We start from the raw sequence: 57671 nt of genomic DNA, 5'->3' as shown, positions 1-57671 counted from the left end.
CGGTTTCGTCTAAGGTTGTGCTGCTTTCTTCGTTCATAGGCTCCCTCTGTGCCTATTGGTGCACAGAAGGCGCCTTCGGGCAACCGCTTGAACTGTCAAAGCCCGTTGCAACGATCCAATGTCTCGCCCGCACCGATTTGTTGCATCATGTCAGCAACAGTGAGCCCGGTGAGGAAGGGACGGAACTGCGTGCCGCCGTCGAAGCTGAGGCGGACGGAAATCTCCCCTTGTGGATCGGGCGTGCCGGTCAGGCTGCAACCTGCAATGCTGATTGAGAGGGTGCCTTCGGTGCCGTCCGAATCTTCGGCCTTCCATATCGCGATTTCGCGTTGCAGGGCTTCCAGCCTAATCACGTCTTCAGGGCTGAGCCGCCAGATGTCGCCATGTTGATCCAGCTGCACCGTGGCGCCTTTCTCTTGCCCGTTACGGGTGGCGCCAAAATACATCTCCATCCCGCCGGTCGGGATCGCAATATCAGGTGGCAATGTCACCTGGGCGGCCAGGTTGGCGGGATCACTGGTCAGCGGGTCCAATTGGCTGAGCCTGGCGACGGTCAGCGGGTTGATCGACCCGCAAGCCGTTAGAAAGAGGAGGGCAGGGAATATTGGCTTCATAGAATTCTCCATTGATTCGCGTAAAATTTAATGTAAAACGATAAGTGTTTACTAATTTGCATGGAGTCAACCGTGACAACGCGAAATCTATCCTTGCTGCTTCTCTGGGGCTGTAGACTGGCCATTGCGGGTTTGTTGGCCACAATGCTGATAGGTGTCTGGGCCAGTTATCAAAACCCTGAGGTGCTGGTTTTGGCGCGGGGGGATGTGCCTATTCTGGGGGATCTATCGCTCTGGGCTTGGCTGGGTAGCGTTGTGGTGGCGGCTGGGGTGATGGCGGTGGCGATCTATGTGCTGCTGCAGGCCCACCAGCTGTTTGACATTTACCGCGCAGGCGATCTGCTGAGCGCCGCCGCGGCCACGCGGATTTCGCGGATTGGCAAGGGGACGCTGTTGTTGGCGATTGCCTCTGTCCTTGCCCATCCGGTTCTGACGGTGCTTTTAACCTCGGCCAACCCGGTGGGCCAAAGAGCGGTCTCCCTGGCGCTATCCAGCAACGATGCGAGTCTTTTGTTGCTGGCGGGATTGCTGACCGTAATCGGCCGTGCCTTGCGGGAAGCAGCTGCGGTTGCGGCTGAAAACAAGGCCTTTGTCTGATGGAGATTGTGGTGCGCCTCGATGTGATGCTGGCCCTGCGTAAGATGAAATCGCGGGAGCTGGCAGAGCGGATTGGGATTTCCGAACAAAATCTTTCGCTTTTGAAATCAGGCAAAGTCAAAGGCGTGCGGTTTGAGACACTGGCGCGGATCTGTGATGTGCTGGGGTGTCAGCCGGGGGATCTCTTGGAGGCTGTGCCCCTATCCGAATGAGTATTGCAAGCGCCATTGCAACGCTGTTGATCTATCTATAACCATCTGGCCATGCTTGATATTCTTCTAATCCTCGCAGCTGGCTTTGGGGCCGGCATCATCAACGCGCTTGCAGGTGGCGGTACCTTTTTGACCTTCCCTGCCTTGGTGATGATTGGCATTCCGCCGGTGGCGGCCAATGCGACCAGCGCGGTTGCGGTCTTCCCCGGTTATCTGTCGGCGGCGCTGGGCTTCAAACGCGAGATTGGCGAACTGCCGCGCGCCAGCCTGATGCGGGCCTGCCTGGTGACCTTGATTGGCGGGCTGATCGGAGGGCTGTTGCTGTTGGTCTCCTCCAATGAGGTTTTTGCGGTTCTGGTGCCTTTCCTGTTGCTGGCGGCCACGCTGGCCTTTGCCTTTCAGGCGCAAATCCAGAACTGGATGCGCGGCACCGCGCTGAAGGCTACACCCTACGGCACCTTCGGCCTAATGGCGGTGTCGATCTATGGTGGCTACTTCAACGGGGGGCTGGGGATTGTCCTCCTGGCGCTGTTTGCGCTGTGGGGGATGGAGAGCCTCAATCAGATGAACGGGCTGAAAAACGCCCTGTCTTTTGTGATCTCGGCAATTTCGGTGGCGACCTTTGCGGTGGCGGGGATCGTGCATTGGAATGAGGCGCTGATCATGGCGGTGGCGGCCATTGCGGGGGGATTCGCTGGCGCCCATCTGGCTAAAATCCTGCCCAAAGCGGTGGTGCGCGGCTTTATTATCCTGATCGGATTGGGCATGTCAGCGGTGTTTTTCGCCCGAATTTGACCCGCTGCCCTGCGCACCGTGCCTTGCGGAAAATTGCCCTTCGGTGTAGGACGGGCGCAATGAAACGTATTTTCGATATCGACGACCGCAGCTTTCTGCCCTGGCGGTTCTTTGGCGCCAAGCGCGCCGTGCTCGCCTGCCTATAAGGCTGGGTGCCTGCCCTTGTGGCGGGCCTTTGTCGTTTCATCACCCCTACATCCAAAGACAATCCACGGGAGAGGACCATGACCGCCCCGAAGACACTCTATGATAAAATCTGGGACGCCCACGTTGCCCACGAAGCGGAAGACGGCACTTGCCTGCTGTACATTGACCGCCACCTGGTCCACGAAGTGACCAGCCCGCAGGCCTTTGAAGGGCTGCGCATGGCAGGCCGCAAGGTGCACGCGCCGGAAAAAACCATCGCCGTGCCGGACCACAACGTCCCCACCACTGCAGGCCGTGAAGACCCTGCACAGATGACCGAAGAAAGCCGCATTCAGGTTGAAGCGCTGGATAAGAACGCCAAAGAATTTGGTGTGCATTACTATCCGGTGTCTGACGTGCGTCAGGGCATCGTGCACATTGTTGGCCCTGAAAACGGCTGGACCCTGCCGGGCATGACCGTTGTGTGCGGCGACAGCCACACCGCGACCCATGGCGCGTTCGGCTCACTGGCCCACGGCATCGGCACCTCTGAGGTGGAGCACGTGCTGGCCACCCAGACGCTGATCCAGAAGAAGTCCAAGAACATGAAGGTGGAAATCACCGGCAAACTGAAGCCGGGTGTGACCGCCAAGGACATCACCCTGGCCGTGATCGGTGAAACCGGCACCGGCGGCGGCACTGGTTATGTGATCGAATATTGCGGTGAAGCCATCCGCGATCTGTCGATGGAAGGCCGCATGACCGTCTGCAACATGGCCATCGAAGGTGGCGCACGTGCAGGCCTGATCGCCCCTGATGAGACCACCTTTGAATACTGCAAGGGCCGCGCCCACGCGCCGAAAGGTGCCGCTTGGGAACAGGCGTTGGAGTATTGGAAGACCCTCTTCACCGACGAAGGCGCGCATTTCGACAAGGTTGTCACCCTGCGCGGCGAAGACATCGAACCGGTTGTGACCTGGGGCACCAGCCCTGAGGACGTTCTGCCGATCACCGGTGTTGTGCCCTCGCCGGAAGACTTTGAAGGCGGCAAAATCGAAGCGGCCCGCCGCTCGATCGAATACATGGGCCTGACCCCCGGTCAGAAACTCTCGGATATTGAGATCGACACCGTGTTCATCGGCTCCTGCACCAACGGCCGGATTGAAGACATGCGCGCCGTTGCCGAAGTGGTCAAAGGCAAGAAGATCAAAGAAGGCATCCGCGCGATGATCGTTCCGGGTTCGGGTCTGGTGCGTGCGCAGGCCGAAGAAGAAGGTCTGGCCGACATTTTCAAAGAGGCCGGTTTTGAGTGGCGTCTGGCGGGATGTTCGATGTGTCTGGCGATGAACCCCGATCAGCTGTCCGAGAATGAACGCTGTGCCTCGACCTCGAACCGCAACTTCGAAGGGCGTCAGGGCTACAAGGGCCGTACCCACCTGGTAAGCCCCGGTATGGCTGCTGCGGCAGCGCTGACTGGCAAGCTGACCGATGTACGTGAGCTGATGTAACCCATGTGTGCGGCGCTCACCCCTTCTGGAACGTCTGACCGTCTCCGCGTGCTTGTCATCGCGGAAGCGGCCAATCCTGAATGGGTGAGTGTACCTTTGGTCGGCTGGTCTCTTGCCAATGCCCTGCGCAGCGAATGTGACGTGCATATCGTCACACAGGTGCGCAACCGTGAGGCCTTCCTGCGGGCAGGTCTGGTGGAAGGGCAGGATTTCACCGCCATCGACACGGAATCGGTGGCGCGTGGCATCTACCGTCTGGGCGAAGCGCTGCGGATGGGCGAAGGCAAAGGTTGGACGATGGTCACAGCATTGTCGTCCCGTCTGGCTTACCCGGTGTTTGAGCGCAAAGTCTGGCGTCAGTTCGGATCGCAGATCCGGGCCGGGGCTTATGACATCGTGCATCGGGTGACCCCATTGACCCCAACCGCCAACAGCCTGTTGGCGGCCAAGTGCAAAGCGGCGTCTGTGCCGTTTGTCATGGGGCCGCTGAATGGCGGCGTGCCCTGGCCCAAAGGCTTTGAGCGTGAACGCCGGGCCGAACGCGAATGGCTGTCCTATGTGCGGGGGGCCTACAAGCTCTCCGGTGCGCGGCGGCGGATGCTGGATGCGGCCTCGGCGATCATTGCGGGCTCTCGCTTCACGGCGAGTGACATGCCTGCACAGCATCAAAGCAAGGTGACCTTGGTGCCGGAAAACGGCATTGATCCCAACCGGTTCGATCTGCAAGGCGATTTGCCACCACGGGGGGCAACACGCCCGCTGCGCGGCTGTTTCGTCGGGCGTCTGGTGCCCTACAAGGGGCCGGATATGCTGATCGAAGCGGCTGTGCCCTTTCTGCGTGATGGCTCGCTTGTCTTGGACATCATCGGCGATGGTCCGATGTTGGCGGGGCTCAATGCGCAAGCTGCAGATTTGGGCGTCGACGAGGCGATCACCTTCCATGGTTGGGTCGCACATGCAGATGTGCAGTCCACCCTTGGCTGCGCCGATATGCTGACCTTCCCCTCTGTGCGGGAGTTCGGCGGCGGCGTGGTGCTGGAAGCAATGGCGCTGGGTGTGGTTCCGGTGATCTGTGACTACGCAGGTCCTTCGGAATTGGTGGATGAGGCAACTGGCATCAAGGTGGCGATGGGATCGCGCGCTGATGTGGTGGCGGGGTTCCGCGCTGCATTGGCCGGGGTTCTGTCAGATCCTGAGATGCTGGCGCCGATGGCAGCCGCCGCCCGGGCAAAGGTCAAAACGCATTACACATGGGCCGCCAAGGCCAAACACATCAAAGACATCTATCATTGGGTGCTGAAACGGGACGGGCAAATCCCACGTCCCGCGCCGCTGGACACAGCGCTGTGGCACCCGCAAGAAACATGAATGAACCCAGGAGACTGAGTTAATGGAAAAATTCGAAAAACTCCAAGGCATTGCGGCCCCTATGCCGCTGGTCAACATCGACACTGACATGATCATCCCCAAGGTGTTCCTGAAGTCGATCCAGCGCACCGGTTTTGGTGTGAACCTGTTTGACGAAATGCGTTACAACCGCGACGGCACCGAGATCGAAGATTTCGTGCTGAACAAGCCGCAGTACCGCGACGCTGAAATCCTGATCGCCGGTGACAACTTCGGCTGTGGCTCCTCGCGTGAACACGCGCCTTGGGCGATCGCAGACTTTGGCATCAAATGCATCGTCTCGACCTCTTTCGCCGACATCTTCTTCAACAACTGCTTCAAGAACGGCATCCTGCCGATCGTTCTGCCGCAGGAACAGGTTGATGTGCTGATGGCCGACGCTGAGAAAGGTGCAAACGCACGCATGACCGTCGATCTGGAAGCGCAGGAAATCACCACCTCGGACGGCGTTGCCATTAGCTTCGAAGTGGATGCGTTCAAAAAGCACTGCCTGCTGAATGGTCTGGATGACATCGGTCTGACCATGGAAAAGGCCGACTCGATCAAATCCTATGAGCAGAAGCTGACCGCCGAACGCCCCTGGGTTTGATCCTGTCAAACATAACGTCTTTGAAACCCCTGCCGGCACCGGTGGGGGTTTTCTTTTGCCCGGGATTTACCGGGCTAAATTTTTGCTCAGCCGATGTTTGATTTACTCAGGCCTCATTTCGGTCTTAGCTGCTGTCAGTATTTCAAACATTTTTAGAGGAGTTGAGACATGAGTGACTGGGTGAAGCTGCTTTTGTTGGGGCTTCTGTCCCTGATGTTTGGTGTATTTATTCTTGGCGCGCCGGTGGTGGCGTCCATCGCGGTGACCGCAGTGACGGGCATCTTGTTACTGGTCAGCGGCGGTTTTCAGGTTGTTGGCGGCTTCATGGTGGATGGCCTTGGCAACAAAGCGCTTTCGATCATTCTGGGCATTGTGCTGCTGTTTTTGGGCTGGTCCTTCATCTCAAACCCGCTGCAGGGCACCATGTCTCTGTCGATGTTGGTGCTGATCCTCTTCGTGATCGGCGGCAGCGCGCGGGTGATCTACGCCCTGCAAATGCGCGGGTCGCAGTTTTTCTGGCCCATGCTGATTTCCGGGATCCTGTCGATTGTGCTGGCCGGGATGATCTGGCTGAACGCCGCCGAAGATCCTGCTTGGCTGCTGAATCTCATCGGGGTTCTGTTTGGAATTGAGATGCTGTTCAACGGGTTCGGCCTGATCTTTGTGGCCTTCTTCCTGCGTCGTGTCGACCAAAGCTGAGGCCACGTTACCGGCTAGACCTATGTCGCCTGCCCAACTGATTCAGGCTGTGCATCTGGGCAGGTGACCCACTAAATCTGGTATTTTGCCGGAAATTCCTCCCTTTGATTGATGCAATCGGGCACCACTCTGGCCGGCAAGTCGGTGAAATCTCAGGTGTTTCGCGCCGCCCGGGTTGAGCGCATGCCTCAAACAAGGCAGAATTGGGGCAAGAATGAGGCAGGCCGCCCAAACCGGGCGGCATCAAGTTGGACAACGGATGTGGCAGCGTATCGCATCTGGCCAACATGAAGGGATCGGGTTGTGATCGAACGTGTGGCAGGCGCGGTATTCCGGGCTTTCTGGGTGGCACTTCTGGTGGCCGTCCCATTTTTGCTGCTGCCCTTGGGGCTGGGCGATGCCACGGCTTTGGTTGTCCTGCTGGCCTTCCTTGCCGGGCTGATGACCTTCCTTGAATACAGCACGGAGTTTCCATCGGTTCTTGAGTTCCGCGATGCGGCGCCGTTCAACCGGATGCGGTTTGCGGCGGTGTTCCTTGTGGTTCTGGTGCTGGCCCTGATCCTGCGGGCGGAGGTCTATCCTTCGCAGCTGGGCCTGTTGTTGCAGGCGCTTGGTCGTCTGCTGGGCCAATGGGCCGATTTCCCTTATTCGCCGGTGCGTCTGGCGCTGCTGGCGCTGCCTGCCGATGCCCCACAGGCGCTGATCGATCATGTGCGGGTTGCGGCCGCGGTGGCCTATAGCCTGGCCGGTGGTGTCTTGCTGGTGTTCCTGGCGGTGGTGCGGTTTTCCGGCTGGCCGATGCGGGGCGGCGCCTTCAACGTTTGGGTCAACCTGCCGATGTTTGATCCGACCAAAGGCGATGTTCTGCTGCGTTTGCAGCGCGATGCCCGCATTAACGTAATGTTAGGCTTTATCCTGCCATTCTTGATCCCGGCAGTGCTGAAGGGGTTGTCGGGATGGATTGACCTCAACGTGCTGATGAACCCGCATGTTTTGATCTGGTCGATGATGATATGGGCCTGTTTGCCGGCAAATATGATTCTGCGTGGCGTCGCCATTGGTCGCGTCGCCGAGATGATCGACGAAAAGCGTCGCCGCACTTATGCCGAGGCCAAACTGGCCGATACGGCCTAGATGCTCTTCGGCGACTGATCGCCGTCGTGATCTTTGGGATCTTTGCAGGGGTCGCCTCAGCAGATGATCCGCCTGCGCAGGGGCTGCGCATTGCCACTTTCAACACGGAACTCTCGCGCAAAGGGCCTGGGCTGCTGCTGCGTGACATCCTGCGTGGGCAGGCGCAGGTGCAGGCGGTGGTCGCTGTCATTGCGGAAATGCAGCCAGATATCGTGTTGTTGCAGGACTTTGATTTTGACCATGGGCGGCAGGCGCTGACGGCCTTTGCCGATCTCTTGCGCGCCCAAGGTGTGGATTACCCTTTTGTGTTTGCGCTTCGCCCCAATTCTGGCCGGCCCACGGGGCTGGATCTGGACGGTGACGGGCGATTGGGGCACGCCCGTGATGCGCAGGGCTATGGTCAGTTTTCGGGGCAGGGCGGCATGGCCCTCCTGTCGCGCTACCCGGTGGAGGAGGAGGGCGTCAGGGATTTCTCCCCGCTGCTGTGGGCGGAATTGCCCGGGGCTGAGGGGGCCACCCGGCCTGAAGTGTTGCCGGATGCGTTCCGTGAGGTGCAGCGGTTAAGTGCGGTGGCCCATTGGCTGGTGCCCGTTGCCACCCCCAAGGGCCGGGTAAACCTGCTGGCATTTCATGCCAGCCCGCCGGTGTTTGACGGTCCAGAGGATCGCAATGGCTACCGCAATGCGGATGAGCTGCGGTTGTGGCTGGCACTGCTGGCCGGTCAACTTGGTCCGGTGCCCGATGGTCCTGTGGTCTTGCTGGGCGATGCCAACAATGACCCGACCTTGGGCGAGGGGCAGAAACCACCCCTGCTGGCCCTGCTCCGCCATCCTGAACTGCAGGATCCACTGGCAGCCAAGGGCCCAACAGTGAATTGGGTCCAAACCGGGCCCATGCGGGTGGACTATGTGCTGCCGTCGCGGGATGTGACGGTGATTGCGGCGGGGATCAGCGATGCTGATCCCGCTGCCAGTCGCCATCGATTGGTCTGGGTGGATATCAAGCCGCCGTGACCTGTGCCGCAGCTGATCCCGGCAGGTGGCGCGTTGCCTGTTGCAGGGCGTGCTCCACCGGGGTGGGGACGAACTCAGGCAACCAGTTCTGGAAGGCGGTGCCATCCAGCTGGTGCGGCAGATCCCAAAGATAGCGCATCTCAAAAAGATGTTTCATCATCGGCATGAACGGGCGCATCAGATGTAGCGGCGCCCATGACAAGCGGCGCAGGTGAACGGGCTGCGCAAGCGCTTGGGACAGCGCATCTGCCAGTTGCTGCCCTGTCAGCGTGTAGCCCGGAAACGGCAGGTCCAAGTAGCGCGGCAAGGCTGCGCGCTTGTCAGCCAGGGCAACAGCAGCGCGGGCCAGATCTGGCAGATAGGCCCAGGCATGCTGGGCATCTGGGCGGCCGGGATAGGTCAGAATGCCCTTGGGCAGCTTGGGCACCATCACCTTGTCGAACCAATTACCTGAGGCTTCGGTGTCCAGAAAATCGCCCGCCCGCAAGAGGATCGTCCGCACCCCTGCTTTACGATAGGCCGCTTCCATCTGGACGCGGATCCGGCCCAAAGGGTTCCGGGCCAGATGCGGGGTTTCAGCGGTCCAACCAAAGGGCGCATCGGGGCCGTACACATAGACATTGCCGGGCAGGATCACCGTTGCATCATTGGCCAAAGCCGCCTGCCGCACCTGTTCGTGCAAGGTGGGGACCTCCGCAGCCCAGTTCTGGTAGGGCGGATTCCAACCTGCAACAATGACATCCACACCACGGGCGGCCTGAGCCAGATCATCACGTGCCCGATCAAACCGGCGTAGCTGCCAGCCCGCAGCAGCAAAGGTGCTGCCGCAATGGCGGCCAAACCGGCCAGTGGCGCCAAGGATTAAAACAGTTTGGGTCATTCCATCGTCCTTTCAAAAACATCCCTCACAGTTTCGCGCAGATTTTGATCGTAAAAAATTGCCTAAGTTTGGATCTTATGTATTCATGAATGAATGGATAGCTTGACCCACCTCGACTGGACCCTTGTGCGCAATTTTCTGGCTGTGGCCGAGGCAGGATCGCTTTCGGCGGCGGCGCGGCAGTTGCGGGTCAGTCAGCCGACATTGGGCCGACAGATGAAACAGATCGAACAGGATCTAGGCGTGACGTTGTTCCTGCGGCAGCCGCGTGGGCTGGCCCTGTCAGAGGCCGGGCGCACCATGTTGCCCGCGGCGCGGCGTATGCAGGAAGCGATGAGTGAGATTGCCCTGACCGTGGCGGGCCGGGACACCGAAGCCCGCGGCCCTGTGCGGATCACCGCAAGTGAGGTCGTGGCGCAGCAGATCCTGCCGCCGATCCTGGGCCAGCTGCGCAGATGTCATCCCGAGATTACGCTGGACCTGACCGCCAGCGACAGCAGTGATAATCTGCTGTTTCGTGAAGCAGACATCGCGATCCGGATGTATCGCCCCACCCAGCTGGAAGTGGTCACCCGCAAGCTGGGTGACATGCAACTGGCGGTCTGCGCGGCGGAAAGTTACCTGCAAGACAGGCCAATGCCGCATCAGCCGCAGGATCTGTTGGATCAGGATCATGCGCTGGTGGGTTATGATCAAAGTGAGCTGATCCTGCGTGGCATGCGGGATCTGGGCTGGCCGGCGACCCGCGATTGGTTTGCCACCCGTTGTGATGCCCAAAACACCTACTGGGAGCTGATCAAATCGGGCTGCGGAATCGGCTTCGGCCAACGCTGGCTGATCGATCAAACCCCGGAAGTGCGGCGGCTGGATCTGGGGCTTGAAGTGCCCGCTTTGCCGGTCTGGCTGGCCACACCGCAGGCGCTGCGCAATATCCCCCGTATTTCCACGGTTTGGCAGGTACTTGAAAGCGGCTTGAGGCCCTTCATTTCTTGACCATTTTCGCCTTAACGGGTAGGCGTTTGGCAACAGATAAAACCGAGGAAAAGCAATATGACCAACCCTTCGCTTCTTATCCTGCCCGGTGACGGCATTGGCCCCGAAGTCATGGCAGAAGTGCGCAAGATCATTGACTGGTTCGGCGCCAATCGCGACCTGTCATTTGACGTGAGCGAAGGCCTGGTTGGCGGCGCCTCTTATGATGCGCATGGCACCCCTCTGACCGACGAAACCATGGAACTGGCCCAGTCGGTGGACGCGGTTCTGCTGGGGGCTGTTGGCGGCCCGAAATACGATGAGCTGGACTTCTCGGTGAAGCCCGAGCGGGGCCTGCTGCGCCTGCGCAAGGAAATGGACCTTTATTCGAACCTGCGCCCGGCGCAGTGTTTTGACGCACTGGCTGATTTCTCATCCCTGAAGAAAGACGTGGTCGCGGGCCTCGACATCATGATCGTGCGCGAACTGACCTCGGGCATCTACTTTGGTGAGCCGCGCGGCATCATCGAAGAGGGCAATGAGCGTGTTGGCATCAACACCCAGCGCTACACCGAATCTGAGATCGATCGTGTGGCCCGTTCGGCGTTTGAGCTGGCGATGCGTCGTGGCAAAAAACTCTGCTCGATGGAAAAAGCCAACGTGATGGAATCGGGCATTCTGTGGCGTGAAGTTGTGACCGAGGTGGCGAAAGACTACCCCGAGGTTGAGCTGTCGCACATGTATGCAGACGCTGGCGCGATGCAGCTTTGCCGCTGGCCCAAACAGTTCGACGTCATCGTGACCGACAACCTGTTTGGTGACCTGTTGTCGGATGCCGCCGCGATGCTGACCGGTTCGCTGGGCATGTTGCCCTCGGCCAGCCTTGGTGCGCCGATGGCCAACGGCCGTCCGAAAGCACTTTATGAACCGGTACACGGTTCGGCGCCGGATATCGCCGGTGAAGGCAAAGCCAACCCGATCGCCTGTATCCTCAGCTTCTCGATGGCGCTGCGCTACTCCTTCGATCAGGGCGCTGAAGCCGATCGTCTGGAAGCCGCGGTTGAGCGGGTTCTGGCGGACGGTGTGCGCACCGCAGATCTGCTGGGTGAGGAAGGTGTGACCCCGGTCAGCACCTCGGGCATGGGTGACGCAGTGATTGCGGCGCTGGACGCCAGCCTCTGATCCATCGCTGATCTGAAAGAATTACACCCGTCCCTGCAAAGGGGCGGGTGTTTTGGTTTGACGCGGTGATTAAGACGCTTCCGGGGCGTCAGCTGCTGGCCATCACCTCGATGAGTTTCTGGCGCAGCGCGTTCAACTCAATCGGTTTCGCCAAATAGCCGTCCATGCCCGCCTGCAGGCACCGCTCTGCCTCACCTTCCAGCGCATTTGCGGTGATGGCGATGATAGGGGTGGGGGGCATTTGCAGCGACTTTTCGGTTTCCCGAATCTCGGCCGTCAGTTCAAATCCATCCATGATCGGCATGTGACAATCGGTCAGGACCAGATGGAAATCACCGGAACGCCAACGCTTCAGGCCTTCAGCGCCGTTGCTGGCGATGTCATGTGGAAAGCCTATTATTTCCAATTGCTTACTTAGAACGACTTGGTTGATCTCATTGTCTTCGACCACAAGGATTCGGGTTGTGCCAGCGGCCTCTGGCGCCGGTTCAACGGGGGGCTGCGTTGGCGTTGGTTCCTCGACGGTTTGACGGCCAGCCAGGGTGGCGATGGCCAATAGAAGATCCGATAGCATCAAGGGAAAGATCTGGACCAGATAGCTGTCTGGATGGGTCAGCCCGTAGCGGGCGGAGCGATCTGAAGTGAACCGCAGGAACTTGGTGCCGGGCAACATCCGCTCAACGGTGCGCTGAACCTCATTGCCCAGCACCACGTCGTCGGTGGGGAGGATAATGATAGGGGTCTGTGCGAACCTGAGCCGGCTCAGCTGCTCAACCGAGTTTACAAAGTCGATCTTGGCGCCGCTCCGCTGCAGCATTTTGCGTAGCCCGTCATCGATGTTGATATCGCTGAGCGAAAAGCAGACGATTTCGGTGTCTGTGATGTCGGGTAGGCGGCTGGGGCCGTCGGCCTTGCGCAATGGCAGGGTGACGGTGATCTCCGTGCCAATACCGGGCTGGCTGTCGACGTTGATCTTGCCGCCGAGAAGCTCCACCAGATTTTTGGTGATCACCAGCCCCAGCCCGGTGCCCGAGATATGCATCTTGGAGGCACCCTCAGCCTGGCTAAAGGGCTGGAACAGGCGATCTTTCATCGAATCGTCCATGCCGATGCCATTGTCGGATAGGCGAAATTCAACCCGATTGTCGCCAACTTTGGTCACCCGGAAGAAGACCTCACCATCGCGATTGGTCAGCCGGCGCGAGGAAAACTTGATGGCGTTGCTTGCAAGGTTCAGGAGGATCTGGCGCAAACGGCCCGAGTCGGAGATCACCCAATGCGGAATGCGTGGATCAATGAAAAGCCGCAGCCGGACGTCGGAGTCATCGGCGAGCGGCCGCAAGGTTTGCGCAACCCCTTCGATCACCGGCAAAAGCTCGGTCCGGTTCAGTTCAACATCCAGTTTTCCGGCCTCGATCTTGGACGCATCCAGAATGTCGTCGATGATGCGCAGCAGCGAAAAGGCTGAGTTGCGGATTGTACCAACAGTCGGGGCCTGACGTTCATCCACGCCCATGCTTTCCAGCACTTCCAGCATGCCGATCAGCCCGTTCATAGGGGTACGGATTTCATGGCTCATATTGGCCAGAAACTCGCCCTTGGCGCGGCTGGCCTGCTGGGCCTGGATCAGGGCATTGGCGGCTTCGGTGTTCGATTGGCGGGTCAGATAGGCAAAATACCCAAGCTCCGCCATCAGGATGATGGCCACGGTCATCCGAATGAAGAAATCGGTCTGGGCATTTTGCGCCGCGGTGTTGGCCTGTGGCTGGCTGGGCAGATTGGGCAGCAAAAGCTCAGAGAGCCCCAGAAAATCAGACCCAAGTGCCAGCAGCGCCAGCACTATCAGATAGGCACCGATGACAATCATCGTGCGCCGTTCGCGTTCCCAGGAAAACACCAGGAACGGGAAGGCCAGCAGCGCAAAGAAGTAGACTTCGGGGCTGGCGTGATCGCCGCCAGCAAGGGCGGTTAAGAAACTGACGAGAGAAGCCACCAGTAGCCAAAACACCCTGCCCAGATAGTGGTATCCGCGCCAGAACAGCAACACGATCACGAAGTAAGGCGCGAGGGATATCAGCGTGTAGACAACCGAGGCATACATCCCGTTCCACAGGAAGTAGATCAGCCAAGGCACACCGGCAAAGATCGACAGTCCCACGGCCACATAGGCGGCTTTGATCCGACGGATCAGATCGCGTGTGAGGGCCGGAGAATTGGGCGGTGACGTCATTGAATGGCCTTTGTGGGCGATAGTCCGGCAGAAAAGCGTGGATGGGTGAGGTCGTAATAGGAGAAGTTTAGGCCGCTCCGTCATCTTTAGAAAGGTGCAATTCCAGCTTGCGGCGCAAGTTCTCCATTTCCACGGGCTTGGACAGGTAGTCATCCATTCCCATCGCCAGACAGCGCTCGGCCTCGCCTTTCAAGGCATTGGCAGTGATAGCGATTATCGGGATCCGGGGAGCGCCTGTGTCGGCTTCGGCCACGCGAATGTGGCGGGTCATTTCAAAGCCATCCATCAGGGGCATCTGGCAATCGGTCAGGATCAGATCATAGCGGTCGCGCTGCCAGGCCTCCAAACCCTCCTGACCATGTTCGGTCAGATCATGGGGGTAGCCCAAGATTTCCAGCTGTTTGCTGAGAACCTGTCGGTTGATCTCATTGTCTTCTACCACCAACAGCCGGGTGTTGGTCGCGGATGGGGCGGTTTTGGGCGCTTCGTGATGGGTTTGCGTTTGACGTTCAATCGCGGCAGGAGGCAGGCTTTCTGTATCCAGATCCGAGGCCGGATTTGGCTTGGCCTCTGATTTGGGCAGGGTGCCCCCAAGCCCGGCCAGAGCGCGGAACAATTCGGTGCCCATCATCGGGAAAATCTGGATCAGATAGACCCGTTCATTCTGCAACCCATACCGCGCAGCGCGTGAGGCGCTGAAGCGGATGATGCGGGCATCAGGCACATAATCTTCGATGCCGTTTTGCAGCCGGTCCGCCTCTGCCTCATCCGGGGTTGGCAACATGAAGATCGGTGGTGGCCCGTTCAGCGGCAGCAGATCCTTCAGGTCCGAAACGGTGCTGACGAAATGCAGATCCGCGCCCCCACCTTTTAGGATTTCATCCATGCCGGTGCGTACTTCTTGGTCAAGCAGATCGAAACACACCACCTGCAGCCCCTTCAGACTGGGTTGGTTCTGCGGTCCTTCAGCGGCCTCCATCGGTAGGTTGATCAAAACCTGGGTCCCACCGGATTCGCCGGGCTTAACCTGGATCTCACCCTCCATCAACTCCACCAGCGAACGAGTGATCGCCAGACCCAGACCTGTCCCGCCAACAACCTGGCGCGATGCGCTTTCGCCAGCGGCGAAGGGCTGGAACAGATCGGCCATGACCTCGGCACTCATCCCGGTGCCGTTGTCGCGCACCTCAAGACGGAGTCCGCCATCGGGGCAATGGGTGACGTGCAACAACACCCGACCACGGCGCCCTGTGAGGCGTTTGGCGGAATATTTCACGGCGTTGCTGAGAAGGTTCAACAAGACCTGCCGCAACCGGCCCGAGTCTGCCCAGATCCATTCCGGCAGCGTTGGGTCGACCAACATGCGCATCTCAACATCCAGACTGTCCGCCATGGTCTGCAGGGTCTGCGCCGCCCCTTCGGCAAGGGGGCGTAATTCCACTTTGGTGCGCTCAACCTTCAGCTTGCCCGCGTCAATCTGGCTGGCATCCAGAATGTCATCGATAATGCGGAGCAGCGAAAAGGCCGAGTTCCGGATCATGCCGATGGAACGCTCATGTTTGCGATCATCATCCATGGTTTCCAGCACTTCGATCATGCCGATCAACCCGTTCATCGGGGTGCGGATTTCATGGCTCATATTGGCCAGAAATTCACCACGGGACTTGGCGGCGGCATGGGCATCTTCCAGCGCTTTTTCAGTCTCACTGGCCGAACGCTGGGTGAGATAGGCAAAGTATGTCAGTTCCACCAGCAGCACACTGGCGACAGTCATCCGCACGCCCCAGTCGATTGTGGTGGGATCCATCAGCGAAGACGACAGCCCGGTGGGGAACCAACTGGGGTCACCGAATCGGTCAAATCCCAACGCCACAACGGTCAGCATGAAATGATAGGCGACCATCCCCCAAAGTTGCCGCTTCTCCGCGTCCCATGAATAGAACAGGAAGGGGACGCCGATAATGCTGAGGAAGACCAGTTCGGGATTGATATTGGTGCTGTAGTAAAGTGTTGCCAGCAGGCAGGTGGCCGGGAAGGTGATCAGCCAAAACGCCCGCGCCAGTCTGTGCATCCCCAGCATATATAGGCCAAAGGCCGCCCATGTGGGCCAGGCCGCAAAGGTTGTTGCCAAGGCTGAGCTGGTATCGCCGAGCGCTAGGAAGACAATCATCCATAGCAGGCAGATCGCACTTGTAATCACAACGGCGACGCGGGCCAGCTGCGCCCGACGGGCAACGTCACGGGCGCGGATAATTGATCTTATGTCTGCCTGGTTCATAGGGGGTGCGTCGGCGATCCTCTGCCGTATTCGGGTTTGACTATATTACTGTTCCCGACCCATCCGCAGGAGTCAAATCGCTATACCTGCGCCTGTGAGGCGCCGGTTTGATCTGGTAAAGGTTGTGTGTTGAAGGGGAGGACGGACCGTTCGGCGGCGCCGGATCAGTCCAGATTGAGTGCGTGCGCCAACGTACGGCGCAACTGCTGCAGCTCAAAGGGTTTGGCCAGAAAGGCGCTCATCCCGGCCTCAATACAGCGTTTGGCTTCGCTGGACTGCGCGTTTGCAGTGATCGCGATAATCGGGGTTGGCCGGGCATCTAGCTGTGCCTCGGTCTCGCGAATACGCCCTACCATTTCAAAACCATCCATCACCGGCATATGGCAATCGGTCAAAATCACATCGTAGAGGCCGGACTGCCAGGACCTGATGCCCTCAAGCCCGTTGGACACGACGGCATGGTCGATGTTCAGCTGCTCCAGCTGCGAGGACAGGACAGTTTGATTGATTGCGTTATCTTCCACCACCAAGACACATTTGTTGGCGAAATCGATGCTGCGTTGGGCGTTTTCCCGGACGGTGGCGCGCGGTGCGGCCTCAACCGGCGCAAGGGTGGGGATGGCGCCAGATAGCTGCCCCAAAGCACGATAGAGGTCGGTTGCCATGGTGGGATGCGTCTGTATCTGAAAGGCGCGCGGATCAAGCTGGCCAAAGTCGGCATGCCGGACCGAGGATAGGATCACGAACCGGGCATCAGGGATCTTGGCGGCAATGCGTTCGCGCAGGTCCGGGTGATTGGAACGCGCGGCTGGCGACAGCAGGAAGATCGGATTTGGCTTCGGTTCCTCCAGCATTTCCAGGAACAGCGTCGGATCTTCCACAAACTCCAGATGGCCCCCCGCCTCAGCGATGCGGGTGTGATAAAGCTGGCGTTCATACTGGGTCTGCGGCGCAACAAGGTAGGTGTTGCAGCCGGCAATCGTGGGCCGCACCTTGGGGCCACGGGCGGTGGGTAGGGGCAGGATGACCGTGATCTTTGTGCCGCGCCCTTCGGTGCTGCGGATAACGATCTTGCCGTTCATCAGGGTGACCAGCTCATGTGTGATGGCCAGACCCAGACCCGTGCCCCCAACCTGTTTGCGCGAGAATGACTCGCCAGAGGCAAAGGGCTGAAACAGCTCGCGCTGCACGGCCTCACTCATCCCGATGCCATTGTCGGAGATGGTGAAGATCACGGTTTCCTTGGCGCCGGGTTCCACATGAAACCGCACGCTGCCGGTGCGTTGGGTCAGCTTGGTGGCGGAATATTTGATGGCGTTGGACAAAAGGTTCAGCAGCACCTGGCGCAGCCGCCCGGCATCGGTTTCGACCCACTCGGGCAGTTTCGGATGGATCAGCAGGTGCAGCCGCACGTTCAACTCATCCGACAAAGGCTGCAGCGTGAGGGCGGTTTGTTCCACAAGCGGCTGTAGTTCGCAGTCACTTGGTTCGATGGACAATTTGCCCGCCTCAATCTTGGAGGCATCCAGAATATCATCGATGATCCCCAGCAGCGCAAAGGCCGAGCTGCGGATGGTGCCCACCGCGCGGCTTTGGCTGACACTGAGGTGCATGGTTTCCAAAATCTCAATCATCCCGACGATTCCGTTCATCGGGGTGCGGATCTCGTGGCTCATATTGGCCAGAAAATCACCCTTGGCCCGGGTCGCGCCAAGGGCCTTCTCGCGCGCCAGCCGGGCACCGCGCTGGGCAATGTAGCTGCGGCGGCTGAAGTGCCAGATTTGGGCAATCAGCAGGACGGCGACGGACAGGCGGACCATCAGAATATTGGCGGTGATATCGCTGGGGGTGTGATCCTGGATCGGGAAGAACATTCCACGCAAAGGCAGCACATCATGTGCAAAGATCAGTGTACACAGCACCAGGGACAGGCCGGAAAGCCATAGTGCAGTGCGAAACTCATCCTGCCAGGAGAACACCAACAACGGCAGGCCAAGCAGCATGAAGCCACTCAGCTCCGCGCTAGTGTTGGCCCCAAAGATATGAGAGGTGATGAGGAAAATTACCCCAATCGTGATGATCCAGAACACCCGGGCCACATAGTGATACCCCTGCCGCAGGAGGAGCATCACAAGGCCGGAGATGGCCAATAACAGGGCCATAAAGCTCAGCCGTGCGGTATCGCCATCCAACAAGAGGAAAATCGACCACGGGACAAGCAGGGCAAGCTGTAACCAGATGGTAAACCGAAACGTTTGCAGCCGCTGCCGCAACTCCTCTTTGGCAAAGGGGATATCTGGTTGGTCGGCGTGCACTTTATCCTCTGAAAACTTACCACTTTAGGATAGGGTATCAGGATGTGCTGTAAAGGCGGACTCCTTTTTTAGCACGGGTAAAATGCGCGGCTTGATGCAGGTGATTTACTGAATTTTCGGATGTAACCTGTGTGTCACCTCCTAGTTTATTGGCTAATTCTGTGTGCCGTTCCAAGCCATGGCAGCGCCTCGAAATTGTCACTGGCGATGGTTGACAATATGTAGCGAATGCTGGATAGAGCCTGCACCCAACGAAACGCGTGTTGGCAGGCGCCCGAAACCTGCCCCAAGACAGACCGCGATTCGGAGTCGGAGTGTAGCTCAGCCTGGTAGAGCACTGTCTTCGGGAGGCAGGGGCCGGAGGTTCGAATCCTCTCACTCCGACCACTTTATTTCTTCACAGTTCAGATGCGTGGCAGCAGGTCTGCAATTGTTGCGCTGTAGCGGCGCAGGACGGCATCGCGGTCCACGTGGCGGCCTGCCTGAACCATGTGGCGTCCGGCGGACCAAGTGTCAGTAACAATACCCTCAGGTGCGGCGAAACACAGACCGTCCAGCAATTGATCCCCCTGCAAGGCGCATAGCGCGGGGTGGTTGCTGTCAATGGCGACCAGATCGGCCAGTTGCCCCGGTGCGATTGTGCCTGCCTGACGATCCAGCGCCTGTGCACCGCCCCGCGCTGCATTCAGGTAGAGCGATGTGCCGACCGAACCTTCGCCCGTGATCATCACATTGCGCGCCATGTCGCGCAGACGTTGGGAGTATTCTAGGCTGCGCAGCTCTTCGCCCAGCGCGATCCGAACGTTCGAATCTGAGCCGACCCCAAAGCGCCCGCCGTGTTCCAAAAACACCGGCCCATTGAATGGGCCATCGCCCAGATTTGCCTCGGTGATGGGGCAGAGGCCGGCCACCGCGCCGCTTTTTGCCATGGCGATGGTTTCTGAATCTGTCATGTGGGTCGCGTGGATCAGGCACCAGCGTTCATTGACCTCGGCGTTGTCCAGCAGCCAGGCGACCGGACGTTGGCCCAGCCTTGCGGTGACATCCGCGACCTCTTTCTGTTGTTCCGCAATATGGATGTGCACCGGCCCGTTCGGCGTGGCCTCCAGAACCTGGGCAAGGTCGCCGGGACTTGTGGCGCGCAGGGAATGCGGGGCGATGCCAACCCGTGCGTCAGGCGGCAGGTGGGTTAGGCCGGTTTTGCAGGCCTCAACCAGATCCAGATAGCGCGTGACATCATTGCCGAACCGCAGCTGACCACCCGCCAGCGGTTGCTGATCAACACCGCCATAGCTGTAAAGAACCGGCAGATGCGTCAGCCCAATGCCGGTCTGATGGGCGGCGGCGTAGATCCGGTTGCTCAGCTCAGACAACTGATCGTAAGCGCGCCCGCCGGGTTGATGGTGCACATAGTGAAATTCACCTACCGCAGCATAGCCTGCTTCCTGCATCTCCATGAAAACCAGGGCCGCGATCGCCTCAACATGGTCGGGTGTCAGATGATCCAGAAACCGATACATCAGATCGCGCCAGGTCCAGAAACTGTCTTTCCCTGCGGCGCGAACCTCGGTCATGCCAGCCATTGCGCGTTGGAAACTATGGCTGTGCAAATTGGCCAGCGCTGGCAGCAACACGTCGACGCTATGGTCCGCATCGGTCGCGGCCGCGTTTTCTTCGATGCCGGTGATGATGCCATCAACAAAGGTGACGCAGCAGTTGGAAAGCCACTGCTGCCCGCATAGTACCTGATTGGCGTAAACCTTCATGTTGATCTCTTTTTGTATAGACATTTAATTTTTAGACCTATACCTAAAAAATCGCTTCACGCAACTTTGGAATGGCTGACATGAGTCCAAAACTGATCCTTCGAAACGCCAAGATTGCGACGATCAATGAGGGCGCTGTTGGCTATGGGATGATCAATGCGGGGGCACTGGTTCTGTCTGATGGGCAGATCGAATGGGTCGGGGCCGAACAGGATCTGCCCGCGCAATATGTTGGCGCTGCGGCGGAGGATCTTGCGGGTCGGTTGGTGACGCCGGGCTTGATTGATTGCCACACCCATGTGGTGTTCGGCGGCGACCGCGCGCAGGAATTTGAGATGCGCCTAAACGGGGCGGGCTATGAGGAAATCGCCCGCGCTGGCGGTGGCATCAATTCAACCGTGAAGGCCACGCGGCAGGCCGCCTTTGAGGATCTGGTCACCAGCGCCTTGCCACGGGTGGATGCGCTGATCCGCGAAGGGCTGACCACGCTTGAGATCAAATCGGGCTATGGGCTGGAGCGTGAGGCCGAGCTGACGATGCTGCGGGCCGCGCGGGAGATCGGCAAGCGTCGGGACGTCACCGTCAAGACCACCTATCTGGGGGCCCATGCCACGCCGCCTGAATATAAGGGGCGCGATGACGCTTATATCGATGAGGTTGTCATCCCAACGCTGATTGCCGCGCATCAGGAAGGTCTGGTCGATGCAGTGGATGGTTTCTGTGAAGGGATTGCCTTCCAGCCGGATCAGATCGCGCGGGTGTTTGAGGCTGCCAAATCCTTGGGCCTGCCGGTCAAACTGCATGCCGAACAGCTGTCCAATCTGGGGGGCGCCAAGCTTGCGGCCGCTTACGGGGCGCTTTCTGCTGATCATATTGAATATCTGGATGAGGCCGGGGTGCGGGCCATGGCGCAGGCGGGGACCACAGCGGTTGTCCTGCCGGGGGCCTTTTACACGTTGCGAGAAACACAAAAACCGCCGGTGGAACTGCTGCGAACCCATAAGGTGCCTATGGCGCTGGCCACGGATTGCAATCCCGGATCCTCACCGCTGACCTCACTTTTGTTGACGATGAACATGGGCTGCACCCTGTTTCGCCTTACCCCGGCCGAAGCCTTGGCGGGCGTCACCTGCCATGCAGCGCGTGCGCTTGGCCTGTCAGACAGGGGCGTGATCGCCGTTGGCAACCGTGCTGATCTGGCGATCTGGGATGTCAGCCACCCCGCCGAATTGTCTTATCGCATCGGGTTCAACCCGCTCTACAAACGTATCTTTGGAGGTCAAGCGTGATCCCTCTCACCCTTACACCCGGTCAGGTCGACCTGACGCAGCTTGAAGAGATTTATCGCACCGAAGCAACAATCCGTCTGGACGATAGCTGTCGCCCGGCGATTGAGGCTGCCGCTGATCGCATTGCCGCCGCCGCCGCCGGGGACGCGCCGGTCTATGGGGTCAACACCGGGTTTGGCAAACTGGCCAGCATGAAGATCGCGCCTGAGGACACCGCCACCCTGCAGCGCAACCTGATCCTCAGCCATTGCTGCGGCGTGGGTGAGGCGATGCCGCGCCGGATGGTGCGGCTGATGATGTCGCTTAAATTGCTGAGCTTCGGGCGTGGCGCATCCGGCGTGCGCTGGGCGCTGATTGAGCTGATGCAGGATATGCTGGCCAAGGGGGTGACACCCGTGGTCCCGGCCAAAGGATCGGTTGGCGCATCCGGGGACTTGGCCCCGCTGTCACATATGACCGCCGTGGTGATCGGTGCGGGTGAGGCCGAATATCAGGGTGAGGTGCTGCCCGGTGCCGAGGCGTTGGCGCGGGCCGGGTTGCAGCCGATTGAGCTGGGCCCCAAGGAAGGGCTGGCCTTTATCAACGGCACCCAGTTTTCCACGGCCTACGGTCTTGCCGGTCTGTTTGAGATCTGGCGCGCGGCGCGCAATGCATTGGTCGTGTCCTCGCTGTCGACGGATGCGATCATGGGATCCACGGCGCCGCTGCAGCCTGAAATCCACGGCCTGCGCGGTCATCGCGGCCAGATCGAGGCCGCTGAGGCGATGCGGGCCATTTTGGACGGATCGGAAATCCGCGAAAGTCATCGGGATGATGACACCCGGGTGCAGGATCCCTATTGCATCCGCTGTCAGCCGCAGGTCACCGGCGCGGCGCTGGATGTGCTGCGCCAAGCCGCGCAGACGCTGCTGATTGAGGCCAATGCCGCCACGGACAATCCACTGGTGCTGACAGAGGCCGGTTTGATCGTTTCTGGCGGCAACTTCCACGCGGAGCCGGTTGGGTTCGCTGCGGATATGATTGCGCTGGCTACCTCTGAGATTGGCGCGATCAGCCAGCGGCGCATCGCGCTGATGGTGGACCCGACCCTCAGTTTTGATCTGCCCCCTTTCCTGACGCCGGATCCGGGTCTGAACTCGGGCCTGATGATCGCCGAGGTGACAACCGCCGCTTTGATGAGTGAAAACAAGCACCTTGCAAACCCCTGCGTGACCGACAGCACGCCGACCTCGGCCAACCAAGAAGATCACGTTTCCATGGCCGCCCATGGTGCGCGTCGTCTGATGCAGATGGCTGAAAACCTGAATTACATCCTTGGGGTCGAACTGCTCTGCGCCGCACGTGGGGTGGAATTCCGCGCGCCCCTGCAGACCAGCCCGGTGCTGCAACAGGTGCTGACCCGGCTACGTCAGGATGTGACCCGACTGGAAGAGGACCGCTACATGGCACCGGACCTAGAGGCGGCCAAAGCGCTGGTAGCATACGGGGCCTTGCTGGACGGGCTGACGGCAGAACTGCCGGAGCTGGCCTGATGCAGGTATTTGACGTCATCCGGGGCGATAGCCCGATTGTACTGGGCCAGCCGCATGGTGGCACCGAGGTGCCCGGGGCGATTGCGGGGCGCCTGAACCCCAATGGCACGCAGCTGGCGGACACGGATTGGCATATCGCGCAGCTCTATGAGGGGCTGCTGCCGGGCGCGACGATGGTGCGATCACATGTGCATCGCTATGTCATCGACGCCAACCGCGATCCGGCCGGTGTGTCGCTTTATCCCGGTCAGAACACCACAACGCTGGTGCCGCTGACCGATTTTGACGGGCAGCCGATCTGGCACGCGGGGCAGGAGCCCTCAGCCGATGAGGTTGAAGCGCGGCGACTGGCCTACCATGCGCCTTACCACGATGCCTTGGCGGCCGAGTTGGACCGGGTGCGCGCCAAACATGGCGTGGCGATCCTGTTTGATTGCCATTCGATCCGGTCAAATATTCCGTTTCTGTTTGAGGGCGAACTGCCCATTTTCAACACCGGCACCAATCTGGGCACCACCTGTGCGCCCGCGGTTGAGGCCGCGGTGGATGACATCGCCCGGGCCTCCGGCAGAACCGCGGTGCTGAACGGCCGTTTCAAAGGGGGGTGGACCACGCGCCACTATGGGCAACCGGCCCAAAACATCCACGCCATCCAGATGGAAATCGCCCAACGCGCCTACATGCAAGAAGCTGCGCCCTGGGCCTGGGGTCCGTCCCGTGCGGCGGATCTGCGGCCGCAGCTGCAGAAGATGTTGGACCACCTCACAACCCTTGCCCTCTCGGGCGCCATTACTTCCGAAGGGAGCGCATGATGACCGATCCTCGCAAAAACAGCCGGGATGTTTACCCGCCCACCGGCACCACATTGACCACCAAAAGCTGGCTGACAGAGGCACCCTTGCGGATGCTGATGAACAACCTGCATCCCGATGTGGCCGAAAACCCGCATGAGCTGGTGGTGTACGGCGGTATTGGCCGCGCCGCGCGCACCTGGCAGGATTTCGACCTGATCGTCGACAGCCTGAAACAGCTTGAGGCGGATGAGACCTTGGTGGTGCAATCCGGCAAACCGGTGGCCATTGTGAAAACCCACAAAGACGCGCCGCGCGTGCTGATCGCGAACTCAAACCTCGTGCCGCATTGGGCGAATTGGGATCACTTCAATGAGCTCGATAAGAAAGGTCTGGCGATGTACGGCCAGATGACGGCCGGCTCGTGGATCTATATCGGCAGTCAGGGCATCGTGCAGGGGACCTATGAAACCTTCATGGAGGCTGGACGCCAGCATTATGGCGGTGACCTGAAAGGGCGCTGGATCCTGACCGGTGGTCTGGGTGGCATGGGGGGCGCCCAGCCCTTGGCGGCAGTGATGGCCGGGGCCTGCTGTCTGGCGGTGGAATGTGATGAGAAATCCGCCGATTTCCGTCTGCGCACCCGCTATGTGGACGAAAAAACCCACAGCCTTGATGAAGCGCTGGAGATGATTGAGCGTTGGACCAAGGCGGGTGAAGCCAAATCGGTCGCCCTGATTGGCAACGCCGCCGATATCTTCCCCGAGATTCACAAACGCGGCATCCGACCCGACATCGTGACCGACCAGACCAGCGCGCATGATCCGGTGAACGGCTACCTGCCGCTGGGGTGGAGCGTTGCCGAATGGCGCGCCAAAATCGAAACCGCCCCGAAAGAGGTGGAGCGCGCCGCGCGTGCCTCGATGAAGGTGCAGGTGGCGGCCATGGTTGCCTTCCACAACGATGGCGTGCCGACCGTCGATTATGGCAACAACATCCGTCAAATGGCATTGGAGGAGGGGCTGGAAGATGCCTTTGCCTTCCCAGGCTTTGTGCCGGCCTATATTCGCCCGCTTTTTTGCCGCGGCATTGGTCCGTTCCGCTGGGCGGCGCTGTCGGGGGATCCGGAAGACATCTACAAGACCGATCAAAAGGTCAAAGAGCTGTTGCCGGACAACAAGCACCTGCACAACTGGCTGGACATGGCACGGGAACGTATCGCCTTTCAGGGGCTGCCGGCCCGGATCTGCTGGGTGGGTCTGGGCGATCGCCATCGCCTTGGCTTGGCCTTCAATGAGATGGTCAAAAACGGTGAGTTGAAAGCGCCGGTGGTGATTGGCCGGGATCATCTGGATTCGGGTTCGGTTGCCTCACCCAATCGTGAGACTGAGGCGATGATGGATGGGTCTGACGCCGTGTCGGACTGGCCGCTGCTGAATGCCTTGGTCAACACCGCCTCAGGCGCCACCTGGGTCTCGCTGCACCACGGTGGTGGCGTCGGCATGGGCTTCTCACAGCATTCAGGCGTGGTGATCTGCGCCGATGGCACTGACGATGCGGCCAAGCGGCTGGAGCGGGTTTTGTGGAATGATCCGGCCTCGGGCGTTTGGCGTCATGCAGACGCCGGATATGAAAGCGCCAAGGACTGCGCGCGCCAGCATGGTCTACGCCTGCCGGGGATCCTTGGCAGCTGATCACCTGACCAAGAGGCAAACCATACGATTGCGCATCTAGTGCGGTGAAATGCGCACCCTCCGGCCCTCATCTTGGGGGCCGGAGTGTTCTTTGGCGATGGGCTTGCCGCGCCAAACTACCAATATTTACAGGGGCACCCTGTCGTTTTCGACGTTTTTCCATGCGAAATTGTCGGAACAGAGCGGTTGAGCCAAACCTCCCAAAATACCGTGGATCCACATTATAAAATGGGAGGAAGACATGTCAGACGATACCGATACCGACTATGAAGTCGGTCAAGATAACGTCCAGATTTTCGGCCTAGACATCCACAATCCAGTGTTTGCTGTCTCAGGCCTGACGATCCTTGCTTTTGTGTTTTTTACTTTGGTGTTTCAGGAGCAAGCAGGGTCGTTCTTTGGCTGGCTGCGGCCTGCGCTGACCAGTCAGTTTGATTGGGTCTTTATGTTGGCTGGCAACATCTTTGTGGTGTTCAGCCTGCTGCTGATCGTGACCCCCTTTGGCCGCATCCGATTGGGGGGTGATGATGCCAAACCCGATTATTCCTATGCCGGATGGTTTGCGATGCTGTTTGCCGCGGGCATGGGCATTGGTCTGGTGTTTTGGGGTGTGGCCGAGCCGATCTCGCACTATGGGGCGTCGCTTGGCGGCACTGCGCTGGGTGATGGCGGGGTGCGCACCGACTGGGCGCCGCTGGGTGCTGCGGCCAATGACCCCGAGGCGGCCAAATTGCTTGCGATGGCGGCGACGATTTTCCACTGGGGTCTGCACCCCTGGGCGATCTATGCGGTTGTGGCGCTGGCGCTGGCCTATTTTGGCTACAACAAGGGCCTGCCGCTGACCATGCGGTCGGTGTTCTACCCCATCTTTGGTGAGGCAACCTGGGGGCCCATCGGCCATGTCATCGACGTACTGGCCGTTTTTGCAACGATCTTTGGTCTGGCAACATCGCTCGGGCTTGGCGCAGAACAGGCGCTGGCCGGCTTGAACCACCTGTTTGGCTTCGGCATCTCAGATGGCAGCAAGGTGCTGCTGATCGTGTTGATCACCGCCTTTGCCTTGGTTTCGGTGGTGGCCGGTCTGGAAAAAGGGGTGAAACGCCTGTCCGAGGTCAACATGGTACTGGCGGCGGCCTTGCTGATCTTGGTGCTGATTGTTGGACCAACCCTTGCCATTTTGACCGGGTTCTTCAGCAACATCGGGTCTTATGTTGTGAACCTTCCAGCGCTGTCCGGCGTGATCGGACGGGAAGACACCAACTTCATGCAGGGCTGGACGGCCTTCTACTGGGCCTGGTGGATTTCCTGGTCACCCTTTGTGGGCATGTTCATCGCGCGGGTGTCCCGCGGCCGCACCATTCGGGAATTTGTGATCTGCGTGCTGATCATCCCGACCATCGTTGGGGCGCTGTGGATGTCGGTCTTTGGCGGCGCGGCACTGGATCAGGTCATGTCTGGAGCGGGTGAGGCAGTTTCAGCCGCAGGGTTGGAGTTGAAGATGTTTGTCATGTTCGAAAGCTTCCCGCTCTCTGGTGTGTTGTCCTTCATAGGGATCGTTTTGGTCATCGTGTTCTTTGTCACCTCGTCTGACTCTGGCTCACTGGTGATCGACTCGATCACTGCGGGCGGCAAAACCGACGCGCCCACGGCACAGCGTGTGTTCTGGTGTGTGCTGGAAGGGGCCATTGCCATCGCCCTGTTGCTGGGCGGCGGTTTGGCAGCCCTGCAAGCGGCGGCAATTGCCACTGGCTTCCCCTTTGCGATCGTGCTGGTTCTGATGTGTGTGTCCTTGTTCAAGGGGCTGCTGTCTGACCGGCAGAAGTAAGGTTAACCGAAGCGGCTCATCAGGGCGGCGTCACTCAGAAGGGGGACGCCGCACCTTTCATGTCACGACGTTGATACCGGGCCCCAACCCTTGTCCCGACTTTCCGTCCCAAACCTGGGGCACAGTGTCACCCTCGGCGGGCACTCATTCCTTGCGGTACCAATAGCTAGACAGCTTTACTTTCAGTTGTTTAGGGTGGGGGCAAGCGATGGCGAAGCGCTGCCGCCGTTACGGATATTGACCGTAGGGGGGTATGGGGACCCAACTTGGTATAGGTTGAACTGCCTGAGCCATGGGTCTAATGCGCCAGCAACTTGTTTGCGCAACGTCAATTCAGAATGTCGCGGCCCCAAAATCTGGCCCGAAAGTTGAAAGCGCTGCGTCTGATGGGGGCTGCGGCCCTTAGGTTCGTTTGTGTGAGTATAGGTCAATTAACCCCCCACCGTGGCCGGAGCGTTTGATGCAAGACTATCTTGATGAAGACAGTGTGAGAGAAAGCGATCTGCGCCGAAGCCTGTATTTCGGCCGGTTCGTTGCCTTCTGTAACATCATTCTGATCCTGCCCTGGGGGCTCTACTTTGTGTATCAGCGGGACTGGACCAGTGTGTACAACACTGCCCTCGCGATCCTGCCAACCCTGTGTGTTGTGGGCATTTTGTTCACCCGCTTCCACTACATCGGTCGCCTCGTTTGGCTGAATCTACTGTGCTATAATCTGGTGTCGCGCGCTTACCAGTTTGGCCAGCATGTCGACAATGAGATTTCCTCATTCTGGCTGCTGGCGATGCCGTTCCTGCTGTTTTCCTCCCTTGCGGAACGGCGCACCCAATTGGTGATGTCGGCGCTTTGCGCTGGCTCGGTGATCTTCGTGTTGTCGATGGATTATCTTGGGCTGCACCCACCAACCGATGCACGCCCCCCGGAGGAGGTGGCCGGCATCGAATTTGGCGTTCGCATGACCACCGTCGCGATGTTGATCGCGCAGATGCTTTATTTTGGTTACCTCAACCGCAAGTTGACCAACGGCCTGCTGCACGCGATTGACAATGCCCGGCAGGCGGCCAAGGCCAAGGGGGAGTTTCTGGCCAATATGAGCCACGAAATCCGGACGCCGATGAATGGCATGATCGGCATGCTGGAGGTGTTGGAGGCGGAAGGGCTGAAAGCCAAGCAGCGACCGCTGGTCGGGACCATCCGAAACTCAGCCCTGTCTCTGTTGCGGATTATTGACGACATTCTGGATGCCTCCAAGATCGAAGCGGGCAAAATGGATGTGGCCAATTCCCGGATGGAGCTGATCCCGGTAATTGAAGGGGCGGCGCAGACCCTGCGGGTGATGTCTGACGAAAATCAGGTGCGGATCCGCCACTTCATCCATCCCGATATGCCCAATTGGATCGTTTCTGACTCGGGCCGTTTGCGGCAGGTTCTGCTAAACCTTCTCAGCAATGCGGTGAAGTATTCCGCCAAACGCCTGACCGGTCGTGACGGTGTCGTATGGATGATTTCGGATCTGGATGAAGCCGGCAACATCCGCTTCACCTTCCGTGACAATGGCATCGGGATGAGTGACGCCTTTCAGGCGGAGATGTTTGAACCTTTCTCGCAAGGCGAGGCGCCCGCAAAGCGCCAGGTTGAAGGCACCGGGCTTGGCTTGGTGATTACGCTCAATCTTGTGACGCTAATGGGAGGAAAAATCGAGGTCAAAAGTAAGGAAGGCGAAGGGTCTGAGTTTGTAGTGACCTTGCCTGTTGTGACTGCAGATGGTCCCCCAACTCATGCAGACCTGCAAGGGCGTCATGTGATTTGTCTGTCTGCAATCATTGATGCTGCCGAAAAGTACCTGCGAGAATTTTTTGATCGCAAGGGAGTCGAGGCCGAGTACGTCTATACACGCGAAGAGGCGTTGGAAGCCGGGCGGTTGGTTGAGCGCCCAGTGTTTCTGCTAACCCAGTCAGACCGGGACGAAGATGAGGCCACCATGTCTTTCCTAAGGACCGCATTGCCAGGCGCGCGATTTGTGGTCTTTGGCGTGTCGCGGGCGGCGCGTTACGGCCGGATCAACAAAGACACCTATATGGTTCAAGTGCGTCCGATCCTTGTGTCTGATTTGGTGAGCGGCATCGAGGAAATGACGCGAGACGATCACAACGAGGCGGAGCCCAAAACCAACGTCCCGAGCCGGGTTGCCCCGCTGGATCAGCGGCTGCGAATCCTTGCCGTCGAAGACAACATGATCAATCAGGCCGTGTTGGCCAAACAGCTGGAGCTGTTGGGCGTGGAATATGACATGGCGGCCAATGGTCATGAGGGTTTGGATCTCTGGCGTCAGAACAGCTACGATCTGGTGCTGTCGGATTGCTTCATGCCGATTATGGATGGGTTTGAGCTGACCGCCGCAATCCGCGCGCAGGAGCAGCGTGAGGATCTGACCCCCACCCCGATTGTGGCGCTTACGGCGGATGCCATTCAGGGCAAACATGAGGCATGCCGGGCGGCGGGTATGGACGACACGCTGATCAAACCGGTGGAACTGGCCGAACTACGTGAAAAGCTGCTGCGAAATGTGACCATCGGAAATTCAGATGCGGCCTAATCGGTCAGGCGCCCCTCGGCCAGAACCAGACACTGCGGGTCCGTTATCTTGGCAAATGGGTGTGTGCCGTTGTGTTCGAAGCTCTGAAACGGGACCTCAGCGATGGTTTGATGGCCCAGTTGGCCCAGCACATAGGCCTGGGTTGTAGCAGATGACAGCTCCCCCACGACATGGGTGAAACCGCGAGTTTTGGCCCGCTGATGCGCAGCCTGACGCATGGATTTGTACAAGCCCAACCCCCGGGCGGCGGGGCTCACTGCGCCCATATCCACCAAGATCACATGCCCCGGATCGATGCTGCGTTGGGTGCGGTACTTGGCAGCCAGCGCTGCGGTTAATGCGGCAAGCGGGGCAAAGGCTGCATCCTGCGGTGGCGTCGGATACAGATGTGCATGAAAATCGGTGACGATCAGACAGCCAAGCACCTCCCCCGTCTTTTGGTGCTGCGCGACAACGGACAGGCCCTCCTGCACCATCTGTTGAAACCCGTCCTGCAAATAGGTGCGATAGGCCTCTAGCGTGATGCCAAGCGCCTGATGCAGGGTGCTGCTAGCCACAAAAACAGAAGTGGCCAAATCAAAGGCAGCCGGCGCAAGGTCAGCGCCAAGCGGCTGGATGAGGATATCTGGGTTCGTCATATCCTCACATAGAGGCATCAAGCCCGGCGCCGCAACGGGGCAGGCCAAGGAGGGATCCCGCGATTGGGGGCGTGATTACGCCTGCCAGATTGGCCGTTGCGTTGTCGGCAACGGGGCACAGGCCTGATCAACCTGCTGGCGCATCCGATCCAGCCGGGTGTGATGGGGGCTACGCAGAAGAATCTGCATCTGCCGCTCCGCACGCCAGGCCTCAATGGTGCCAAACTCCGTCTCGGCATAGAAATGGCTGGCATCATGCGACAGCACCTGCGCTGCTGTCGAAAGGGCCTCGGTCACCTGGCGGAAGCTACCGGCCTGTCCGGCACCGTCCAGCTGGCCGCGCAGTTGCAACACGGCGGGGCGGATGCGGCGCTGTGCGTTAAACGCTGTTTGTTTGCTCATGCAGTGCCCCCCACAACGCTGAGGCGCGGGCCGCTGTGGCGTGACGGGGTCGCCTCACCAACGGCGGGGAACCGGGCGGCCAGTTTCAGGCCTTCGCGGATCAGGTGCGGGTCCATCAAACCACCGGTTAGCCGCTCAACCGCGTCACGCGCTTTGGGCGTCTGATCACGGCGCATATGGTGCAGCATGTCCATCAGCGCCTCTTCGTCATCGCTGAGTAGGGCGCGTTGATCCAGATCTAGGGGATCCATGAACGACAGATCCGACTTGCGGCATTCCCACAGCATACGGATGACACCCTGCATGCGCTGACACAGGGCCAACCCCACGGTTTCGCCCCAGCGTTCTACGGCAACGGTCTGGGCACGGACCCAGGCCTGGGTTTCCGGGCTGCGATAGGTGGTGAGCATGTGACGGATGACCGGCAGCAGCCCCATTTCAAACGCGTCGTAGGGGCAGCCGTCTACGCGTTGGGTGCAAGCGGTCAATGCAGTTGGGTGCAGTGTCATTTCGGGTCCTTTCCAAACGGTAACTGAGTGCAGGGACCTGGCTGACCGAGGGAGGGCTGACTTGGTTTGACTATTAACTGACAAAAACACTAGGGATTTGCAATCCCCTAAAAGCATAGTGTGCCGAGCGGGGGCCGCTGCCCAACAGGGGGCGTGACCGGTGTTCCATCACAGACGCTATGCCTGAAAAACGCCCAAAGCTTAGAATTTGCGCAGCGGCGCAGGATTTGGGCAGAGGGACTGACTGATTGCGGATTGATGCAGTAGACCTACGGGTATGGTCCGCCCGCCGCATTGATTTTGTTTCGCTTTCCTGTTCGTTCTTTTGCGATTGACCGACTTGTAATCGCGTTTTGGCGCGGCTTTGCGTTTGACCAGAGGGTCAAAACCCACCAGAGTACCGGCGCATGGTCGCATGATCATATGCGAGTCTTTAACAGGGATAAGACACATGAAAACCCATTCGTTTATTGTTTCGGCGGCTGTCGCTGCTGTTGTTGCGGGCACCTCGGCTGCTTCGGCAGACACGCTGCGCCTGCTGACTTGGGGCGGTTACGCTCCGGAAGAGGTTGTTGCGAAGTTTGAGGCCGAAACCGGCCACACCGTTGAGGTGACCAAATCGAACAACGAAGAAATGATCGCCAAGCTGCGCGCCACCCGTGGCGGCGGTTTTGACCTGGCTCAGCCGTCGCAGGACCGTATCGCCGGCCCGCAGGCCGAGTTCGGCATCTACAAGCCCATCGATCTGAGCAAGATCGACGCTTCGCAGTTCATCCCCTCGATGCTGGAAGCCACCAAAGGCAACACCACCGTTGACGGCGAAGTCTATGGCGTTCCCCACGTTTGGGGCACCTCGGGTCTGGTTGTTGACACCGCCAAAGCGAGTTCGGTCAAAGATTACACCGACCTGTGTAACGCGGATGTTGCCGGCAAGGTTTCCTACCGTCTGAAGCGCCCGACCCTGATCGGTTTCGCTTACTCGATGGGTCTGGATCCGTTTGCCGCCTATGGTGACGAAGCCGCCTATGCCGAGATCATGGGCAAAGTCGAAGACAAGCTGATCGAATGTAAAGCCAACGTCAAAACCTACTGGGGTGGCGGTGATGAGCTGATGGGCCTGCTGCGCTCGGGCGAAGTTGTTGCTTCGATGGCCTGGGACACCGGCGGCTGGAAGCTGAATGCCGACATGGCCGACATCACCTTTGTTGCGCCTGAAGCTGGTGCACTGGGCTGGATCGATACCTTTGTTCTGCCCGCCAAAGGCAAAGCGGATGACGCGGCCTATGCCTGGATCAACTTCGTGATGCAGCCGGAAGTGGCCGCGATGATCACTGCCGCCGCTGGCAACTTCACCGCATCGCAAGGCGCTGACGCCTATGCCGATGACGCGCTGAAAGCCCGTTACCAGGCCTCCTTCCCGCAGGAAGCCATCGACAACATCAAATGGTACCCGCCGGTTCCTGCCGGTCTGGAAGCCATCGAAGGTGGTGTTCTGGATCGCGTGAAAGCGGCCAACTAAGCCTTTTTGATATCAAACGTGACGCCTGCCCCCTGTTGGGGCGGGCGTCTGCACATTTTACGGACCCGATGATGACTCCCGATCTTGAATGTTCTGCGCTGACCAAACGGTTTGGCGACACCACCGCCGTTGAAAACGTTTCCTTCCAGGTGCCGCCTGGGTCTTTCTTTTCGATCCTCGGGCCGTCGGGCTGTGGCAAAACCACCATCATGCGCATGATCGCAGGCTTTCTGGAGCCCAGCGAAGGCGACATTCGCATCAAGGGAAAATCGGTCCTGAACGTGGCGCCCAACAAACGTCCGGTGAACATGGTGTTCCAGCATCTGGCTCTGTTCCCGATGATGAATATTGCCGAAAACATCGGCTATGGCCTGCGCCGTCAGGGCATGGACAAGACCCAGATCGGCCGCAAGGTGGACGAGGCGCTGGACCGTATCGGCCTGCCGGGCATCGGCAGCCGAAAGGTGGATGAGCTGTCCGGTGGTCAGAAACAGCGTGTGGCCATTGCCCGCTGCATGGTTCTGGAACCCGATGTGCTGCTGCTGGATGAACCGCTGGGCGCGCTGGATCTGAAGCTGCGCGAACGCATGAAGGTTGAGCTGAAGTCGCTGCAGGCCGCTTTTGACACCACCTTTGTTTACATCACCCACGACCAGTCCGAGGCCCTGGTCATGTCCGACAATATCGCCGTCATGAACAACGGCCAGTTTGAACAGATGGGCAGCGGTCAGGATCTCTACTACCGGCCCGAAAGTGCCTTTGTGGCGGGCTTTGTCGGCGACACCAACCGGTGGCAGGGCAAGGTCACCCGCAAAGAGGGCGACGCGATCGAGCTGGTCACCGAAAACGGTCTGACCCTGCGCGGCGCGACCCACGGGCGGGATCTGAGTGACGGTCAGCAGGCCGATGTCTTTGTGCGCCCCGAAGCGATCCGGATCGCCCATGACGCCGCCGATCTGGCGCATTTTGACAACCGAATTTCCGGTCGTGTGACTTCGCTCCTGTTCAATGGCGCTGCCAGCCGGATCCTTGTGGGCTCCGAAGATGGCCGTGAAGAGATCGAAGTGAACCTGCCGCAATCCGGTGAGTTCTCTTCCATCGCCAAGGGCGACGCGGTCCACATCGGCTGGGCCTCGGATCAGGGCAACTGTTTCAAGGCAGGGGGCAACTGATGCGGACCGAAGCCAAAGTTGGGCTGGGTCTTCTGCTGACGCCACTGCTGTTGTGGCTGTCGCTACTGATCTTCATCCCCCATGTTGATATGTTCATCGTCTCGCTGCAGGAACGCATCGGGGTGGGCAAATACCAGACCAGTCTGGCGAACTACCTGACCTTCTTTCAGGAACCGCTGTACCTCTGGACCTTCCTGCGCACCGCTGTGATGTCGATCCTGGCGACACTGATGACCCTGCTGATCGCCTTTCCGGTCAGCTACTACATCGCCAAAATGGTCAAGGGCCGGTTGCAATCGGCGCTGTTCCTGATGTGTCTGGTGCCGTTCTGGGTGTCGGAACTGGTGCGGACCTTCGGCTGGATGATCCTGCTGCGGGAAACCGGCATCTTTTCGAACCTGTTGCAGTTTGTTGGCCTCGCCGACGGGCCGGTCGAGATGTTGTACAATGACGGCGCGATCATGCTGGGCCTTGTCTATACCTCGATGCTGTTCATGGTGGTGCCATTGGTGACCACACTGGAAAGCCTTCCGGATGAGGTGATTGAAGCGGGCTATGATCTTGGCGGTTCCGGCCTGAGTGTCCTGCGTGAAATCATCATCCCCCACGCCATGCCGGGCATCGTGTCGGGCTGCATCGTGGTCTTCATGCTGAGCCTCGGCAACTACCTGACCCCCACTATGCTGGGCGGCAAGGAAAGCCTGTGGTTCACCGAGCTGATCTATTCGCAGTTCATCGTGCGCTTCAATTGGGAACTGGGGTCTGCCTTTGGCTTCATGCTGCTGATCCTGTCCTCAGCGATTGTCTGGGGCATGTTGAAGCTGACCGGTCAGTCGCTTGAGAAAACAATGGGCTAAGGGAGAGACTTCATGATTCCATCTATTCCCCAATCCCGTTTCCTGACCACCGCCTATGCGGCCTATATCGTGGTCTTCTTTGTCTTTCTGGCGCTGCCGCTGCTGGTGGTTGCAGGCTTTGCCTTCAACGACAGCCAGTTCCCGTCACTGCCGTGGGAAGGGTTCACCTGGAACTGGTTCTTCGGTGATGAACGCCCCATGATCGGTGTGTTCCATGAACGTTCGATCCTGCGTGCGATCGGCACCTCGATCCTTGTTGCGGTGCTGGTGTCGGCGCTTGCGGTGGCGGTTGGCCTGTCCAATGCCTTTCTGTTCAACCGGTACAAGTTCCGTGGTCAGGGCATTCTCTACGTGCTGATGCTGCTGCCACTGGTGATCCCGGGCATCGTGCTGGGCATCTCCATTCTGGTGTTTTCCAGCCGTGTGGCCAATGGCCTCTGGGATGGTTACCGCATTGATATCGAAGCACTGCGCCCGGGCCTTCTGCTGGTGATCTTGGGGCAGTTTTCTTTCATCACCACGATTGCCACGCTGGTGATCGGCGCCCGCCTGCAGAAGTTTGACCGCACGCTGGAAGAGGCGGCGCTGAACCTTGGGGCAGGGCGGTTGGTGGCCATCCGCACCATCACATTGCCCTATCTGGCACCGGCAATGGTGGGGGCTTTTGTGGTTTCCTTCCTGATGAGTTTTGAAAACTTCAACACCACGCTGATGCTGGTCGGCTCGGACGCGCCGCTGACCATTGCGATGTTTGACCGCCTGAAAGAAGGCTCGACTCCGCTGCTGAACGCGGTGTCGCTGCTGCTGATGCTGGGGTCCAGTTGTCTGGCGCTGATCATGATCTTCTTCCAGAAGAAGTAATGCACCATCGCAGAGCATAGAAAGGGCGCGGCTGGGTTGGCCGCGCCCTTTTGTTGTTTCTGAAGGCTTGTGCTTAAGCGACGTCGAAACGATCCGCCATCATCACCTTGGTCCAAGCGCTGGCAAAATCGCAGGCAAAGCGGCCGGCGGCGTCATCCTGTGCATAGGCTTCGGCCAGTGCGCGCAGCTGCGAGTTTGACCCGAACAGCAGATCCACCGCGGTGCCGGTGTATTTCACAGCGCCCGAGGCATCGCGGCCCTCATAGCTGCCGTCATCGGCCTTGCTCCAGCTCAGGCCCATATCCAGAACCGTGCGGAAGAAGTCCTGCGACAGCACCCCGGGCTGATCGGTGAAGACACCATGCTGGCTGTCCCCAAAGTTGGCGCCCAGCACCCGCAGACCACCGATCAGAACGGTCATTTCAGGTGCGCTGAGGCCTAGCAGCTGCGCCTTGTCCACCAGCTGTTCAGCCGTGTTGGCCTTGGCATTGCGGCTGTAGTTGCGGAAACCGTCGGCAAAGGGCTCCAGCACCTCAAAGCTTTCTGCGTCCGTCTGCTCAGCGGTTGCATCACCCCGGCCTGGCGTGAAGGCCAGCGTCAGGTCTTGACCGCCGGCTTTGGCGGCTGCTTCCACTGCGGCGTTGCCGGCCAGCACGATAAGATCCGCCATGGAAATCGGCTTGCCAAACCCGGCGCGGATGCCTTCCAGCACGTTCAGGACCTTGTTCAGGCTTTCCGGTTCGTTGACCGTCCAGCTGTTTTGCGGGGCCAGACGGATACGTGCACCATTGGCGCCACCGCGCATGTCCGATCCGCGATAGGTCGAGGCAGAGGCCCATGCGGTTTTCACCAGCTCAGACACGCTCAGACCTGATGCCAGCACCTGTTCCTTCAGTGCTGCGATGTCAGCATCGGTCACATCGGTTTCCGACGCCGGGATCGGATCCTGCCAGATCAGTTCCTCTGCCGGCACCTCTGCGCCCAGATAACGCGCACGGGGGCCCATATCGCGGTGGGTCAGTTTGAACCAGGCGCGGGCAAAGGCATCGGCGAACTCTTCCGGGTTCTTGTGGAACCGGCGCGAGATCGGGCCATAGATCGGATCCATGCGCATCGCCATATCGGCGGTGGTCATCATGGTTTTGACCTTCTTTGAGGGATCATGCGCCTGCGGGGCCATGTGATCCTCATCCACGCCAACAGGTTCCCAGATCCAAGCGCCTGAGGGGCTTTTGGTCAGGTTCCAGTCATAGCCGAACAGCAGGTCGAAATAGCCGTTGTCCCATTGGGTGGGATTTGCGGTCCAGGCGCCTTCGATGCCCGATGTGGTGGTGTCATCGCCTTTGCCGGTGCCGTGGCTGTTGATCCAGCCAAAGCCCATGGCCTCCAGCGGGGCGGCTTCGGGATCGGGGCCGACCAGACCGGGATCGCCTGCGCCATGCGCCTTGCCGAAGGTGTGGCCACCGGCAACCAGGGCCACGGTTTCTTCATCGTTCATCGCCATGCGGGCAAAGGTTTCGCGCACGTCGCGGCCTGAGGCCAGAATGTCGGGCTGGCCGTCCGGGCCTTCGGGATTCACGTAGATCAGGCCCATCTGCACGGCGGCCAGCGGGTTGTCCAACTCGCGGTCGCCCGAGTAGCGGCTGTTTTCTTTGTCCGACGTGGCTAGCCATTCGGTTTCCGCACCCCAGTAGATGTCTTCTTCGGGGCCCCAGATGTCTTCGCGACCGCCAGCAAAGCCGAAGGTTTTGAAGCCCATGGATTCCAGCGCGCAGTTGCCCGCCAGAATGTAGAGGTCCGCCCAGCTGAGGCTGTTGCCGTATTTCTGTTTGATCGGCCACAGCAGACGGCGCGCCTTGTCGAGGTTACCGTTGTCCGGCCAGCTGTTCAGCGGTGCAAAACGCTGGCTGCCCGTGCCGGCGCCGCCGCGGCCGTCAAAAGTGCGGTAGGTCCCGGCCGAGTGCCAGGCCATCCGGATGAACAGGCCGCCATAGTGACCGTAATCCGCGGGCCACCAATCCTGACTGTCCGTCATCAGGGCATAGAGGTCTTCTTTCACCGCTTTCAGGTCCAGCGCTTTGAACGCTTCGGCATAGTTGAAATCCCGATCCATCGGGCTGGTGTCAGCACCGTGTTGATGCAGGATCTTGAGGTTCAGCTGGTTCGGCCACCAGTCACGGTTGGAACGGCTGTTGAGGCTGGCGGAGCCATGCATCACCGGGCAGCCGGTGGGTTTGATGTCATTTCCGTCCATTATCAGTCTCCTTGCTGGAATCGCTTTTTGTGAATCTGGCATGGCGGGGCCCGGTCGCAGGCCCCAACCTGTCTTGGGGATTAAGCTAGGGCAGAATCTCAATTAGAAAAAATTGCATTTTCTGATTGCTGCGATAGTTTCAGGTTATGATCAATATTACCCTCCGCCAACTCCGCTATTTTGAGGCCGTGGCGCGGCTGTCTCACTTCGGTCAGGCCGCCGATGCTTGCGCCGTGTCTCAGCCTGCTTTGTCTGTGCAGATCAAAGAGTTGGAAGAGACCCTGGGCGCCAAACTGTTTGAAAGGGGGGCGCGGCAAGTGCGACTGACCCGCTTTGGTGAGGAGTTTGCCGGTCGGGTGCAGCAAATTCTGCGATCGGTGGATGAGCTGGGGGAATTGGCGCGGGCCTCTCAGGACCGTCTGGTGGGGCGGTTGCGCATCGGGGTGATTCCCACGGTGGCGCCCTATCTGTTGCCGCGGGTGGTTGAAGCGCTGGCGCGGGACCATCCGGAAATCGACCTGCGTTTGCGGGAAACCGTGACACCGAAGTTACTGCAAGAATTGAAGGAGGGGGCTTTGGACATCGCCATCGTCGCCCTGCCCATTTCAGAACCTGCCTTCACCGAGGTGCCCCTCTTTGAGGAACAGTTTGTGCTGGTCCGGCCTGAGGCCGACGCGGATCAGCCGGTGCCGGGGCCAGACCGTCTGCGCGAGATGCGGTTGCTGCTGTTGGAGGAGGGGCATTGTTTCCGCGATCAAGCGCTGTCGTTCTGCTCGATCAGCGCATCGGCCCCGCGGGAACTGCTGGATGGCAGTTCGCTGTCGACCTTGGTGCAGATGGTGGGGGCTGGGATTGGGGTGACGCTGATCCCCGATATGGCGGTGCCAGTTGAAACGCGATCCGCCAATGTGGCGGTAGCGCGTTTCCCTGAGCCGCAGCCGAAACGGCAGATCGGCATGATCTGGCGGCGCAGCAATCCCCTGACAAAACAGCTGTCACAGGTGGCTGAGGCGGTGCAAAGCGCCGCCACAGCCCTTGGTTTGGGGCGCGATAACGCGGCTTAACCGGCGCGCTGCAGCATCCCGAACAGATCCCGCGGATCATCCGGGTCTGCCAGCATGTCCAGCATATCAAAGAACTCGGTGCCTTTGATCTTCTCGGCGACATAACGCAGGGCACTGAAATCCTCGATGGCAAAGCCAACGCTGTCAAACAGGGTGATCTGGCGCGGATCCTTGCGGCCCTCGGCTTCGCCCAGCATGACCTGCCACAGCTCGGTCACCGGGTGATCTTCGGCCAGCTGCTGGATTTCCCCTTCGATGCGGGTCTGCGGCGGGTATTCCACAAAGATCTCGGACCGCAGTAGGATGTCCTTGTGCAGCTCCGTCTTACCCGGGCAGTCGCCGCCAATGGCGTTAATGTGCACGCCGCTGCCCACCATGTTGTCGGTCAGGATGGTGGCATATTGTTTGTCGGCGGTGCAGGTGGTGATGATTTCTGCCCCTTCCATCGCCTCTTCGCCGCTTTTGCAGGACACAACGGTCAGGCCGGAATTGGCAAGGTTGCGCGCCGCCTTTTCGGTTGCGGCAGGATCAATGTCATAAAGGCGCACGGTGTCGATGCCGCAGATCGCCTTGAACGCCAGCGCCTGAAATTCGCACTGCGCCCCGTTGCCGATCATCGCCATGGTTTTCGACCCTTTGGGCGCCAGATACTTGCCCACCAGCGCTGAGGTGGCCGCCGTGCGCAGCGCGGTCAGAACGGTCATTTCGGTTAAAAGGATCGGGTAACCGTTGGCCACCGAGGACAGCACGCCAAAGGCGGTCACGGTCTGGAACCCCTCTTTCATGTTCTTCGGGTGACCGTTGACGTATTTGAAACCGTAGTTGTCCGCATCCGCCGTCGGCATCAACTCAATCACACCATCGGTGGAATGGCTGGCGACACGCGGGGTTTTGTCAAACTCGGGCCAACGTTTGAAATCCGCCTCGATGTAGCTGGCCAGTTCGGTCAGCACGGGTTCTGCGCCCATGGCATTGACCAGTTTCATCATGTTTTCAACGGATACGAAGGGCACCAGGGCCTTCTCGGAAGGGGCAATCGTCATGCGGCGAACCTTTCACGGGGTGTTAGATGGATGCCGGCCAGCATGCAGCGGACCGATCCACCGGCAGTTTCAAGTGTGGGGATGCTCAATGGCAAAGCGGTGGCGCTGCGCTCGATGACCGCTTTCTGGTCAGAGCGCAGCGCGTCCCAGGCCCGGGCCGAGAGCGCCAGGAGGCGTGAAGTCCCCGTCAGCTCCAGCGCGTTGCCTGCGAAATGTGTCACCTGATCTACCGTCAGGTTGATGACTTCGCGGGTTTCGCCCAAACGGGCGGCCACTTCGGCGCGGCGGGTGGGATCCTGGATCATGTCGAGGCAGATCAGCGCGTAGTCAGTGCCGATGCCCATCATGACATTGGTGTGGTAGACCGGCAGCCCGTCGGGATCTGCGGCGGCAAAGGCCATCGGTTCGTAATTGAAGTGGGTGCAGAACCGTTCCAGCAGCACCGGATCGGCCCGATTGGACTGCGCCACATAGGCAATCCGGTGCAGGTGATCCAGCACCATCGCGCCGGTGCCCTCCAAGGACAGCCCATCCTGTTCCAGCCCGGAATAGTCAATCACATCCTGCACGCGGTAGTCGGTCTTGAGCAGCTCAATCACATCGCTGCGCCGTTCGCGGCGGCGGTTCTCGGCATGCATCGGGTAAAGCGCAACATGGCCGCCGGCATGGGTGGAAAACCAGTTGTTCGGGAACACGCTGTCGGGCGTGTCCCTGTCACCGTGATCGTCAAAGACATGCACTGTCACACCTGCCGCGCGCAGTTTTGCAACGGCAGCGTCAAACTCGGCCAAGGCCTGCTGAGCATCGACGGTGCCAGCGGTTTGAAACCCGTTGTCCCCCTGCGTTTCAGGGTTTGATCGGAAGGCATGCGGCCGCACCATGACCACCGCGCGCGGGGCCTGCGGATTCATGCGTAGCTCCGGGTCATGCGATCCAGCACGCGGCGGCCAAACAGGCTGGCGGTGAGGTCTGTCATCAGCTTGGCTGTGCGGCCCCGTTCATCGAGGAAGGGGTTCAGCTCCACCAGATCGAGCGAGGTCACAAGGTCACTGTCATGTAGCATTTCCATGATCAGATGGGCCTCACGGAAGGTGGCGCCGCCGGGCACGGTGGTGCCCACCGCCGGGGCGATCGAGGGGTCAAGGAAATCGACGTCGAGGCTGACGTGCAACATGCCGTTTGCCGCCTGTACCTTGGCCAGAAACTCGGTCAGCGGACCCACGATGCCACGCTCATCAATGGCGCGCATGTCGTGTACAGTTAGGCCCAGCTCGGCGATGCGCTGTCGTTCCGCTGGATCGACCGAGCGGATGCCCATCATGCAGATGTTTTTCGGATCCACCGCAGCGGCGACGGGCGGGAACTGATCAAAACCGGGCTGGCCGGTGTAATAGGCCACCGGGGTGCCATGCAGGTTGCCCGATGTGGTGCTGTCCAGCGTGTGCAGGTCGGGGTGGGCGTCCAGCCACAGCACAAACAGCGGACGGCCCTGTTCAGCGGCATGTTTTGCCACCCCGCTGACGGTGCCTGCGGCCATCGAATGATCGCCGCCGATGAAGATCGGGCGGTCGCAGGTCTTGGCCGCCTCATAAGCGGCAGCGGACAGCAGGCGGGTCCATTCGATCATCTCGGCCAGATTTTTCAGTGCCGGGTTTTCATGCGCAACAGGGGCCAGTGGCGGCAGGGTCACATCGCCCAGATCTTCAACCTGCCAACCCAGTTCGGTCAGCGTTTCCGGCAGGCCGGCTGTGCGGAATGCGGCGGGGCCCATCAGGCAACCGGGTTGTGAAGCGCCGGTCTGAACCGGGGCGCCAATGATCTGGCAAAGCGGGGTCATGTCTGCTCCTGAATGAGGGGATGACCTTAGGGTGCTGATCTGATCGAAACAGGTCAGCCAAAAAATTGCGCAAAATGCGCATTCCATTTTTCCAAATGACGGCTTATGTTTCAATTTGACAAATAAGTGAGCGTGAGGAGCCTCATGAGCGACCTATCCACCACCGATCGCCGATTGATTGCTGCACTGCGTGACAACGCCCGCGCCTCGATCACCGAACTGTCGCATATCACCGGTGTCTCACGCACTACGGTGAAGACCCGACTTGATTCCTTGGTGGAGGAGGGGCGGATCAAACGCTTCACCATTGAAACAGATTCAGACCATCACGAACAAGTGCGGGCCATCACGATGGTCGAACTGCAGGGGTCTATGTCCCGCGGGGTGATCCGGACACTGCGCGCGATCCCTGAGGTGACGATGATCTATTCGACAAATGGCGCCTGGGATCTGGTGGTGGAGATTCGTGCCGAAACCCTGCCGCAGTTTGACCGGGTGCTGCGCGAAATCCGCGAGGTGAAGGGGGTCACCAATTCCGAATCGAGTCTGCTGCTGAGCAACGTGACGGTGTGACCGCCGAACGTCAGAGAATCGGCACATCGGCAACGCCCATTGTAGAATGTCTGACAGGGGGCGGATTTTTCTGGTTAACGCGCCCCGGTTGCGCTACGCAACGTTTGCGCTGGGGGGCGTTGAGAAAGGTGATCGTATGATCCGTGTACTTGGTTTCTTTGCCCTCGGGCTATCTGTGTTTGCCACCCAATCCATTGCGGAAGGGCGGACGCAGATCGGCTATGGCCGCCTCATTCAGAATGATTTTATTGGCGACGGACAAGACCGCTGGCGCACAGGGTCGGTTGCTTCCAGCCGTGTCTGGGGCCCAGAAGGCCAAGTCGGCTTGCCCCAGGCTTTTGGTGAACTGCTGGAATTTCGCATCAATGCCGAGATCATTGCGCCGGATAATCTGGTGACACCTGCCGCTGGTGATCGCCCCTATGCGGGCAGCCTCTCTTTTGGTTTGCACACGCATTATGAGCGCAGCAACATCGAATATGCCGTTGGTCTGGATATGGTCCTAACGGGTGAGATGACTTTGCTGGGTGACTTCCAGGGCGCGCTGCATGATCTGCTGGGCGTCGATAAAGCGTCTGACAGCACACTTGCCTCTCAGATCGATAACGCCGTGCACCCGACTGCTGTGATCGAGGTGGGGCGTACGTTTTCGATTGGGGAACAGGTTGAGCTGCGCCCCTTTGTTGAGGCGCGGGCCGGGGTGGAAACCATGTTGCGGGCTGGCGCGGACATCAGTTTTGGCCGGGTCGGCTCGGACGAGCTGCAGGTGCGTGATCCGGTCAGTGGCCAGCGCTACCGGGTGATTCAGAACCCTGAAGAGGGATTCAGTTTTGTGGTCGGTGGGGATATCGCCAAGGTGCGTGACTCCGCCTATCTGCCCGAAGCAGACGGCTACACTGTGAACGACACCCGCAGCCGCCTACGCGCCGGGGTGCATTGGCAGGGTGAAACCACCAACATCTTCTATGGTGTGACCTGGTTGGGCGAAGAGTTCGAAGGCCAGGGTGAGGGCCAGGTCGTTGGCTCCCTTCGGTTGAACCTAAACTTCTGATTCTGCATTCAAAGTGGAGTATCTGCGGCGCGCTCCAGGGCGCGCTGTTGCGTTTCGGCCTTAGTTCTCTCGAAATGATGTGTCGAATTCTTGACGGGGCTTTGCAGTAAGGTCCGGCTCTGCTATGCATCGGGAAAACAAGACATAAAAAACTATAAAAACGTAGGCAGGAAACGAGCATGGGAACGGGCTTTCGCGGCACGTTCGTCATCTCCTGGACACAAACGAAGGTGGACGGCATTGGGGCCGCTCCATTGCATGCGCTGGACGTCGGGACCGCTTGGTCTTGGTCAGGCGATGCGGTGCGAGTGGATGGGCCGAGTGGGCTTTTGCGTTTGGACCAGGCGGATGGCGAGGCCAATTTGCGTCGTAGCGCGGCGCGGATGGTGCGCCGCCTTGTCGGGGCAGCGCAGCAAAACCGAACCGACCTCGCCGGGATCGAGGTCGATGACCCCCTGATGGACAGCAATATCGTGGTGACCGATGGCACCGCGACCTACACTCTGACGCTGATTGAGGTCGGGGCGAGGGCGCAGCCCCTGTTGATGTTCCTGGGCGCGATGCCGCCAAAGGGGCGTGACCTGTGGGTGGTGCATCACACGCTGGATGCGATGCAGGACAACCACATCACCGACAGCAGTGGCGGGGTGATCTGCTTTACCCCCGGCACCCGGATTGAGACGCCCCAGGGCGCTCGGCTGGTGCAGGACCTGCGTGAGGGCGATCTGGTTCAGACCAAGGATAATGGCGCCCAAGAGGTGCTGTGGATCGGCTCGCGCCGGATGACCGGTGCGCGGCTTTTCGCGATGCCCAAGCTGCGTCCGATTCGGATCAGTGCAGGCGCGCTGGGGGTGCATCGCCCGGATCAGGAATTGCTGGTCTCACCCAGCCACCGGATGCTGGTGCGTGGTCAGGTAGCCCGTGCGCTGTTCAACACGCCCGAGGTGCTGGTGGCCGCAAGCGACCTGATCGATGGCAAACGGGTGCGTATCGACAGCCAGCTGAAAGAGGTGACCTATATTCACCTCCTCCTGTCGGATCATCAGATCCTCTGGGCCAATGGGGTTGAAACCGAAAGCTTCCACCCCTCAAATGCGGCGCTGTCGACGTTGGATGACACCGACCGGATGCGGCTTCTGGCGCAATATCCTGAGATTGAGGCCGACCCGCAGAGCTATGGCGGTTACGCGCGGCGGAACCTGTCAAAGTCCGAGGCCGCGATCTTTATGCATGAAGCGGCCTGATTGGGCCGTTTCCCCCAAGTTTTCTTGAAAAACAGCGCTGGGCTGCGTTGACTCTTCGTCGATCGGCAGTATAAGCGCGCTTCATTGGTGTTGGTGGCCCCCGCAAGGGGATTCCTGTCATGTCGCAAGACAAGAGGACAACGCCCTTCATAGCTGCCATGTGGGCAGCGTTCCAAGAAGGAGATCAGCCGTGACTAAGCGTACGTCTGCCAAGTATAAAATTGACCGCCGTATGGGCGAAAACATCTGGGGTCGCCCCAAGTCGCCGGTAAACCGTCGTGAATACGGCCCCGGCCAGCACGGCCAGCGCCGCAAGGGCAAACTGTCCGACTTCGGTATCCAGCTGCGCGCCAAACAGAAGCTGAAAGGCTACTACGGCGACCTGACCGAGAAACAGTTCCGTCGCATCTACGGCGAAGCCGAGCGTGTAAAAGGCGATACCGGTGAAAACCTGATCGGTCTGCTGGAGCGTCGTCTGGACGCCGTTGTCTACCGCGCCAAATTCGTACCGACCGTGTTTGCTGCACGTCAGTTCGTAAACCACGGCCACGTTCTGGTGAACGGCAAGCGTGTGAACATCCCGTCCTACCGCGTTAAAGAAGGCGACGTGATCGAGGTACGTGATCGTTCCAAGCAAATGGTTGCCCTGCTGGAAGCCGTTGCTCTGCCCGAGCGTGACGTTCCGGATTACATCGAAGCCGACCACTCGAAAATGACCGCAACCTTCGTACGCACCCCCGGCCTGTCCGACGTGCCGTACCCGGTTGTTATGGAACCGAACCTGGTGGTTGAATTCTACGCGAAGAACTAATCTTCGCCGATCCACTTCGGAAGTTTTCGGAAAACCCGCCCTTTGTGGCGGGTTTTTCTTTGTTTGTCATAGTATTGCGGTAATTCGATATTTGATTGAAGGGGGCCCCATTGAAAAGCTCATAGTTGCTTCCCATATTGATTGTATACAAAAGTATTCAGAGGGGGATCCGTGCTCGATTTGTTTTTGACACCGGAAATGGCGCCGTTTGCTGTTTCTCTTGGTTTGCTGCTTGGCCTGTTTGTTTTGGAACTTGTGTTCCTGTTGCTGGGTAGCTCGCTGATCACGTCAGAGGCCCCGGACACGGACCTGTCTTTGCCAGAAGCGCCGGATCTTGCTGATCTTGATCTGCCTGAGCTGGGTGCAGATGGTGTCGAACTTGCGGAATACGATATCGCGGATCTGGGCGATGTTTCGGCTGAGGTTGAAGCGGTCGCGCCGGGTTCGGCCGGCCCCCTTGGGTGGCTGGGTATCGGCAAGGCCCCGTTCATTGTCTGGCTGGCAACCTTCCTGTTGGCGTTTGGCCTGAGTGGTGCAGCGCTGCAGATTGCAGCCCTGCGCGGGTTTGGGGCGTTGATGCCAGCCCTTGTTGCTGGGGCGCTGGCCCTGCCAGCTGGGGTACTTTTTGCCCGGACTTTCGCGGCAGGATTTGCCCGGCTTGTGCCGCAAAGCGAAAGCACGGCACTCTCAGAGCGCAGCCTGGGGCGCCGTCGTGGGATTGTGTCACAGGGCACTGCCAAACAGGGCAACCCGGCGCAGGTTCGTGTGCTGGATGGGCACGGGAACTATCACTACCTGCGTGCTGAACCTTTGGACAAAGACGCGGAGATCGCACAGGGCACCGAAGTGCTGGTGCTGCGAAATCTGCGCGATGGCGGCTATCGCATTCTGCCGCTCAGCTGACGGGCCCTCCCGCCCGCAGACCATTCATAACTACTTACATTTGGAGGAAAAATGGAACTTCAATTCCTAATTTTTGTCGTGGGCTTCTCTCTGGTTGCTCTGGTTTTCATCGGCATGGTGTTGAACCGTCTCTACAACCGCGCCACGCGCGAAGTCAGCCTTGTGAAAACAGGGGCCGGCGGGAAAAAAGTGATCATGGACGGCGGTATCTTTGTGATCCCGCTGGTGCATGAGGTGCGCCCGGTCAACATGAAGACCCTGCGCCTGGAAGTGCAGCGCAGCGATGATGGTGCATTGATCACCAAAGATCGGATGCGTGTGGATGTTGGCGTGGAATTCTACGTCTCGGTCAACGCGACGGATGAAGGTATCAGCCGCGCAGCTCAGACCCTGGGTGATCGTACGTTTGACGTCGAACAACTGCGTGAGATGATCGAAGGTAAGCTGGTTGATGGCCTGCGCTCGGTTGCGGCGCGGATGACCATGGATGAACTGCACGAAAATCGCGCCGAGTTTGTGCAGGAGGTGCAAAATGCTGTGTCCGAGGACCTGTTGAAAAACGGGTTGGAGCTGGAGGCGGTTTCGCTGACAGCCCTGGACCAAACGCCGTTTGAAGCGCTGGATGAAAACAACGCCTTTAACGCGGTGGGCATGCGCAAGCTGGCCGAAGTCATTGCAAACTCAAAGAAAGAGCGTGCTGAAATTGATGCTGAGGCCAATGTTGCCGTCCGTCGCGCCGCGATGGAGGCGGAGCGCCAGCGCCTGCTGATCGAACAGGATGAAAAGGCCGCGCAGATCAAGCAAGAGCAGGAGGTTGCCACGTTGCAAGCTGCGCAGCAGGCTGAGGTTGCCGCCCGCCGCGAAGATGCCCAGCGTGAAAGCGAGGCAGCCCGGATCAAACGAGAAGAGGCAATCCGTTCGGCGGAAATTCTGAAGGAAAAAGAGCTGGAGGTCGCGGAACAAGAGCGCCGCATCATCATTGCCAAAAAGTCCGAGGAAGAAAGCCAGGCCCGTGCCTCAGCCGACCAAGCGCGCGCCGAGGCGACCCGTGCGGCAGAACAGGTGGAAACCACCCGGACCGTGGCACAGGCTGAGCGTGAAAAGCAGATCGCTCTGATTGAGGCCCAGCGTGAAGCGGAACGGGAAGCAACCCGCGTGCGTCTGTCTGCCGAGGCTGAGAAGGAGGCCGCGCAGGACCGTGCCGAGGCGCGTCGTGAAGAAGCCAAGGCCGAAGCGGATGCATTGACCATCAAGGCAGAAGCTAAGAAAGCTGACATGCTGGCCGAAGCGGAAGGTCGCCGCGCCATTGTGGATGCTGAAAACTCCATCTCGGCCGAGATTGTCTCGATGAAGGTGGATCTGGCCCGTCTGGAGGCCCTGCCGGGCATCGTGGCGGAAATGGTCAAACCAGCGGAGAAGATCGATTCGATCAAGATCCATCAGGTTGGTGGCGTTTTTGGCGGCGGCGCAACTGGGCCGGGTGAAGGCGCGGCAGGTGATAAGCCGGTGGTCAATCAGGCGCTTGATTCGATCATGGGCATGGCCGTCCAGATGCCTGCGCTGAAAGCCTTGGGTGAAGAGCTGGGCGTCTCAATGGAAGATGGCGTCGCCGGTTTGGTCGAAGGCGCTGTGAAGGCCCCAAAGACAAATCCCAAGCCGAAACAGGAGGTTCTGGCTGAAGAACACGCGGCCGAATGATCTGAGGCCACAGAAACCCGCCTTTCGAGGCGGGTTTTCTTTGTCTGAGTCTAGAGCGGTAGCGGGCGGCCTTCGGCGATGGCTTCCATCGCGAAGTATGAGGTGACCGAGTCGAGATCGACGCCTTCGATCAGGCGGCGGTAGACGGCGTCATAGCTGGCCATGTCTTCGGTCACGACCTTCAGCTGATAATCATAGTCGCCGCTGATGCGGTGAAAATCGACGATCTCAGGGATGGTCAGCACGTGGCGGCGGAACTCATCCAGCCACTTGGCCGAATGGTGCCGGGTGCGCAGCAGTACAAAGACCACCAGATCCAGTCCAAGCTTCTGCCGGTCAATCCGGGCCGTGGATCCCTGCAGAACGCCGTTTTCGTTAAGTGCCTTCAACCGCCGCCAGCAGGCATTTTGCGAAAGGCCCACACGTTCCGCCAGTTCCCGCTGCGACAGGGCGCCATCCTGTTGCAATGCGGCGAGGAGGCGTTTGTCAATTTGATCCATAATTTTCCTCATGAGCGATCAAATGACAACATATCAGCGCTATCGGCGCAAAGATAGGGGAGGTTTCCTTAGCATCATTCGCTCACACTGGCAGGACAACAATAAGGGGCCTCCGTTATGACACTCAGCTTGTTCCGTCAGATGATCGAAACCGCCAAAGAGGATGGCAGCCTGTATCAGGGCGTCATCGGTGAAGGTGCGATGATTCCTGGGATTTATGGTGATGTGTCGCTGACCTACGCCGATTACGTCGCCTCAGGCCGGGCGATGCGGCAGGTCGAAACCTATGTGCAGGAACACGTCCTGCCCTTTTATGCCAACAGCCACACCGAAAGCTCCTTCACCGGGGCGCATATGACGGCGCTGCGCAATGCAGCACGGGCTGAGATCGGCCAGATCTGCGGCGCCGGTCCGCAGGATGCGGTGATCTTTGCGGGCTCCGGGGCGACGGCCGGGATCAACCGTCTGATTGCCCTTTTTGGGGTTGCTGAGGCGCAGGATCCGGTGGTGCTGATCGGTCCTTATGAACATCACTCAAACATCCTGCCCTGGCGCGAAACCAAGGCGCGGATCATTGAGATCCCCGAGGCCGAAACCGGCGGCCCCTGCATGGCGATGCTGGAACAGGTGCTGGTTGAGGTAAAGGACAGCGATCTGGTGATCGGCAGCTTCTCCGCCGCCTCGAACGTGACGGGTATCGTGACGGATACGGCGGCGGTCACCCGCTTGCTGAAATCCCATGGCGCCCTGTCGGTTTGGGATTATGCCGGTGGTGGCCCCTACCTGCCGATCGATATGATGTCGGGCACCGATGCCCAGAAAGATGCCATTGTGGTCAGCCCGCACAAGTTCCCCGGTGGACCGGGGGCGTCGGGCCTGCTGATCGTCAACAAGGACGCCGTCACCACACAGAAGCCCAGCTGGCCGGGCGGGGGCACTGTGACCTACGTGTCCTCCTGGGGGCATGACTATTCGCAGAACCTTGAGGCGCGCGAAGAGGCGGGCACGCCAAACATCATCGGTGACATCCGCGCGGCGCTGGCCTTCATCGTGAAAGACGTGATCGGCACCGAAGAAATCGCACGCCGTGAGGCGCGATATGCGGCCATCGGGCTGGAAGGTTGGAAGGACAACCCCCGTATTCAGCTTCTGGGCACGCAGGTTGAACATCGCTTGCCGATTTTTTCCTTCCTTGTGCGGGACGATCAGATGGCGGTGGTCAGCCCGCTGCTGTACACCATGATGCTCAGCGATATTCACGGCGTTCAGGTGCGCGGCGGCTGTTCCTGTGCCGGGCCGTATGGCCATCGTTTGCTGGGGATTGGCGAAGAAATGTCACATCAGATGCGTGATAGCATCCGGGCGGGGGACACCCGTGAGAAACCGGGCTGGGTGCGGTTGAATTTCTCCTACATGATGGATGAAGAGACCGTGCACCGCATCGTGAAGGCGGTAAATGACCTCAGCTTGGGTCTGGGCGATCACATCGGCCACTACCGTATTGATGCACAAACGGGACAGCCTTCGCGTGTTGTGAAGGCCGCGTGATCTTGTCGCTTTTCCTCTTGGGGGGGGGGCGGTATTAGGGGGCGACGAAGGAGTCCCGTTATGACCAAGATCACGCCACAGCCAGGCATCATGGAAATCGCCCTCTACCAAGGTGGTGCGGCCCATGTGGTTGGCGTCACCGATGTGGTAAAGCTCAGCTCGAACGAAAACCCGTTCGGGCCCAGCCCCAAAGCGACTGACGCGCTGCGCAAGGCGGGGCTGGACCTGCATCGGTATCCGGGCACCGATCACGCCGGGCTGCGCAAAGCCATTGGTGAGGTCTACGGGCTGGATCCTGAAAACATCATCTGCGGCGTTGGATCGGATGAGGTGTTGCAGTTCATCGCGCAGTCCTTTGCCGGACCCGGGGATGAGGTGATCTATACCGAACACGGGTTTTCCATGTATCCGATCCTGGCCCATGCCTGTGGCGCCAAGCCGGTCAAGGTGGATGAAACCGACCGTGTGGTGGATGTGGACAAGATCCTGGCCGCCTGCACCGACAAAACCCGTATCGTTTTCATTGCCAACCCGGCCAACCCGACCGGCACAATGATCCCGATGGAGGATTGCAAGCGCTTGGCCGAAGGGTTGCCGCCACAGGCCATTTTGGTGCTGGACGGCGCCTATGCCGAATTTGTTGAGGGCTATGATGGCGGCGCGGGCATGGTGGAAAGCCGTGACAACGTGATCATGACGCGCACCTTTTCCAAGATCTTTGGTCTGGGCGGGCTGCGGGTTGGTTGGGGCTATGCCCCCAAAGAGCTGATCGATGTTCTGAACCGGGTGCGTCAGCCGTTCAACCTGAACAATCTGCAGCTGCAGGTCGCTGAGGCAGCGCTGCGCGATCGCGAATACACTGTAAAATGCCGGCTTGAAAATGCCCGCATGCGCAGCTGGCTGATCGAGGCGCTGGCTGGCCATGGAGTGCAGGCGGACGAGTCGTTCACAAACTTCATTCTGGCCCGCTTTGCGGATGAGAAAGAGGCAAACGCCGCCGACGCCTATTTGAAATCGCAGGGTCTGATCGTGCGCAAAGTGGCGGGCTACGGCCTGCCCAACTGCCTGCGGATCACTGTCGGGGATGAGCCGTCCTGCCGCCGCGTGGCCCATGCCATCGGCCAGTTCAAGGAGGGCGCGGCGTGAGCGTGATCTACAACCGTGTTGCCTTGATCGGCTTGGGGTTGATTGCCTCGTCCATGTATTGGGCGATGAAACGCGCAGGCGTGGCGGCTGAGGTTTCGGGCTATGCGCGTTCGGAACAGACACGCGACACCGCGCGGCGCATTGGCCTATGTGATCAGGTTTGCGACAGCGCGATTGAGGCGGTGAAAGACGCTGATCTGGTGGTGCTCTGCGTGCCGGTTGGCGCCATGGGGCGCATTGCTGAAGAGATTTCACCGCATCTGAAACCCGGCTGCACCGTCAGCGACGTGGGATCGGTGAAGAAATCGGTGATTGAAGCGATTGAACCGCATCTGCCGCAAGGTGTGCATTTCGTGCCCGCCCACCCGATGGCCGGGACCGAGCATTCGGGGCCAGAATCCGGCTTTGACACGTTGTTTGACAATCGCTGGTGCCTGATCGTGCCCAATGGCGCGGATGAGGGGGCAACCCAGCAGCTGGAGGCCTATTGGCAAGCCCTGGGCGCCAACTGCGAACGGATGGAGGTTGGTCACCACGATCAGGTCTGCGCCGTGGTCAGCCATATCCCGCACCTGATCGCCTACACGATGGTGGGTGTGGCGGATGATCTGCGCCGGGTGTCTGAGCGCGAAGTCATCAAGTTTTCGGCCGCAGGCTTTCGTGATTTCACCCGGATTGCGGCCTCGGACCCGACCATGTGGCGCGATGTTTTCCTGACCAACAAAGACGCGACACTGGAAATCCTTGGCCGTTTTACCGAAGAGCTGTTTGCCTTGCAGCGTTCAATCCGGACGGGTGACGGCGATCAGCTGTTTGATTACTTCACCCGCACCCGTGAGATTCGTCGCGGCATTATCGAAGCGGGCCAAGATACCGAAGCGCCCGATTTCGGGCGTGGTGTGCCGCAGTCATGAGGGGCATGCTGGCGATACTTGGGCTGATCATGGCCACAACAAGCGCCAGCGCCAAACCCGTGGACGAAAGCCTGCGGCCGGTGGCCCGACCGGGATCGGTTGCCATCCTGCAGCCCAAGACCGCCGGACTGTCCCGCAGCCTGCGCCCGGTGGCGCGGCCTGCTGCAGCCGTCGCGGCCTCGACGGCAGTCACCCAAGCCAAAGCGGCCAAACGCTTGCCCAAGCGCGGTTCGGTCTGTCGTGATCGCAGCCTGCGCGGCGAAGAGGTTGGCCGGGTGCCCGGTAAACTGTCCGGCTGTGGTGTGAAAGATGCGATCCGTCTGCGCGAGGTGGCAGGGGTGACGCTCAGCCAGCCCTCGATCATGGATTGCACAACAGCCAAAGCGTTGAAAAGCTGGATTGAGAAGGGGCTGAAGCCTGCGGTCGGGCGCACCAGGGGCGGGGTCAAAGGGCTGCGCGTAGCAGCGCATTATTCCTGCCGCACCCGCAACAACCGCAAAGGCGCCAAAATCTCGGAGCACGGCAAAGGTAAAGCGATCGATATCAGCGCCATTTTCCTTGAAGACGGCTCAACGATCACCGTGCTGCAGGGCTGGAACCAACGGCGAGAGGGAAAAATCCTACGCAAGGCCCATCGGGCCGCTTGTGGCCCCTTTGGCACCGTTCTGGGGCCGGAAAGTGACCGGTTCCACAAGGATCACTTCCACTTTGACACCGCGCGCCATCGAGGCGGCAGCTATTGCCGGTAACGCCGCTTAGCGCAGGGTGAAATTGGGGGCAGGGCCCAGCGGGATCGGCCCGAAGTAAAGCGTTTCACCGGAAAAGGTCAGGGGCAGGTCCAGCGTGTTTGGATTGCCCGACATGCCGGCCACCATCTGCAGCCCCCCCGTCAGCGTTTCCGCCCAGCCGTCTGGCAGCACGCCCGCCGCAACGGCCATTTGCACAATCTCCCGCCAGTTGCGGGCTTTGACGGTCAGTTTGCCCTCGGCCCAGCCTTGGGTATCGATCACCAGATCACCGGCCAAAGCCAATTCCAATTCACCCCATTTCGCCTCGGCCAGATTGACGTTCAGCGCCTGCGGCTGCGGCCGGGCATCTTCCAAGGCATGGCGATCCCAAGCGGCATCAAATTGCATGGTGATGTCAGCGGAAAAGGCCGAAAGCGTGCGCGGCAGTTTCCCCGTCTGATCGACCAGCGCGCGGAAGGCGCGGGCCGGGGCCAGATCTTGCGCGGTCAGCGCAAACCGGTAGAGGTTCTCGCCCTCATGGACCAGACCTGCGCGGAACGCCGTCATATTGGTGCCATCGCCCGAAGGGCCGGTGATCTGCAGCGTGTCAGCCGCCAGATTAGTCCGGGCCAGCGCCAGCGCGGTGCCTTCGGTCACGACCGAGGCCTGCATCTGCGCGCTGCTGATGTCATATTTGGCAAAAGGCGTGGCCAGCAGCTGCTCATTCGGCCAGGTGGCGATGATGTGATTGGGCTTATAGGACAGCGCAAAGATCTGGAAAAACGGCGCCTCCCAGGCCCAGCCACTGTTTGGGTCCGCCAGCGCAATATCGCTGAGCGTGGTGTCAAACCGATTGGGGAAACCGCGCACTCTCAGATCTGAGGTTTCGGCCACCCAGCCCTCAACCCGACGGGCGTCAAACCATGCCTCAAATCCGGCCTGAACACTGCGGGCACCGATGAACCAATAGGCCCCCCATAGGGTGGCGGCAGCAACAATGAGGATCAGCAGACGTTTCACGGGGCTGGGGCCTTTCCTAACCGGGGTGAGTGGTGTTTACAGGGGCAAAGGAAAAAGGGCCAGTAACATGACGATGTGGGTGTTTGGATATGGATCACTGCTGTGGAACCCCGGGTTTGCCCCGGCGGCGCAGTCCTTGGCATCACTGCCGGAATATCACCGCAGCTTCTGCATGCGCTCCATCCACCATCGCGGTACCGAAGAAAAACCGGGGCTGGTCTTGGCGCTGGATGAGTTGACCGGCGCCTCCTGTGACGGTCTGGCCTTTGCGGTGAAAGCGGGGGAAGAGGCCAAGGTCCTTGATTACCTGCGCGAACGTGAATTAGTCAGCTCCGCCTATCTGGAAAAGGTGCTGGAGGTCGATCTGGCCGATGGCCGCCGGGTGGAGGCGGTGACCTATGTGATCGACCCCGATCATGTGCAGTATTGCGGCGGTCTGGAGCTGGAAGAACAGGCCCATATCATTGCGCATGCGGTCGGCGGCCGTGGCCCGAACCCGGAATATTTGTTCAATACCTCCGCGCATTTGCACGAATTGGGCATTCAGGACGCAGAGCTGGACTGGCTGACGGAACGTGTGCGTGGCTTGATCGCATAAGTCCTTGGCTTGCTGATGGCTTCGGCATAGAGTTTGGCCAAGGAATAACAAGTCGGGATCTGTCCGGATGGTACAGACAGACCATGAGGTCGAGCCGCAATTCTCACCGCCCGTGCGCCAGATCATTTCGATGGTTCTGGTCCTTGGGTTGTCGGCGGGTGTGGTGTTTCTGGCGCTACCGCGCATCTTGCCCGTGTTTGAGGCCAACCCCTATCTAAACGGGTTCATTCTGTTCGTCTTTGGCGTCGGGGTGCTGTCCTGTTTCTGGCAGGTGGCGCAGCTGTTCAATTCGGTGCGCTGGATCGAAGGCTTCGTTTCAGAGCGTGAGCAGTTGGAACATCGCCGTGCGCCGCGGCTGCTGGCGCCTCTGGCGGCGCTTTTGGGTAAACACTCGGCCCGGATGGAAATTAACGCAAGCTCGACCAGCTCAATCCTCGATTCCGTGGCGACCCGGATCGATGAGGCGCGTGAGATCACCCGGTACATCGTTAACCTGCTGATCTTCCTTGGTCTTCTGGGCACGTTTTATGGTCTGGCCACCACCGTTCCGGCGCTGGTTGATACCATTCGCGGTCTGGCCCCGGCTGAAGGCGAAAGCGGTGTGGAGGTATTTGGCCGCCTGATGAGCGGTCTGGATCAACAGCTTTCGGGCATGGGCGTTGCCTTTGGCTCCTCCCTTTTGGGGCTGGCAGGATCTTTGGTTGTGGGCCTGTTGGAACTGTTCGCCGGTCACGGCCAGAACCGGTTCTACCGCGAGCTGGAGGAATGGCTGTCCACGATCACGCGCGTGACTTTCTCATCGGGTGAGGGCGAAACCTCGGGCGAATATGGCGCGGCGGTGCAGATTTTGGATCACATGCTGGAACAGATGGACCGGATGCGGCAAATGTTTGAGCAGTCAGAGGCCGGGCGCAGCCAGGTGGATGCGCAGCTTGGCGCGCTGGCTCATTCGATTGAACGGCTGACCGATCGCATGGCCGATGACCGTTCGGTGAACTCCGCCTTGGAACGGGTCGCGGACGGGCAGGAGAAGATGGTTGAAACCCTCAGCCAGACCGCTGGTGAAGGGATGGATGCCGAAAGCCGGATGCGCCTGCGGTCGATTGATGTGCAGCTGCTGCGGATCTTGGAAGAAATCAGCGCGGGCCGGCAGGAAACCATGGCCGAATTGCGGATGGATATCGCCTCGCTCACCCGTCTGGTGGCGCAGGGCCGCATCGCCGAACATGATCAACCTAACCTGCGCAGCCCCCGCATTAAGGGCAAGGAGGGCTAAACATGGCCCTGTCGCGCCGCACCGGGCAACGATTCCAGAACTCTATCTGGCCGGGTTTCGTGGATGCGATGACCGGCCTTTTGCTGGTGTTGATGTTTGTGCTGACCATTTTCATGGTGGTGCAGTTTGTGCTGCGCGAAACCATCACCGGTCAGGAGGCGCAGCTAGATAACCTGTCGCTGGAAATCGCCGCATTGGCCGATGCGCTGGGGTTGGAGCAGAAGAAGACCGCAGATCTGACCGCGCAGGTTGGTGAGCTGGACGCAACGCTGGCAGAGGCACGTGACACCGCAGCGGCGCAGCAGGCTTTGATCGCATCGCTCACCGCGGACCGGGATGCGCAGGTTGCGGCCCTTGCCGCGGCGCGGAGCCAGATCACCGAATTTGAGGCGCAGGTGGCAACGCTGCTGGCGAGTCAGGCGCGCAATCTGGCCACCATCACGGATCTGGAACAGCAACGTGCTGACAATCAGGCGACCATTGAGACACTGGAAGGGGAGCGTGACGCGCTGAACCTGGCGCTGGCTCAAGCGCGCAGTGAAATTGACGCCCACGCTGAGGCGGCGCGACTGGCCGCAGCCAAACGTGAGGCGATGGAAGCCCTGATTGCCGATCTGCAATCTGACAACGCCGCCGCCGCTGATCAGAACGCCGCCCTGCTATCGCAGCTGGAACGGCTTGAAGGTGACAATGCCAACCTGATCACCAATAAAGCCGAGCTGGAGAAAGCTCTGGCGGATCTGGAACAGGCCCTGAACGAAGAAGAAAAGGCCCGGCTCGCCGAAGCGGCTGCGGCCGAGGCGCTGCGCGATAGGCTGCAGAATGCGGATGCGGAACTGACCTCGCTGACGCTGGCGTTGGAACAGCAGCGGCGTGAGGCGGAGGAGACCTTGACCCTGCTTGCCGCAGCGGAGGCCGCAAGCGCGGATCTGACCCAAAAACTGGCCGCAGCGCTGCTGGCGCAGGACAATGTTGCCGCCGAACTGGATCGCGCCCGCAAGGATCTGGAGGCCGCTCGTGGTGGCGCTGAAGCCACGGCATCACGCCTGTCGGATCTGGAAAACCAACTGGCTGCCGCCCTGGCTGAGATTGATGAGGGCACGCTGGAAATCGCCAACCTGCGCACCCGCCTTTCTGAGGCTGAGGCGCAGCTGGCCTCCTCCAACGGCCGTGCGGAGGAGTTGGAGGCCCAGTTGGCCGCTGAACGCGCCAGTCTCGAGGAGCGTTTGGCGCAAGCCCTGGCCGCCAAGCTGGAGGCGGAGGCCGGTGTAAAAGACGCCGAAGCGGCTTTGGCCGAAGCCTTGGCTGCCAAACTGGCGGCTGAGAAATCTATTGAAGCGGCGAAATTGGCGCAACAGGCTGCCGAAGCGCAGGCACAGGAAGCCCGCGATGCCATGTCCCTGACCGAAGCGGAATTGCAGGACGTTTTGGCCAAAGCTCTGGCCGAAAAACTGGCAGCGC

The 57671-nt window shown here is 59.7% G+C and carries 51 protein-coding genes and 1 tRNA gene (2 of these 52 cut by a window edge); 36 read left to right on the top strand and 16 right to left on the bottom strand.

What is annotated here, in order from left to right; genetic code table 11:
• Together TL5118_RS16370 and TL5118_RS16365 are read right to left on the bottom strand one after the other, a co-directional pair.
• Positions 1-37: the start of a mechanosensitive ion channel family protein gene (locus TL5118_RS16370; RefSeq protein WP_082626440.1), read on the bottom strand. 1340 nt of this gene lie to the left of the window's left edge; 37 of the gene's 1377 nt are visible here — the first part of the coding sequence; its start codon is at positions 35-37; the stop codon falls past the left edge of the window.
• A 58-nt stretch (positions 38-95) separates the two neighbouring features.
• The gene (locus TL5118_RS16365; protein ID WP_131727454.1) at positions 96-614 is read right to left on the bottom strand and encodes a hypothetical protein; all 519 of its coding nucleotides are present in this window, start codon (positions 612-614) and stop codon (positions 96-98) included.
• A 72-nt stretch (positions 615-686) separates the two neighbouring features.
• Between TL5118_RS16365 and TL5118_RS16360 the strand changes: the two genes are divergently transcribed.
• From TL5118_RS16360 to TL5118_RS16320, 9 genes are all read left to right on the top strand, one after another.
• On the top strand, positions 687-1211 hold the full coding sequence (locus TL5118_RS16360; RefSeq protein WP_165590059.1) for a DUF2975 domain-containing protein: 525 nt from the start codon (positions 687-689) through the stop codon (positions 1209-1211).
• Positions 1211-1423 (top strand): helix-turn-helix domain-containing protein, encoded by a 213-nt coding sequence (locus TL5118_RS16355; RefSeq protein WP_058245389.1) that lies wholly within the window; start codon positions 1211-1213, stop codon positions 1421-1423. Before TL5118_RS16360 ends, TL5118_RS16355 begins: the two co-directional genes overlap by 1 nt.
• A gap of 51 nt (positions 1424-1474) precedes the next feature.
• Positions 1475-2218: a sulfite exporter TauE/SafE family protein gene (locus tag TL5118_RS16350; protein ID WP_058245388.1), complete on the top strand. Its 744-nt coding sequence runs from the start codon at positions 1475-1477 to the stop codon at positions 2216-2218.
• 224 nt (positions 2219-2442) lie between these two features.
• Positions 2443-3852 carry a 3-isopropylmalate dehydratase large subunit gene (leuC, locus tag TL5118_RS16345; RefSeq protein WP_058245387.1) on the top strand — a complete coding sequence of 470 codons (1410 nt, stop codon included), beginning with the start codon at positions 2443-2445 and terminating at the stop codon, positions 3850-3852.
• Positions 3853-3855: 3 nt separating this feature from the next.
• The gene (locus TL5118_RS16340) at positions 3856-5220 is read left to right on the top strand and encodes a glycosyltransferase family 4 protein (RefSeq protein ID WP_058245386.1); all 1365 of its coding nucleotides are present in this window, start codon (positions 3856-3858) and stop codon (positions 5218-5220) included.
• Between the two features lie 22 nt (positions 5221-5242).
• Entirely contained in the window at positions 5243-5848 is a 606-nt protein-coding gene (gene leuD / locus TL5118_RS16335) for a 3-isopropylmalate dehydratase small subunit (protein WP_058245385.1), read from the top strand.
• 168 nt (positions 5849-6016) lie between these two features.
• Positions 6017-6547 carry an HdeD family acid-resistance protein gene (locus tag TL5118_RS16330; protein WP_058245384.1) on the top strand — a complete coding sequence of 177 codons (531 nt, stop codon included), beginning with the start codon at positions 6017-6019 and terminating at the stop codon, positions 6545-6547.
• Between the two features lie 303 nt (positions 6548-6850).
• Positions 6851-7681: a hypothetical protein gene (locus TL5118_RS16325; protein WP_058245383.1), complete on the top strand. Its 831-nt coding sequence runs from the start codon at positions 6851-6853 to the stop codon at positions 7679-7681.
• 26 nt (positions 7682-7707) lie between these two features.
• Positions 7708-8694 (top strand): endonuclease/exonuclease/phosphatase family protein, encoded by a 987-nt coding sequence (locus TL5118_RS16320; protein WP_165590056.1) that lies wholly within the window; start codon positions 7708-7710, stop codon positions 8692-8694.
• Here the strand turns inward: TL5118_RS16320 and TL5118_RS16315 are convergent.
• Positions 8681-9574: a Rossmann-fold NAD(P)-binding domain-containing protein gene (locus TL5118_RS16315; RefSeq protein ID WP_058245382.1), complete on the bottom strand. Its 894-nt coding sequence runs from the start codon at positions 9572-9574 to the stop codon at positions 8681-8683. The two genes, TL5118_RS16320 and TL5118_RS16315, sit on opposite strands and share 14 nt — an antisense overlap.
• Before the next feature lie 93 nt (positions 9575-9667).
• Between TL5118_RS16315 and TL5118_RS16310 the strand changes: the two genes are divergently transcribed.
• A complete protein-coding gene (locus TL5118_RS16310; protein ID WP_058245381.1) occupies positions 9668-10567 on the top strand; it encodes a LysR family transcriptional regulator in 900 nt (299 codons plus the stop codon).
• Between the two features lie 57 nt (positions 10568-10624).
• The gene (leuB, locus tag TL5118_RS16305; protein WP_058245380.1) at positions 10625-11728 is read left to right on the top strand and encodes a 3-isopropylmalate dehydrogenase; all 1104 of its coding nucleotides are present in this window, start codon (positions 10625-10627) and stop codon (positions 11726-11728) included.
• An 88-nt stretch (positions 11729-11816) separates the two neighbouring features.
• Here the strand turns inward: leuB and TL5118_RS16300 are convergent, their stop codons facing one another.
• From TL5118_RS16300 to TL5118_RS16290, 3 genes are all read right to left on the bottom strand, one after another.
• Positions 11817-13958, bottom strand: coding sequence for an ATP-binding protein (locus TL5118_RS16300; protein WP_058245379.1), 2142 nt, complete (start codon positions 13956-13958; stop codon positions 11817-11819).
• Between the two features lie 67 nt (positions 13959-14025).
• Positions 14026-16236, bottom strand: a complete 2211-nt coding sequence (locus TL5118_RS16295) for a hybrid sensor histidine kinase/response regulator (RefSeq protein ID WP_058245378.1) — start codon at positions 16234-16236, stop codon at positions 14026-14028.
• Between the two features lie 164 nt (positions 16237-16400).
• Complete coding sequence (locus TL5118_RS16290; protein ID WP_058245377.1) at positions 16401-18551, bottom strand: ATP-binding protein; 2151 nt, start codon at positions 18549-18551, stop codon at positions 16401-16403.
• 310 nt (positions 18552-18861) lie between these two features.
• Between TL5118_RS16290 and TL5118_RS16285 the strand changes: the two genes are divergently transcribed.
• Positions 18862-18938: transfer RNA gene (locus TL5118_RS16285), tRNA-Pro, on the top strand.
• Between the two features lie 17 nt (positions 18939-18955).
• Here TL5118_RS16285 and TL5118_RS16280 read toward each other — a convergent pair.
• Positions 18956-20317, bottom strand: coding sequence for a formimidoylglutamate deiminase (locus TL5118_RS16280; RefSeq protein ID WP_058245376.1), 1362 nt, complete (start codon positions 20315-20317; stop codon positions 18956-18958).
• Between the two features lie 80 nt (positions 20318-20397).
• On the opposite strand from TL5118_RS16280, the gene hutI reads away from it, so the two are divergent.
• From hutI to TL5118_RS16250, 6 genes are all read left to right on the top strand, one after another.
• Positions 20398-21606, top strand: a complete 1209-nt coding sequence (gene hutI, locus TL5118_RS16275; protein ID WP_058245375.1) for an imidazolonepropionase — start codon at positions 20398-20400, stop codon at positions 21604-21606.
• A complete protein-coding gene (gene hutH / locus TL5118_RS16270; RefSeq protein ID WP_058245374.1) occupies positions 21603-23138 on the top strand; it encodes a histidine ammonia-lyase in 1536 nt (511 codons plus the stop codon). Before hutI ends, hutH begins: the two co-directional genes overlap by 4 nt.
• Positions 23138-23950, top strand: coding sequence for an N-formylglutamate deformylase (gene hutG, locus TL5118_RS16265; protein ID WP_058245373.1), 813 nt, complete (start codon positions 23138-23140; stop codon positions 23948-23950). The genes hutH and hutG overlap by 1 nt, the downstream gene beginning before the upstream one ends.
• Positions 23950-25623: a urocanate hydratase gene (gene hutU, locus TL5118_RS16260; protein WP_058245372.1), complete on the top strand. Its 1674-nt coding sequence runs from the start codon at positions 23950-23952 to the stop codon at positions 25621-25623. Before hutG ends, hutU begins: the two co-directional genes overlap by 1 nt.
• Positions 25624-25864: 241 nt before the next feature.
• Positions 25865-27448, top strand: coding sequence for a BCCT family transporter (locus TL5118_RS16255; RefSeq protein ID WP_058260809.1), 1584 nt, complete (start codon positions 25865-25867; stop codon positions 27446-27448).
• 460 nt (positions 27449-27908) lie between these two features.
• The gene (locus TL5118_RS16250; RefSeq protein WP_058245370.1) at positions 27909-30044 is read left to right on the top strand and encodes an ATP-binding protein; all 2136 of its coding nucleotides are present in this window, start codon (positions 27909-27911) and stop codon (positions 30042-30044) included.
• On the opposite strand, the gene TL5118_RS16245 is transcribed toward TL5118_RS16250, so the two are convergent.
• The 3 genes from TL5118_RS16245 to TL5118_RS16235 all read right to left on the bottom strand — a co-directional run bounded on the left by TL5118_RS16245 (position 30041) and on the right by TL5118_RS16235 (position 31593).
• Positions 30041-30682, bottom strand: a complete 642-nt coding sequence (locus tag TL5118_RS16245; RefSeq protein ID WP_058245369.1) for a GNAT family N-acetyltransferase — start codon at positions 30680-30682, stop codon at positions 30041-30043. The two genes, TL5118_RS16250 and TL5118_RS16245, sit on opposite strands and share 4 nt — an antisense overlap.
• Positions 30683-30757: 75 nt before the next feature.
• On the bottom strand, positions 30758-31084 hold the full coding sequence (locus TL5118_RS16240; protein ID WP_058245368.1) for a hypothetical protein: 327 nt from the start codon (positions 31082-31084) through the stop codon (positions 30758-30760).
• Entirely contained in the window at positions 31081-31593 is a 513-nt protein-coding gene (locus TL5118_RS16235) for a hypothetical protein (protein ID WP_058245367.1), read from the bottom strand. Before TL5118_RS16235 ends, TL5118_RS16240 begins: the two co-directional genes overlap by 4 nt.
• A gap of 451 nt (positions 31594-32044) precedes the next feature.
• On the opposite strand from TL5118_RS16235, the gene TL5118_RS16230 reads away from it, so the two are divergent.
• The 4 genes from TL5118_RS16230 to TL5118_RS16215 all read left to right on the top strand — a co-directional run bounded on the left by TL5118_RS16230 (position 32045) and on the right by TL5118_RS16215 (position 36002).
• On the top strand, positions 32045-33112 hold the full coding sequence (locus TL5118_RS16230; protein WP_058245366.1) for an extracellular solute-binding protein: 1068 nt from the start codon (positions 32045-32047) through the stop codon (positions 33110-33112).
• Between the two features lie 71 nt (positions 33113-33183).
• On the top strand, positions 33184-34284 hold the full coding sequence (locus TL5118_RS16225; protein WP_058245365.1) for an ABC transporter ATP-binding protein: 1101 nt from the start codon (positions 33184-33186) through the stop codon (positions 34282-34284).
• Entirely contained in the window at positions 34284-35141 is an 858-nt protein-coding gene (locus TL5118_RS16220; protein WP_058245364.1) for an ABC transporter permease, read from the top strand. Before TL5118_RS16225 ends, TL5118_RS16220 begins: the two co-directional genes overlap by 1 nt.
• A 12-nt stretch (positions 35142-35153) precedes the next feature.
• Positions 35154-36002, top strand: a complete 849-nt coding sequence (locus TL5118_RS16215) for an ABC transporter permease (RefSeq protein ID WP_058245363.1) — start codon at positions 35154-35156, stop codon at positions 36000-36002.
• Between the two features lie 73 nt (positions 36003-36075).
• On the opposite strand, the gene katG is transcribed toward TL5118_RS16215, so the two are convergent.
• On the bottom strand, positions 36076-38256 hold the full coding sequence (gene katG / locus TL5118_RS16210) for a catalase/peroxidase HPI (RefSeq protein WP_058245362.1): 2181 nt from the start codon (positions 38254-38256) through the stop codon (positions 36076-36078).
• A 146-nt stretch (positions 38257-38402) separates the two neighbouring features.
• Between katG and TL5118_RS16205 the strand changes: the two genes are divergently transcribed.
• Positions 38403-39320: a hydrogen peroxide-inducible genes activator gene (locus tag TL5118_RS16205; protein ID WP_058245361.1), complete on the top strand. Its 918-nt coding sequence runs from the start codon at positions 38403-38405 to the stop codon at positions 39318-39320.
• Here TL5118_RS16205 and ocd read toward each other — a convergent pair.
• The 3 genes from ocd to rocF are packed head-to-tail and all read right to left on the bottom strand — an operon-like array spanning position 39317 to position 42200.
• Positions 39317-40363, bottom strand: a complete 1047-nt coding sequence (ocd, locus tag TL5118_RS16200; RefSeq protein ID WP_058245360.1) for an ornithine cyclodeaminase — start codon at positions 40361-40363, stop codon at positions 39317-39319. The two genes, TL5118_RS16205 and ocd, sit on opposite strands and share 4 nt — an antisense overlap.
• A complete protein-coding gene (gene ctlX, locus TL5118_RS16195) occupies positions 40360-41274 on the bottom strand; it encodes a citrulline utilization hydrolase CtlX (protein WP_058245359.1) in 915 nt (304 codons plus the stop codon). Before ctlX ends, ocd begins: the two co-directional genes overlap by 4 nt.
• The gene (rocF, locus tag TL5118_RS16190) at positions 41271-42200 is read right to left on the bottom strand and encodes an arginase (protein WP_058245358.1); all 930 of its coding nucleotides are present in this window, start codon (positions 42198-42200) and stop codon (positions 41271-41273) included. The genes ctlX and rocF overlap by 4 nt, the downstream gene beginning before the upstream one ends.
• A 144-nt stretch (positions 42201-42344) precedes the next feature.
• On the opposite strand from rocF, the gene TL5118_RS16185 reads away from it, so the two are divergent.
• The 6 genes from TL5118_RS16185 (at position 42345) to TL5118_RS16160 (ending at position 48480) form a co-directional block, all read left to right on the top strand.
• The gene (locus tag TL5118_RS16185) at positions 42345-42773 is read left to right on the top strand and encodes an Lrp/AsnC family transcriptional regulator (RefSeq protein ID WP_058245357.1); all 429 of its coding nucleotides are present in this window, start codon (positions 42345-42347) and stop codon (positions 42771-42773) included.
• A 136-nt stretch (positions 42774-42909) separates the two neighbouring features.
• Entirely contained in the window at positions 42910-43824 is a 915-nt protein-coding gene (locus TL5118_RS16180) for a lipid A-modifier LpxR family protein (RefSeq protein ID WP_058245454.1), read from the top strand.
• 179 nt (positions 43825-44003) lie between these two features.
• On the top strand, positions 44004-45068 hold the full coding sequence (locus TL5118_RS16175) for a Hint domain-containing protein (protein WP_058245356.1): 1065 nt from the start codon (positions 44004-44006) through the stop codon (positions 45066-45068).
• Positions 45069-45258: 190 nt separating this feature from the next.
• The gene (rpsD, locus tag TL5118_RS16170) at positions 45259-45879 is read left to right on the top strand and encodes a 30S ribosomal protein S4 (RefSeq protein ID WP_058245355.1); all 621 of its coding nucleotides are present in this window, start codon (positions 45259-45261) and stop codon (positions 45877-45879) included.
• Positions 45880-46050: 171 nt separating this feature from the next.
• A complete protein-coding gene (locus TL5118_RS16165; protein WP_242601803.1) occupies positions 46051-46782 on the top strand; it encodes an OB-fold-containig protein in 732 nt (243 codons plus the stop codon).
• Positions 46783-46833: 51 nt separating this feature from the next.
• Positions 46834-48480 (top strand): flotillin family protein, encoded by a 1647-nt coding sequence (locus tag TL5118_RS16160; RefSeq protein ID WP_058245354.1) that lies wholly within the window; start codon positions 46834-46836, stop codon positions 48478-48480.
• A 50-nt stretch (positions 48481-48530) separates the two neighbouring features.
• Here TL5118_RS16160 and TL5118_RS16155 read toward each other — a convergent pair whose 3' ends face one another.
• Entirely contained in the window at positions 48531-48992 is a 462-nt protein-coding gene (locus TL5118_RS16155; protein ID WP_058245353.1) for an Lrp/AsnC family transcriptional regulator, read from the bottom strand.
• 105 nt (positions 48993-49097) lie between these two features.
• Here TL5118_RS16155 and TL5118_RS16150 point away from each other — a divergent pair, with 105 nt between their 5' ends.
• The 4 genes from TL5118_RS16150 to TL5118_RS16135 are packed head-to-tail and all read left to right on the top strand — an operon-like array spanning position 49098 to position 53337.
• On the top strand, positions 49098-50528 hold the full coding sequence (locus TL5118_RS16150; protein WP_058245352.1) for an aminotransferase class V-fold PLP-dependent enzyme: 1431 nt from the start codon (positions 49098-49100) through the stop codon (positions 50526-50528).
• Positions 50529-50588: 60 nt separating this feature from the next.
• Complete coding sequence (gene hisC, locus TL5118_RS16145; RefSeq protein ID WP_058245351.1) at positions 50589-51674, top strand: histidinol-phosphate transaminase; 1086 nt, start codon at positions 50589-50591, stop codon at positions 51672-51674.
• 2 nt (positions 51675-51676) lie between these two features.
• Entirely contained in the window at positions 51677-52588 is a 912-nt protein-coding gene (locus tag TL5118_RS16140; RefSeq protein WP_058245452.1) for a prephenate/arogenate dehydrogenase family protein, read from the top strand.
• 29 nt (positions 52589-52617) lie between these two features.
• A complete protein-coding gene (locus TL5118_RS16135) occupies positions 52618-53337 on the top strand; it encodes an extensin-like domain-containing protein (RefSeq protein WP_306345438.1) in 720 nt (239 codons plus the stop codon).
• 6 nt (positions 53338-53343) lie between these two features.
• Here TL5118_RS16135 and TL5118_RS16130 read toward each other — a convergent pair whose 3' ends face one another.
• Positions 53344-54336 (bottom strand): DUF2125 domain-containing protein, encoded by a 993-nt coding sequence (locus tag TL5118_RS16130; protein ID WP_058245349.1) that lies wholly within the window; start codon positions 54334-54336, stop codon positions 53344-53346.
• A 67-nt stretch (positions 54337-54403) separates the two neighbouring features.
• On the opposite strand from TL5118_RS16130, the gene TL5118_RS16125 reads away from it, so the two are divergent.
• The 3 genes from TL5118_RS16125 to TL5118_RS16115 form a co-directional block, all read left to right on the top strand.
• Entirely contained in the window at positions 54404-54934 is a 531-nt protein-coding gene (locus TL5118_RS16125; RefSeq protein WP_058245348.1) for a gamma-glutamylcyclotransferase, read from the top strand.
• A gap of 67 nt (positions 54935-55001) precedes the next feature.
• Positions 55002-56210 carry a hypothetical protein gene (locus tag TL5118_RS16120; RefSeq protein WP_058245347.1) on the top strand — a complete coding sequence of 403 codons (1209 nt, stop codon included), beginning with the start codon at positions 55002-55004 and terminating at the stop codon, positions 56208-56210.
• A 2-nt stretch (positions 56211-56212) separates the two neighbouring features.
• A protein-coding gene (locus TL5118_RS16115; protein ID WP_058245346.1) for a peptidoglycan -binding protein crosses the window boundary here: on the top strand, positions 56213-57671 show its 5' portion. 818 nt of this gene lie beyond the right edge of the window; the window shows 1459 of its 2277 coding nt (coding positions 1-1459); it begins with the start codon at positions 56213-56215; the stop codon falls past the right edge of the window.

This window comes from Thalassovita autumnalis (assembly GCF_001458255.1).
GTDB lineage: Bacteria > Pseudomonadota > Alphaproteobacteria > Rhodobacterales > Rhodobacteraceae > Thalassobius > Thalassobius autumnalis.
This window is presented reverse-complemented; position numbering and strand designations above follow the sequence as displayed.

Coding starts and splice junctions, on each gene's coding strand:
- TL5118_RS16175 (WP_058245356.1), top strand. CDS start 44,004: ATGGGAACGGGCTTTCGCGGCACGTTCGTCATCTCCTGGACACAAACG.
- TL5118_RS16160 (WP_058245354.1), top strand. CDS start 46,834: ATGGAACTTCAATTCCTAATTTTTGTCGTGGGCTTCTCTCTGGTTGCT.
- hutG (WP_058245373.1), top strand. CDS start 23,138: ATGCAGGTATTTGACGTCATCCGGGGCGATAGCCCGATTGTACTGGGC.
- TL5118_RS16340 (WP_058245386.1), top strand. CDS start 3,856: ATGTGTGCGGCGCTCACCCCTTCTGGAACGTCTGACCGTCTCCGCGTG.
- TL5118_RS16240 (WP_058245368.1), bottom strand. CDS start 31,084: ATGAGCAAACAAACAGCGTTTAACGCACAGCGCCGCATCCGCCCCGCC.
- TL5118_RS16355 (WP_058245389.1), top strand. CDS start 1,211: ATGGAGATTGTGGTGCGCCTCGATGTGATGCTGGCCCTGCGTAAGATG.
- TL5118_RS16280 (WP_058245376.1), bottom strand. CDS start 20,317: ATGAAGGTTTACGCCAATCAGGTACTATGCGGGCAGCAGTGGCTTTCC.
- TL5118_RS16125 (WP_058245348.1), top strand. CDS start 54,404: ATGACGATGTGGGTGTTTGGATATGGATCACTGCTGTGGAACCCCGGG.
- TL5118_RS16315 (WP_058245382.1), bottom strand. CDS start 9,574: ATGACCCAAACTGTTTTAATCCTTGGCGCCACTGGCCGGTTTGGCCGC.
- TL5118_RS16135 (WP_306345438.1), top strand. CDS start 52,618: ATGGCCACAACAAGCGCCAGCGCCAAACCCGTGGACGAAAGCCTGCGG.
- ocd (WP_058245360.1), bottom strand. CDS start 40,363: ATGACGATTGCCCCTTCCGAGAAGGCCCTGGTGCCCTTCGTATCCGTT.
- TL5118_RS16225 (WP_058245365.1), top strand. CDS start 33,184: ATGACTCCCGATCTTGAATGTTCTGCGCTGACCAAACGGTTTGGCGAC.
- TL5118_RS16205 (WP_058245361.1), top strand. CDS start 38,403: ATGATCAATATTACCCTCCGCCAACTCCGCTATTTTGAGGCCGTGGCG.
- leuC (WP_058245387.1), top strand. CDS start 2,443: ATGACCGCCCCGAAGACACTCTATGATAAAATCTGGGACGCCCACGTT.
- TL5118_RS16220 (WP_058245364.1), top strand. CDS start 34,284: ATGCGGACCGAAGCCAAAGTTGGGCTGGGTCTTCTGCTGACGCCACTG.
- TL5118_RS16155 (WP_058245353.1), bottom strand. CDS start 48,992: ATGAGGAAAATTATGGATCAAATTGACAAACGCCTCCTCGCCGCATTG.
- TL5118_RS16300 (WP_058245379.1), bottom strand. CDS start 13,958: ATGACGTCACCGCCCAATTCTCCGGCCCTCACACGCGATCTGATCCGT.
- TL5118_RS16350 (WP_058245388.1), top strand. CDS start 1,475: ATGCTTGATATTCTTCTAATCCTCGCAGCTGGCTTTGGGGCCGGCATC.
- hutU (WP_058245372.1), top strand. CDS start 23,950: ATGACCGATCCTCGCAAAAACAGCCGGGATGTTTACCCGCCCACCGGC.
- TL5118_RS16230 (WP_058245366.1), top strand. CDS start 32,045: ATGAAAACCCATTCGTTTATTGTTTCGGCGGCTGTCGCTGCTGTTGTT.
- TL5118_RS16365 (WP_131727454.1), bottom strand. CDS start 614: ATGAAGCCAATATTCCCTGCCCTCCTCTTTCTAACGGCTTGCGGGTCG.
- TL5118_RS16330 (WP_058245384.1), top strand. CDS start 6,017: ATGAGTGACTGGGTGAAGCTGCTTTTGTTGGGGCTTCTGTCCCTGATG.
- katG (WP_058245362.1), bottom strand. CDS start 38,256: ATGGACGGAAATGACATCAAACCCACCGGCTGCCCGGTGATGCATGGC.
- leuB (WP_058245380.1), top strand. CDS start 10,625: ATGACCAACCCTTCGCTTCTTATCCTGCCCGGTGACGGCATTGGCCCC.
- leuD (WP_058245385.1), top strand. CDS start 5,243: ATGGAAAAATTCGAAAAACTCCAAGGCATTGCGGCCCCTATGCCGCTG.
- TL5118_RS16215 (WP_058245363.1), top strand. CDS start 35,154: ATGATTCCATCTATTCCCCAATCCCGTTTCCTGACCACCGCCTATGCG.
- TL5118_RS16120 (WP_058245347.1), top strand. CDS start 55,002: ATGGTACAGACAGACCATGAGGTCGAGCCGCAATTCTCACCGCCCGTG.
- TL5118_RS16255 (WP_058260809.1), top strand. CDS start 25,865: ATGTCAGACGATACCGATACCGACTATGAAGTCGGTCAAGATAACGTC.
- hutI (WP_058245375.1), top strand. CDS start 20,398: ATGAGTCCAAAACTGATCCTTCGAAACGCCAAGATTGCGACGATCAAT.
- ctlX (WP_058245359.1), bottom strand. CDS start 41,274: ATGAATCCGCAGGCCCCGCGCGCGGTGGTCATGGTGCGGCCGCATGCC.
- TL5118_RS16235 (WP_058245367.1), bottom strand. CDS start 31,593: ATGACACTGCACCCAACTGCATTGACCGCTTGCACCCAACGCGTAGAC.
- TL5118_RS16150 (WP_058245352.1), top strand. CDS start 49,098: ATGACACTCAGCTTGTTCCGTCAGATGATCGAAACCGCCAAAGAGGAT.
- hisC (WP_058245351.1), top strand. CDS start 50,589: ATGACCAAGATCACGCCACAGCCAGGCATCATGGAAATCGCCCTCTAC.
- TL5118_RS16250 (WP_058245370.1), top strand. CDS start 27,909: ATGCAAGACTATCTTGATGAAGACAGTGTGAGAGAAAGCGATCTGCGC.
- TL5118_RS16245 (WP_058245369.1), bottom strand. CDS start 30,682: ATGACGAACCCAGATATCCTCATCCAGCCGCTTGGCGCTGACCTTGCG.
- TL5118_RS16295 (WP_058245378.1), bottom strand. CDS start 16,236: ATGAACCAGGCAGACATAAGATCAATTATCCGCGCCCGTGACGTTGCC.
- rocF (WP_058245358.1), bottom strand. CDS start 42,200: ATGACCCCGCTTTGCCAGATCATTGGCGCCCCGGTTCAGACCGGCGCT.
- TL5118_RS16185 (WP_058245357.1), top strand. CDS start 42,345: ATGAGCGACCTATCCACCACCGATCGCCGATTGATTGCTGCACTGCGT.
- TL5118_RS16310 (WP_058245381.1), top strand. CDS start 9,668: ATGGATAGCTTGACCCACCTCGACTGGACCCTTGTGCGCAATTTTCTG.
- TL5118_RS16180 (WP_058245454.1), top strand. CDS start 42,910: ATGATCCGTGTACTTGGTTTCTTTGCCCTCGGGCTATCTGTGTTTGCC.